Origin of the sequence: Enterobacter vonholyi (genome assembly GCF_008364555.1) — a bacterium.
Lineage (GTDB): Bacteria > Pseudomonadota > Gammaproteobacteria > Enterobacterales > Enterobacteriaceae > Enterobacter > Enterobacter vonholyi.
Genome location: NZ_VTUC01000001.1, coordinates 171,605 through 229,275, shown reverse-complemented (window position 1 = coordinate 229,275; position 57,671 = coordinate 171,605). Strand labels below are relative to the sequence as shown.

The 57,671-nt window shown below is 56.1% G+C and carries 50 protein-coding genes and 1 tRNA gene (2 of these 51 running past the window's edge); 27 read left to right on the top strand and 24 right to left on the bottom strand.

Going from position 1 to position 57,671, the window contains the following annotated elements:
- From ybbA to F0319_RS01100, 3 genes are all read left to right on the top strand, one after another.
- On the top strand, positions 1 to 32 hold the 3' end of the coding sequence (ybbA, locus tag F0319_RS01110; protein WP_149366094.1) for a putative ABC transporter ATP-binding protein YbbA. 655 nt of this gene lie to the left of the window's left edge; only the last 32 of its 687 coding nucleotides appear in the window; its start codon lies beyond the left edge, outside the window; it ends in the stop codon at positions 30 to 32.
- Complete coding sequence (ybbP, locus tag F0319_RS01105) at positions 29 to 2,443, top strand: putative ABC transporter permease subunit YbbP (protein WP_149366093.1); 2,415 nt, start codon at positions 29 to 31, stop codon at positions 2,441 to 2,443. The genes ybbA and ybbP overlap by 4 nt, the downstream gene beginning before the upstream one ends.
- Before the next feature lie 184 nt (positions 2,444 to 2,627).
- On the top strand, positions 2,628 to 3,773 hold the full coding sequence (locus F0319_RS01100) for a porin (protein WP_111963373.1): 1,146 nt from the start codon (positions 2,628 to 2,630) through the stop codon (positions 3,771 to 3,773).
- A gap of 123 nt (positions 3,774 to 3,896) precedes the next feature.
- Here the strand turns inward: F0319_RS01100 and mnmH are convergent, their stop codons facing one another.
- The 6 genes from mnmH to ppiB form a co-directional block, all read right to left on the bottom strand.
- Positions 3,897 to 4,967, bottom strand: a complete 1,071-nt coding sequence (mnmH, locus tag F0319_RS01095; protein ID WP_149366092.1) for a tRNA 2-selenouridine(34) synthase MnmH — start codon at positions 4,965 to 4,967, stop codon at positions 3,897 to 3,899.
- Between the two features lie 84 nt (positions 4,968 to 5,051).
- On the bottom strand, positions 5,052 to 6,119 hold the full coding sequence (gene purK, locus F0319_RS01090) for a 5-(carboxyamino)imidazole ribonucleotide synthase (protein WP_149366091.1): 1,068 nt from the start codon (positions 6,117 to 6,119) through the stop codon (positions 5,052 to 5,054).
- On the bottom strand, positions 6,116 to 6,625 hold the full coding sequence (gene purE, locus F0319_RS01085; RefSeq protein WP_014882834.1) for a 5-(carboxyamino)imidazole ribonucleotide mutase: 510 nt from the start codon (positions 6,623 to 6,625) through the stop codon (positions 6,116 to 6,118). Before purE ends, purK begins: the two co-directional genes overlap by 4 nt.
- A 171-nt stretch (positions 6,626 to 6,796) precedes the next feature.
- Positions 6,797 to 7,006 carry a YdgH/BhsA/McbA-like domain containing protein gene (locus F0319_RS01080; RefSeq protein ID WP_149366090.1) on the bottom strand — a complete coding sequence of 70 codons (210 nt, stop codon included), beginning with the start codon at positions 7,004 to 7,006 and terminating at the stop codon, positions 6,797 to 6,799.
- 136 nt (positions 7,007 to 7,142) lie between these two features.
- Positions 7,143 to 7,865: a UDP-2,3-diacylglucosamine diphosphatase gene (gene lpxH / locus F0319_RS01075; protein ID WP_149366089.1), complete on the bottom strand. Its 723-nt coding sequence runs from the start codon at positions 7,863 to 7,865 to the stop codon at positions 7,143 to 7,145.
- 3 nt (positions 7,866 to 7,868) lie between these two features.
- The gene (gene ppiB / locus F0319_RS01070; RefSeq protein WP_111963369.1) at positions 7,869 to 8,363 is read right to left on the bottom strand and encodes a peptidylprolyl isomerase B; all 495 of its coding nucleotides are present in this window, start codon (positions 8,361 to 8,363) and stop codon (positions 7,869 to 7,871) included.
- A gap of 174 nt (positions 8,364 to 8,537) precedes the next feature.
- Here ppiB and cysS point away from each other — a divergent pair, with 174 nt between their 5' ends.
- Entirely contained in the window at positions 8,538 to 9,923 is a 1,386-nt protein-coding gene (cysS, locus tag F0319_RS01065) for a cysteine--tRNA ligase (protein WP_149366088.1), read from the top strand.
- Between the two features lie 92 nt (positions 9,924 to 10,015).
- On the opposite strand, the gene F0319_RS01060 is transcribed toward cysS, so the two are convergent.
- The 5 genes from F0319_RS01060 to folD form a co-directional block, all read right to left on the bottom strand.
- Entirely contained in the window at positions 10,016 to 10,537 is a 522-nt protein-coding gene (locus F0319_RS01060) for a metal-dependent hydrolase (RefSeq protein ID WP_149366087.1), read from the bottom strand.
- A 73-nt stretch (positions 10,538 to 10,610) separates the two neighbouring features.
- On the bottom strand, positions 10,611 to 11,627 hold the full coding sequence (malI, locus tag F0319_RS01055) for a Mal regulon transcriptional regulator MalI (RefSeq protein WP_090417966.1): 1,017 nt from the start codon (positions 11,625 to 11,627) through the stop codon (positions 10,611 to 10,613).
- An 83-nt stretch (positions 11,628 to 11,710) separates the two neighbouring features.
- On the bottom strand, positions 11,711 to 13,210 hold the full coding sequence (locus F0319_RS01050) for a PTS transporter subunit EIIC (protein WP_024906880.1): 1,500 nt from the start codon (positions 13,208 to 13,210) through the stop codon (positions 11,711 to 11,713).
- A gap of 223 nt (positions 13,211 to 13,433) precedes the next feature.
- On the bottom strand, positions 13,434 to 13,646 hold the full coding sequence (gene ybcJ, locus F0319_RS01045; RefSeq protein WP_023334767.1) for a ribosome-associated protein YbcJ: 213 nt from the start codon (positions 13,644 to 13,646) through the stop codon (positions 13,434 to 13,436).
- Position 13,647: 1 nt separating this feature from the next.
- Complete coding sequence (gene folD, locus F0319_RS01040; protein ID WP_008499332.1) at positions 13,648 to 14,514, bottom strand: bifunctional methylenetetrahydrofolate dehydrogenase/methenyltetrahydrofolate cyclohydrolase FolD; 867 nt, start codon at positions 14,512 to 14,514, stop codon at positions 13,648 to 13,650.
- Between the two features lie 310 nt (positions 14,515 to 14,824).
- On the opposite strand from folD, the gene fimA reads away from it, so the two are divergent.
- The 6 genes from fimA to sfmF all read left to right on the top strand — a co-directional run bounded on the left by fimA (position 14,825) and on the right by sfmF (position 20,836).
- Positions 14,825 to 15,388, top strand: a complete 564-nt coding sequence (gene fimA, locus F0319_RS01035; protein WP_023310641.1) for a type 1 fimbrial major subunit FimA — start codon at positions 14,825 to 14,827, stop codon at positions 15,386 to 15,388.
- A 68-nt stretch (positions 15,389 to 15,456) separates the two neighbouring features.
- Positions 15,457 to 16,002, top strand: coding sequence for a type 1 fimbrial protein subunit FimI (gene fimI / locus F0319_RS01030; protein WP_111963365.1), 546 nt, complete (start codon positions 15,457 to 15,459; stop codon positions 16,000 to 16,002).
- 34 nt (positions 16,003 to 16,036) lie between these two features.
- Positions 16,037 to 16,729: a type 1 fimbria chaperone FimC gene (gene fimC, locus F0319_RS01025; RefSeq protein WP_115874399.1), complete on the top strand. Its 693-nt coding sequence runs from the start codon at positions 16,037 to 16,039 to the stop codon at positions 16,727 to 16,729.
- Positions 16,730 to 16,743: 14 nt separating this feature from the next.
- Entirely contained in the window at positions 16,744 to 19,305 is a 2,562-nt protein-coding gene (locus tag F0319_RS01020; protein ID WP_149366086.1) for a fimbrial biogenesis usher protein, read from the top strand.
- Positions 19,298 to 20,305 carry a type 1 fimbria D-mannose specific adhesin FimH gene (fimH, locus tag F0319_RS01015; RefSeq protein ID WP_115874401.1) on the top strand — a complete coding sequence of 336 codons (1,008 nt, stop codon included), beginning with the start codon at positions 19,298 to 19,300 and terminating at the stop codon, positions 20,303 to 20,305. The genes F0319_RS01020 and fimH overlap by 8 nt, the downstream gene beginning before the upstream one ends.
- A gap of 9 nt (positions 20,306 to 20,314) precedes the next feature.
- A complete protein-coding gene (sfmF, locus tag F0319_RS01010; RefSeq protein ID WP_149366085.1) occupies positions 20,315 to 20,836 on the top strand; it encodes a fimbria assembly protein in 522 nt (173 codons plus the stop codon).
- Positions 20,837 to 20,887: 51 nt separating this feature from the next.
- Here the strand turns inward: sfmF and fimZ are convergent, their stop codons facing one another.
- The 3 genes from fimZ to F0319_RS00990 form a co-directional block, all read right to left on the bottom strand.
- Positions 20,888 to 21,520: a fimbria biosynthesis transcriptional regulator FimZ gene (gene fimZ / locus F0319_RS01005; protein WP_008499339.1), complete on the bottom strand. Its 633-nt coding sequence runs from the start codon at positions 21,518 to 21,520 to the stop codon at positions 20,888 to 20,890.
- Between the two features lie 800 nt (positions 21,521 to 22,320).
- Positions 22,321 to 23,049, bottom strand: a complete 729-nt coding sequence (locus F0319_RS00995) for a helix-turn-helix transcriptional regulator (protein ID WP_111963361.1) — start codon at positions 23,047 to 23,049, stop codon at positions 22,321 to 22,323.
- A 24-nt stretch (positions 23,050 to 23,073) separates the two neighbouring features.
- Positions 23,074 to 23,772, bottom strand: a complete 699-nt coding sequence (locus tag F0319_RS00990; RefSeq protein ID WP_111963360.1) for an EAL domain-containing protein — start codon at positions 23,770 to 23,772, stop codon at positions 23,074 to 23,076.
- A 278-nt stretch (positions 23,773 to 24,050) separates the two neighbouring features.
- On the opposite strand from F0319_RS00990, the gene F0319_RS00985 reads away from it, so the two are divergent.
- The 8 genes from F0319_RS00985 to pheP all read left to right on the top strand — a co-directional run bounded on the left by F0319_RS00985 (position 24,051) and on the right by pheP (position 33,349).
- Positions 24,051 to 24,127 (top strand) — tRNA-Arg (locus tag F0319_RS00985).
- 102 nt (positions 24,128 to 24,229) lie between these two features.
- Positions 24,230 to 25,060, top strand: a complete 831-nt coding sequence (locus tag F0319_RS00980; protein WP_149366084.1) for a CPBP family intramembrane glutamic endopeptidase — start codon at positions 24,230 to 24,232, stop codon at positions 25,058 to 25,060.
- 355 nt (positions 25,061 to 25,415) lie between these two features.
- Positions 25,416 to 26,432 (top strand): iron ABC transporter substrate-binding protein, encoded by a 1,017-nt coding sequence (locus F0319_RS00975; RefSeq protein WP_047748646.1) that lies wholly within the window; start codon positions 25,416 to 25,418, stop codon positions 26,430 to 26,432.
- Between the two features lie 24 nt (positions 26,433 to 26,456).
- Positions 26,457 to 28,031, top strand: coding sequence for an ABC transporter permease (locus F0319_RS00970; RefSeq protein WP_188035075.1), 1,575 nt, complete (start codon positions 26,457 to 26,459; stop codon positions 28,029 to 28,031).
- 1 nt (position 28,032) lies between these two features.
- Entirely contained in the window at positions 28,033 to 29,064 is a 1,032-nt protein-coding gene (locus F0319_RS00965) for an ABC transporter ATP-binding protein (protein WP_149366082.1), read from the top strand.
- A gap of 149 nt (positions 29,065 to 29,213) precedes the next feature.
- Complete coding sequence (yahO, locus tag F0319_RS00960) at positions 29,214 to 29,489, top strand: DUF1471 family periplasmic protein YahO (protein WP_023310654.1); 276 nt, start codon at positions 29,214 to 29,216, stop codon at positions 29,487 to 29,489.
- 184 nt (positions 29,490 to 29,673) lie between these two features.
- On the top strand, positions 29,674 to 31,857 hold the full coding sequence (locus F0319_RS00955) for a TonB-dependent receptor (RefSeq protein WP_149366081.1): 2,184 nt from the start codon (positions 29,674 to 29,676) through the stop codon (positions 31,855 to 31,857).
- Positions 31,858 to 31,960: 103 nt separating this feature from the next.
- Complete coding sequence (pheP, locus tag F0319_RS00950) at positions 31,961 to 33,349, top strand: phenylalanine transporter (RefSeq protein ID WP_149366080.1); 1,389 nt, start codon at positions 31,961 to 31,963, stop codon at positions 33,347 to 33,349.
- 86 nt (positions 33,350 to 33,435) lie between these two features.
- On the opposite strand, the gene F0319_RS00945 is transcribed toward pheP, so the two are convergent.
- Positions 33,436 to 34,680 (bottom strand): mechanosensitive ion channel family protein, encoded by a 1,245-nt coding sequence (locus tag F0319_RS00945; RefSeq protein WP_127729861.1) that lies wholly within the window; start codon positions 34,678 to 34,680, stop codon positions 33,436 to 33,438.
- 65 nt (positions 34,681 to 34,745) lie between these two features.
- Positions 34,746 to 36,182: an MFS transporter gene (locus F0319_RS00940; RefSeq protein ID WP_149366079.1), complete on the bottom strand. Its 1,437-nt coding sequence runs from the start codon at positions 36,180 to 36,182 to the stop codon at positions 34,746 to 34,748.
- 107 nt (positions 36,183 to 36,289) lie between these two features.
- Here F0319_RS00940 and F0319_RS00935 point away from each other — a divergent pair, with 107 nt between their 5' ends.
- A complete protein-coding gene (locus F0319_RS00935) occupies positions 36,290 to 37,159 on the top strand; it encodes a helix-turn-helix transcriptional regulator (protein WP_111963351.1) in 870 nt (289 codons plus the stop codon).
- Positions 37,160 to 37,189: 30 nt separating this feature from the next.
- On the opposite strand, the gene F0319_RS00930 is transcribed toward F0319_RS00935, so the two are convergent.
- The 6 genes from F0319_RS00930 to F0319_RS00905 form a co-directional block, all read right to left on the bottom strand.
- Positions 37,190 to 37,798, bottom strand: coding sequence for a helix-turn-helix domain-containing protein (locus F0319_RS00930; protein ID WP_111963350.1), 609 nt, complete (start codon positions 37,796 to 37,798; stop codon positions 37,190 to 37,192).
- Positions 37,799 to 38,195: 397 nt separating this feature from the next.
- Complete coding sequence (locus F0319_RS00925; RefSeq protein WP_149366174.1) at positions 38,196 to 39,860, bottom strand: ShlB/FhaC/HecB family hemolysin secretion/activation protein; 1,665 nt, start codon at positions 39,858 to 39,860, stop codon at positions 38,196 to 38,198.
- Between the two features lie 94 nt (positions 39,861 to 39,954).
- On the bottom strand, positions 39,955 to 42,612 hold the full coding sequence (locus F0319_RS00920; RefSeq protein ID WP_149366078.1) for a filamentous hemagglutinin N-terminal domain-containing protein: 2,658 nt from the start codon (positions 42,610 to 42,612) through the stop codon (positions 39,955 to 39,957).
- Positions 42,613 to 43,022: 410 nt separating this feature from the next.
- Entirely contained in the window at positions 43,023 to 43,676 is a 654-nt protein-coding gene (gene nfsB, locus F0319_RS00915; protein ID WP_149366077.1) for an oxygen-insensitive NAD(P)H nitroreductase, read from the bottom strand.
- Between the two features lie 120 nt (positions 43,677 to 43,796).
- Complete coding sequence (locus tag F0319_RS00910; RefSeq protein ID WP_149366076.1) at positions 43,797 to 44,165, bottom strand: MmcQ/YjbR family DNA-binding protein; 369 nt, start codon at positions 44,163 to 44,165, stop codon at positions 43,797 to 43,799.
- Entirely contained in the window at positions 44,155 to 44,745 is a 591-nt protein-coding gene (locus F0319_RS00905) for a TetR/AcrR family transcriptional regulator (RefSeq protein WP_133293937.1), read from the bottom strand. Before F0319_RS00905 ends, F0319_RS00910 begins: the two co-directional genes overlap by 11 nt.
- A gap of 190 nt (positions 44,746 to 44,935) precedes the next feature.
- Here F0319_RS00905 and F0319_RS00900 point away from each other — a divergent pair, with 190 nt between their 5' ends.
- Complete coding sequence (locus F0319_RS00900) at positions 44,936 to 46,039, top strand: MBL fold metallo-hydrolase (protein ID WP_149366075.1); 1,104 nt, start codon at positions 44,936 to 44,938, stop codon at positions 46,037 to 46,039.
- 32 nt (positions 46,040 to 46,071) lie between these two features.
- Positions 46,072 to 46,413, top strand: a complete 342-nt coding sequence (locus tag F0319_RS00895; RefSeq protein ID WP_010428317.1) for a RamA family antibiotic efflux transcriptional regulator — start codon at positions 46,072 to 46,074, stop codon at positions 46,411 to 46,413.
- A 54-nt stretch (positions 46,414 to 46,467) separates the two neighbouring features.
- Here F0319_RS00895 and F0319_RS00890 read toward each other — a convergent pair whose 3' ends face one another.
- Positions 46,468 to 46,716, bottom strand: a complete 249-nt coding sequence (locus F0319_RS00890) for a DUF1158 domain-containing protein (RefSeq protein WP_149366074.1) — start codon at positions 46,714 to 46,716, stop codon at positions 46,468 to 46,470.
- A 479-nt stretch (positions 46,717 to 47,195) separates the two neighbouring features.
- Between F0319_RS00890 and F0319_RS00885 the strand changes: the two genes are divergently transcribed.
- From F0319_RS00885 to F0319_RS00875, 3 genes are all read left to right on the top strand, one after another.
- A complete protein-coding gene (locus tag F0319_RS00885) occupies positions 47,196 to 49,904 on the top strand; it encodes a cation-transporting P-type ATPase (protein ID WP_149366073.1) in 2,709 nt (902 codons plus the stop codon).
- A gap of 139 nt (positions 49,905 to 50,043) precedes the next feature.
- Positions 50,044 to 51,108, top strand: a complete 1,065-nt coding sequence (locus tag F0319_RS00880; protein WP_149366072.1) for an efflux RND transporter periplasmic adaptor subunit — start codon at positions 50,044 to 50,046, stop codon at positions 51,106 to 51,108.
- Positions 51,109 to 51,117: 9 nt separating this feature from the next.
- Positions 51,118 to 54,273, top strand: a complete 3,156-nt coding sequence (locus tag F0319_RS00875) for an efflux RND transporter permease subunit (RefSeq protein WP_149366071.1) — start codon at positions 51,118 to 51,120, stop codon at positions 54,271 to 54,273.
- Here F0319_RS00875 and F0319_RS00870 read toward each other — a convergent pair.
- Positions 54,203 to 55,324 (bottom strand): YbdK family carboxylate-amine ligase, encoded by a 1,122-nt coding sequence (locus F0319_RS00870; protein WP_111964467.1) that lies wholly within the window; start codon positions 55,322 to 55,324, stop codon positions 54,203 to 54,205. The two genes, F0319_RS00875 and F0319_RS00870, sit on opposite strands and share 71 nt — an antisense overlap.
- Before the next feature lie 104 nt (positions 55,325 to 55,428).
- Here F0319_RS00870 and F0319_RS00865 point away from each other — a divergent pair, with 104 nt between their 5' ends.
- The 3 genes from F0319_RS00865 to F0319_RS00855 all read left to right on the top strand — a co-directional run.
- Complete coding sequence (locus F0319_RS00865) at positions 55,429 to 56,319, top strand: oxidoreductase (protein ID WP_149366070.1); 891 nt, start codon at positions 55,429 to 55,431, stop codon at positions 56,317 to 56,319.
- Between the two features lie 117 nt (positions 56,320 to 56,436).
- Entirely contained in the window at positions 56,437 to 56,874 is a 438-nt protein-coding gene (locus tag F0319_RS00860) for a DcrB-related protein (protein ID WP_149366069.1), read from the top strand.
- 17 nt (positions 56,875 to 56,891) lie between these two features.
- On the top strand, positions 56,892 to 57,671 hold the 5' portion of the coding sequence (locus tag F0319_RS00855) for an RHS repeat-associated core domain-containing protein (protein ID WP_149366068.1). Its footprint extends 3,477 nt past the window's final position; 780 of the gene's 4,257 nt are visible here — the first part of the coding sequence; the start codon lies at positions 56,892 to 56,894; the stop codon falls past the right edge of the window.

Sequence of the window (57,671 nt, the reverse complement as noted above, 5' to 3'; positions counted from 1 at the left end):
TGGTCAACGGTGTTCTGCAGGAGGAAGCATGATTACCCGCTGGTTCTGGCGCGAGTGGCGCTCGCCCTCGCTGCTGATTGTCTGGCTGGCGCTCAGCCTGGCGGTGGCCTGCGTGCTGGCGCTCGGCAGCGTCAGTGACCGCATGGAAAAAGGGCTCAGCCAGCAGAGCCGAGAGTTTATGGCGGGAGACAGGGCGCTGGAAAGCTCCCGCCCCGTGCCGTCGGGCTGGATTGAAGCAGCGCGCAAAGAAGGGCTGAAGGTGGGGGAACAAATCACCTTCCAGACCATGACCTTCGCGGGCGACACGCCGCAGTTGGCGAGCGTCAAGGCCGTCGATGATATCTACCCGATGTACGGTGACTTACAGACCAGCCCGCCGGGATTAAAGCCGACGCCCGGTACGGTGCTGCTGGCATCGCGTCTGATGGCGCTGCTGAACCTGAAACCTGGAGACAGTATCGACGTGGGCGACGCCACGCTGAAAATCGCCGGAGAAGTGGTGCAGGAGCCTGACTCTGGGTTTAACCCGTTCCAGCTTGCGCCTCGCCTGCTGATGAACACCGCGGATGTCGCGGCCACCCATGCCGTACAGCCGGGCAGCCGCGTCACCTGGCGCTATAAGTTTGGCGGCACGCCCGCCCAGCTTGCCGCGTATGAAAAATGGCTACTGCCGCAGCTCAAACCGGAACACCGCTGGTTCGGGCTGGAGCAGGACGAGGGGGCGCTCGGTAAATCTCTGGAGCGCTCTCAGCAGTTCCTGCTGCTGTCGGCACTGTTAACCCTGCTGCTGGCGGTGGCGGCGGTGGCCGTGGCGATGGGGCACTACTGCCGCAGCCGCTACGACCTGGTGGCGATCCTCAAAACCCTGGGGGCGGGCCGGGCGCAGCTGCGCAAGCTGATTGTCGGCCAGTGGCTGATGCTTCTGGTTCTGTCGGCGCTGACCGGCGGCATAATGGGGCTGCTGTTTGAAAAACTGCTGATGGTGATGCTGAAACCGGTGCTCCCTGCCGCATTGCCGCCTGCCAGCCCCTGGCCGTGGCTGTGGGCGATGGGCGCGATGACGGTGATCTCGGTGCTGGTGGGGCTCCGACCCTACCGCCTGCTGCTCGCCACGCAGCCGCTGCGCGTGCTCCGTAACGATGTGGTGGCGAACGTCTGGCCGCTGAAGTTCTACCTTCCGGTGATTATTGCGGTGGCGGTGGGGCTGCTGGCGTGGCTGATGGGGGGCAGCACGCTGCTGTGGGCGGTGCTGGCCGGGGCGGTTGTGCTGGCGCTGCTGTGCGGTGTGCTGGGCTGGATCCTACTCAACCTCCTGAAAAGGGTGACGGTAAAATCGCTGCCCGTGCGCCTGGCGGTCAACCGACTGCTGCACCAGCCCTGGTCTACGCTCAGCCAGCTGTCGGCGTTCTCGCTTTCGTTTATGCTGCTGGCGCTGCTGCTGGTGCTGCGCGGCGATCTGCTCGATCGCTGGCAGCAGCAGCTTCCACCGGAAAGCCCGAACTATTTCCTGATCAATATCGCGCCTGAGCAGGTTACGCCGCTGAAGGGCTTCCTGGCGGAGCATCACATTATTCCCGAGTCGTTCTACCCCATCGTGCGTGCGCGTCTGACGCAGATCAACTGGCAGCCAACGGAGGGGAACAAGGACGAGTCGCTTAACCGCGAGCTGAACCTGACCTGGCAGGAGAAACGCCCTGACCACAACCCGATAACCGCCGGCACCTGGCCGCCAAAAGCGGGGGAGGTGTCGATGGAGGAGGGGCTGGCGACGCGCCTGAACGTGAAGCTGGGGGACAGCGTCACCTTCACAGGCGATACGCAGGATTTCACCGCGAAGGTCACCAGCCTGCGTAAGGTGGACTGGGAGAGCCTGCGGCCCAACTTCTTCTTTATCTTCCCCCCGGGGGCGCTGGACGGGCAGCCGCAGAGCTGGCTGACCAGCTTCCGCTGGGAGAACGGCAACGGCATGCTGACCCAGCTTAACCGGGAGTTTCCGACGGTCAGCCTGCTGGATATCGGCGCGATCCTCAAACAGGTGGGGCAGGTGCTGGAGCAGGTAAGCCGCGCGCTGGAGGTCATGGTGGTGCTGGTAACGATCTGCGGCGTGCTGTTGCTGCTGGCCCAGGTGCAGGTGGGCATGCGCCAGCGCCATCAGGAGCTGGTGGTTTACCGCACGCTGGGGGCCGGAAAGCGGCTGCTGCGAATGACGCTCTGGAGCGAGTTTGCGCTGCTGGGGCTGGTGGCCGGTCTGGTGGCGGCCATTGGCGCAGAGACGGCGCTGGCGGTGCTGCAGACAAAGGTCTTCGACTTCCCGTGGGAGCCTGACTGGCGTCTTTGGTTGATCCTGCCTCTGTGCGGCGCTGCGCTGCTTTCTCTCTGCGGAGGCTGGCTCGGCACGCGGCTGTTAAAGGGCAAAGCCCTGTTCCGTCAGTTTGCCAGTTGATTTAGCACTGTGATAATTACGCGTCGGTTTTTAATTCCGGCGCGTAGTATTAAAATGGCACAAAGTGATAATACCCACTCATTTAGTAGCACAAAACATTAAAAAACCGACCACACGGCCCGATTATTTCCAGTTAATATTCACCCGCTAAATATTTAGCAGCGTGTCTATTAAGGGAAAAATAATGACTATAAAAAAATCAGCGCTGGCGGTAACGATCGGCGCGGCAGTGGCATTGACTACCTTCGCTTCTCAGGCGGAAATCACGGTTCTTAAGCAGGATCCTCAGGCGGGTAACCCGCTGAGCCGCCTGAACTTCACCGTTGGCGGCAGCATTCGTCCTCAGTTCCAGAACATGACCGGCGACGACGGTAAAAACAGCTACAAGCGTAACGGTTTTGACGGCGGTACCCGTTTCCGTTTCGCAGCAGATTACTACCTGTTTGATGACATCAGCTGGGTAAGCTACTACGAGCTGGGCGTGAACTTCCCTGCAATGTTCAACTGGGATAACCACTACAGCGAGAGCGACCACGACACGACGCGTCGTATGCTCTACACCGGTCTGAAGAGCGACACCTGGGGTACGCTGACCTTCGGCCAACAGAACAGCGTTTACTATGATGTGGTGGGTGCGAAAACCGATATCTGGGACTACGACATGATCGGTCAGGCGCCGGGTAACGGGATCAAAGGCGATTACGACGGTTCTTACCGTTCACGTAAGATGCTGAAATATAAGAAAACCGTGGGCGATGCTGACATCTACGCATCTTACCTGTTTGAAGACAGCGAATACCTGCCGGGCAACGGCCTGCGCTACAAGCGTAAAGGCGGCGGCTCGCTGGGTCTGGATTACCACCTGACCACCGATCTGACCTGGGGCGCCGCGTGGAACTACACCCGCGCGGATATGCGTAATCCGGACAACGGCGACAGCAAAACCTATGACCAGAACATCCTCGGTACTGCGCTGAGCTGGACCCCGGACAACTGGACCTTCTCCGTTGGCGGCGGCTGGTACCAGAACTTCATGACCACCAAAAAAGTGTCTGTTAACGACTACTTTGCGGGCGACGCGTGGGGTATTGAGTACTTCGCAGGTTACAAATTCCCAGTCGGTCAGTACGCGGTGAAATCCATCCAGCCTTACTTCATGGGCGACCGTATTGACTACGTGAACGGCCGTAACTACCAGCGCATCGACAACGGCGTGGGTATCAGCTTCCAGCTGGATTACGGTTTCCGCGTGGATTACGAACACGTGTTCACTTCCAGCACCGACAACCTGGGCGACATGAACCTGGTGCGTCTGCGTTACGACTTCTAAGCCGTGTTGTAGGGTGCGGCCTGATGCCCTCACCCTGACCCTCTCCCACGGGGAGAGGGAAAAAACATTAAAAACGGCAACCCAGGTTGCCGTTTTGCTTTTACCTCGCCACCCGGCTTTTTTTCAGCGATTAAGCCAGTCAGCGACCTCGCCGTACGTCCCGCGATAGACAATTTTCTCCGCCTTTTTCTCCAGCTGATAGCCGTACATCGGGTCGTAATAGTCGTTCAGCAGCGGCGCAAGCCAGCTGAAGTGCGCGTCCGTGCGGCCAGATCGTTGCTGTTCCAGCAGCGCGGAATCTAACAGCACGGTGAATTCTGCATACCGCTGTAGCCCCAGGCGGCGACGAATGGCGAACAGGCCGTGATGCAGGTACTCGCTGTATTCTTTCCATCCCGCTTCTTCACCGTAGGCCGCAGAAAAATCCGCCCACATGTGGTCGAAATACTCTTCGCGCAGCCGTTCAAGACGGATCTCAAACGGATCCTCGACCACCACGATAGGGGCTTCAACCATGCGGTCGCGCAGGCACTCCGGCAGGTGGTTGGAGCCAATCATCCGGCCTTCGTCTTCCAGCACCCAGCGTGCGGCGTCTTTTTTCAGGAGCTCAGCCGCAAGGTGATTTTCAAAGCTGGCCTGGGAAAGCTGCGGCGTGAGCGTGCGGCCAAACGACGAACCGCGATGGTGCGCCAGCCCTTCCAGATCGATACCCTGCGCGTGCTGCTTCACCAGCAGGGTTTTACCGTTCCCGGTACAGCCGCCAATAAGCACCATCGGCTTTTGCGACTGCTCAATGGTCACCTGAATCGCCGTCTGGCGCAGGGCCTTATAGCCGCCGCGGATCAGCGGGTAGTCGATACCCGCCTCTTTCAGCCAGGCCTGCGAGATATGCGAGCGCTGGCCGCCGCGCGCGCAGCAGAGAAAGCCCTCAGGATGGGCAAGGCTGGCTTCCCGCCAGGCGTTGATGCGTGCTTCACGCGTGTCGCCGTTCACCAGGCGATGGCCGAGCGCCAGCGCGGCCTCGGGGCCCTGGCGTTTATAGCAGGTGCCGACGGCCGCGCGCTCGTCGTCGTTCATTAAAGGCAGGTTGATCGCCGCAGGCATCGCGCCCTGGGCAAATTCGATCGGCGCGCGAACGTCGATTAAAGGGGTATCAGACGCGAGGATCGCGCGATAGTCCGTTCCATCGTTCATGGTTATTCCAGAAGAAAACTCAGCAGCAATGGGCGGGGATTTTACGCCGGGGAAGGGGAAGGTCAACTCCCCGGCGCAGATGTCTTACTTGAGCTTTGACTGTGCCCAGACAATACCGCTCGCGTATTCCGGCGGCAGGAGAGGGATCATGGCTTCCAGGGTGGCGCTCAGGCGGCCCGTGTCGCTGTCGTTCAGGTTAAGGTGACCGACCTTACGACCCTCGCGAACCTCTTTGTCATACCAGTGCAGATGCACGAGCGGCAGCTTCAGCCAGTCGTAGTTCAGATCGGTGCCGATCAGGTTGATCATCACCGACGGGCTATTGACCACCGGCTGCGGCAGCGGCAGGTTGGTGATGGCGCGCAGGTGCAGTTCGAACTGGCTGATGGACGCGCCATTTTGCGTCCAGTGGCCGCTGTTGTGCACGCGCGGTGCCAGCTCGTTGATTAGCAGACCAGACGGCGTCACAAAACACTCCATCGCCATGACGCCCACGTAGCCCAGCTCGTGCATGATGGCAGAGAGCATCTCTTCCGCCTGCGCCTGCTGGTCAGCATTGGCGTGCGGGAAGGCGACGCTGGTGCGCAGAATGCCGTCCTGATGCAGGTTATGCGTCAGCGGATAAAACACCGTGCGGCCGTCATGCCCGCGCGCGCCAACCAGCGAGACTTCACCGCTGAAGTTAATGCCCTGCTCAACGATGCATTCGCCGTAGCAGTCGTCCGGCAGCTCGGCGGTGTCGTTTGCGCGCAGGCGCCACTGGCCGCGGCCGTCGTAGCCGCCCACGCGGCGCTTCACGATCGCCAGCTCGCCCAGCATGGCGAAGACGTCGTTCCACTCGCTTTTATCGGACAGGAGCTGCCACGGTGCGGTCGGCAGACCGAGCTTGTCGAACAGCTGCTTTTGCGTCAGACGGTCGGCAATGATTGGGAACACGTCGCGGTTAACAAAAGCGTTGTGACGCGCCAGCTCGCGGGTCAGAGCGGTCTCCGGCCAGCGTTCGATCTCGGCGGTGATCACGCTCTGGTGGAATGGGACGGCTTCCGGTTCGGCGTCCAGCCCGACGGGCCAGACGGCAATCCCCAGAGGTTCACCGGCCTGACGCAGCATGCGGCCTAACTGGCCATTACCGAGGACGCAAACCTGCTTCATGCCGCACCCCGCGGGTCTGGATTGTCCAGCACTTCGTCGGTCTGGGCTTTACGCCACTCCGCCAGACGCTGATGCAACGCTTTATCGTGTGTCGCCAGGATCTGCGCAGCCAGCAGGGCGGCATTGGCGGCACCCGCTTTGCCAATAGCCAGCGTGCCGACAGGAATACCGCGCGGCATCTGGACGATAGAGTAGAGGCTATCCACACCGCTTAACGCGGCGCTTTGTACCGGGACGCCCAGAACCGGTACCAGGGTTTTGGCGGCAATCATGCCCGGCAGATGTGCTGCGCCGCCCGCGCCGGCAATGATCACCTCATAACCGTTCTCTTCGGCGCTTTCTGCGAAGCTGAACAGTTTGTCAGGCGTACGGTGCGCGGAGACCACTTCAACGTGGTGCGGAACATTCAGGATTTCAAAGATTTCGGCGGCGAACTGCATGGTAGCCCAGTCGCTTTTGGACCCCATCACGATGGCGACACGCGCCGGATTATTGCGGGAAGACATGCGTCTTAAAACTCCTGTGGTGCGAAACACACTGCTTTCGAGGGCACAGAGAATAGCATGTTATACGGGCAAGGAAAACGGTTGCGCGGTTAAATCTTGAGCCGTTGTTGCCGACAATTCATAACAAAACAGACCGCATTCTGGCGGTCTGTTTTCGTCGAGGGGCAATCATTATTTCGTCAGTTCTGCGGTCATATACACGCGATTATCGACCTTCGCGCTGGTGATTTTATAAGACGCACCCTGTTCAGCAGCCTGTGCAGCGATTTTCGCTTCTGCGCGGTCAAGGGTAGAGGCGGTTGCGCTCACGCTCTGCGCGAAAGAACCGAAAGAAACCAGGGAGAGAGCCGTAACTGCAACGAAAGTTTTGATGGATTTCATGGTCGTATTCCTTAAGTGTTTTGTCTGGGATAGGGCGTGTGGCCCTGATGTGATAAATGATAGGCCGACCACGGGCGGATTAAAATCGAAACAATTTGCCGATATTGTTCAAAAAAATAGAATGATTTTGAGGGGGTTAAAACGGGAAAGCGATCAGCTCGACGCCCTCTGGCGTGACTTTGACCATGGAGCCTTCAGTGTGCCAGGCACCCAACACCACGCGATGGGCCGGTTCGCCGTTGGCGATAAGGGAATTGACGTCTGGACGATGGGTATGACCGTGGATCAACCACTGAACGCCATGCTTTTCCATCACGCTCACCACGGCCTGCGGATTCACGTCCATGATGGTCATGGATTTGCTGCTGTTGGCGGCTTTGCTGCCTGCGCGCATTCTGGCGGCGATACGGTTGCGGATAAACAGCGGCAGGGCAAGGAACACCTTCTGGATCCACGGGGTGTGGACCTTGGCGCGAAACGCCAGGTAGCCGGTATCGTCGGTGCAGAGCGTGTCGCCGTGCATGATCAGGACCTTGCGGCCATAGAGATTGAGTACCCGTTCTTCCGGCAGCAGCGTCATGCCGCTTTCGCGGGCATAGCGCTTGCCGATCAGGAAATCACGATTGCCGTGAATGAAGTAGCAGGGGACGCCGGAATCTACCAGCGCGTGAATGGCGGCGGCCATTTCACTGTGCAGCGGGTTAGGGTCGTCGTCGCCAATCCAGGCTTCAAACAGGTCGCCCAGGATGTACAGCGCATCGGCGCTTTTCGCTTCACCGCGTAAAAAACGCAGAAAACCGGCGGTAATCGCCGGTTCTTCTGTTTGCAGATGCAGATCTGCAATAAAGAGTGTCGCCACCAATTACTCGCTGACGGTCACGCTTGTAATCACAACGTCTTCTTTAGGAACGTCCTGGTGCATACCGCTGCGGCCAGTAGCGACGGCTTTGATCTTGTCAACCACGTCCATACCTTCAACCACTTCTGCGAATACGCAGTAGCCCCAACCCTGCAGGCTTTCGCCGGAGAAGTTCAGGAAGTCGTTGTCAGCCACGTTAATGAAGAACTGCGCGGTAGCAGAGTGAGGTGCCTGAGTACGCGCCATCGCCAGCGTGCCGCGGGTGTTTTTCAGGCCGTTGTTCGCTTCGTTTTTGATCGCTTCTTTGGTGGCTTTCTGGTTCATGCCAGGTTCGAAACCGCCGCCCTGGATCATAAAACCGTTGATCACGCGGTGGAAAATGGTGTTGTTGTAGAAACCTTCGCGGCAGTAGTCCAGGAAGTTTTTAACTGTTTCAGGCGCTTTGTCATCAAAGGTTTTGATTACGATATCGCCATGATTAGTGTGGAAAGTAACCATTTTTGCATCCTGTTCCGTTATTGTGGTACGTCGACCCGCCTTCGGGTCATCTATAGGGGCTTGTTATAGCATAACCACAGGATGCGATCACCTTGCATTGTGTGCTGCTTCGGGTTTGAATTACGGGTAGAATAGCCGGTTTTCAACCACACACGTGTTTACATGGAATCTTCGATGTTAAAAATCTTTAATACAATGACGCGCCAAAAAGAGGAATTTAAACCTATCCATGCCGGGGAAGTTGGCATGTACGTGTGTGGTATTACGGTTTACGATCTCTGTCACATTGGCCATGGCCGTACCTTTGTCGCCTTCGATGTGGTATCTCGCTACCTGCGTTTTCTGGGGTACAACCTGAAATACGTGCGCAACATCACCGACATCGACGATAAGATCATCAAGCGCGCCAATGAAAACGGCGAAAGCTTTGTCGCGCTGGTGGATCGCATGATCGCTGAGATGCACAAAGACTTCGACGCCCTGAATATTCTGCGTCCGGACAGCGAGCCGCGCGCGACCCACCATATTCACGAAATCATCGAGATTACCGAAAAGCTGATCGCCCGCGGTCATGCCTACGTTGCGGACAACGGCGACGTCATGTTCTCCGTGCCGACGGACCCCGCCTACGGTGCGCTTTCCCGTCAGGATCTGGATCAGCTCCAGGCCGGTGCCCGCGTTGACGTGGTTGACGTGAAGCGTAACCCGATGGACTTCGTGCTGTGGAAAATGTCCAAAGAGGGTGAACCAAGCTGGCCATCCCCGTGGGGCGAAGGCCGTCCGGGCTGGCACATTGAATGTTCCGCGATGAACTGCAAACAGCTGGGCAAACACTTCGACATTCACGGCGGCGGCTCGGACCTGATGTTCCCGCACCACGAAAACGAAATTGCGCAGTCTACCTGCGCCCACGGCGGCGAGTACGTGAACTACTGGATGCACTCCGGGATGGTTATGGTTGACCGCGAGAAGATGTCGAAATCGCTGGGTAACTTCTTCACCGTGCGCGACGTGCTGAAGTACTACGACGCGGAAACCGTTCGCTACTTCCTGATGTCCGGCCACTATCGCAGCCAGCTGAACTACAGCGAAGAGAACCTGAAACAGGCGCGCTCGGCGCTGGAGCGCCTGTATACCGCGCTGCGCGGTACCGACAGGTCTGTTCCTGCTGCAGGCGGCGAAGCGTTCGAAGCTCGCTTCGTTGAGGTGATGAACGACGACTTCAACACACCGGAAGCCTACTCCGTGCTGTTCGACATGGCGCGCGAAGTGAACCGCCTGAAGTCCGAGGATATGGCGGCCGCGAATGCGCTGGCGTCACATCTGCGTAAGCTCTCTGCCGTGCTCGGCCTGCTGGAGCAGGAGCCGGACGCGTTCCTGCAGAGCGGTGCGCAGGCGGACGACGGTGAAGTGGCGGAGATTGAAGCGTTGATCAAGGCGCGTCTGGAAGCGCGTCAGGCGAAGGACTGGGCGGCGGCAGATGCGGCGCGCAACCGTCTGACCGAGATGGGCATCATTCTGGAAGACGGCCCGCAGGGAACGACCTGGCGCCGTAAGTAAGTCTGGGGCGCGCTGATGCCCTCACCCCAGCCCTCTCCCACAGGGAGAGGGTGCAAACACTAAAAACGGCAACTTGAGTTGCCGTTTTGCTTTTACCTCCGCCTCCACCACAACATCCCCATCAGTACGATCCCCGGCAGCCACACCCACAGCAGTTCCGAGATAATGACCTCATGCCCGTACGGCGTGGTATAGCGCGACAGCGCAAACGGCGCCACCTTAATCACCTGCCACGGCGCAAAGAAGCGTTCATCAGACCACGGCCACAGCCAGCCGACGCCTTTCCCGCCCGTGGTAATCGAATCCAGCAGGCTGTGCGACAGCAGTGACACGGTTAAAAACAGCCAGCATCGCGTCAGGCTGGTTCTGAACCAACGTCGTCCAGTCAGCACGCAAAGTATCGGCACTACAAAGGCAAACAGCAGGGAGTGGGTAAAGCCGCGGTGGCCGAAAACATTGCCGTACGCGACGCCAAATTTAAATGCCAGCACGTCGGCATCCGGAAGCATGGCGAGGATAATCCCGGCAAACAGCAGGCGGGGAGGAATCACTTTGGTTCCCAGGCCTAAGCCTAGGCAAAGCGGAACAGCGGCGTGCGTAATAACGGTAGGCATTGTGATTATCCATGGCAAATCATGGAAATATAGCAGTCATCCCGCGCTAAAAAACCTGTGCGAAATTCTGAATTTACGCCGATTCTCGAGCGATAAGCTGCCCGGAAAGCGTAATGCGCTGGGTTTGCAGCGTCGGCTCCTTCAGCGTGCGGATAATCAGCCCGGCCGCCTGACGCCCCGTCTCTTCGCTGGCGGACGAGACGTAGGTAAACGATGGCGAGGTGAGGTTAACGTGGAGCATATCTTCGAAACCGACCAGCGCGACCTGCTGCGTCAGAAAGACATCTTTACCCACCGTACGCCCGACCTGATGAATACCGGAGATAGAGCCGATCATGGCATCCGGCGAGTGGCAGAGCAGGGCGGTGATGGTGTTGTTTTTTTCCAGCAACTGGCGGGTGGCGAAACCCGCGGCCAGCGTGTCATCGCTGCAGGCCGGAGAGTATTCATCGCGCCAGACCAGCCCGTTTTGCGCCATCGCGCTGCGAAAACCGAGCAGGCGCTGTTCGCGGATAAGGCAGCCTTCGCGTCCGCCAATGTAGGCGATATTGCGATGACCGCGCTCGATAAGATAACGCACCGCCAGATTGGCCGCCTGTCGGTTATCGCGCATCACCAGATTGCATTTTTCATCCAGCAGCGACTGCGAGACCACCACCAGCGGCAGCGGGCAGCGGCGAATCTGTTCCGGCAGGGTAGACGTGCGGGTATCCGAGGCCAGATAGATAACTCCGGCGACGCCCTGCTGCTTAAACGACAGCAGGCAGCGCTCAAGATGGTCATGGTCGTTCTGGGGCTGACCGAGAAAAACCATATACCCCTGTTTTTCGAGATCCTGAACGATGCTCGCCATCACCTTGATGGAGAAACTGTCGCTAAAGTCACGGAGGATCAGGCCAATCAGGTTGGACGTATTGGCGCGGAGGTTGGCAGCGGCAACGTTATGAACATAGCCCAGCGTATTGATGGCAGCGTTGACCTTCTCGATCGTTGCCTCTGAGATTTTCCCTTTCTGGCGCAGCACCAGCGAGACGGTTGAGACCGACACGCCCGCGTGCTTTGCGACATCAATAATGCTGACTTTCTTCAAAACCGCTCCCTGAAATTTACCGATTATCAGCCAGATAAAACACGTCTCCCAGCGTACAGGAGACGTGTCGTTCAGGCATCTTATTATTTGCCGATCATGGTGGACATGGTCTGGGCGATAAACTGTGCTCTGGCACCGAAAATCACCTGAATACCGTTGTCGCCGACAAACACCACGCCGCGCGCGCCGAGTCCGTTCAGACCGTCTTTATCCACCACCTCGCTTTTTGTCACTTCCAGGCGAAGACGGGTGATACAGGCGCCGACGGAGTCGATGTTATGCGCACCGCCCAGCAGGGTGATGATCTCTGTCGCGAGTTCGGAATCCGATTTCTCATCCGCGTTAGCGGTCACTTCAGTGCGGCCCGGCGTTTTCACGTCGAAACGACGGATCACAAAGCGGAACGTGAAGTAATAAATCAGGCCCATTGGAATGCCGATGATAATGGCGCTCAGGAAGTGGGTCTGGTAGCCGTTAAAGGACGGCAGGATCCCGAATGACAGATAGTCGATAAAGCCCGCGGAGAACGACTTGGCGATATGCGCATGCAGCAGGTACATGGTCATGTAGGCCAGGCCCGCCATGATGGCGTTAAAGACGTACAGGATCGGCGCCACGAAGATAAAGGTAAACTCAACCGGTTCGGTGATCCCCGTCAGGAAGCAGGTCAGCGCCGCGGAGAACAGAATACCGGCCGCGATTTTTTTATTCTTCGTATGGGCTTCGTGATACATCGCCAGGCATGCCGCAGGCAGCGCGAACAGCATCAGCGGGAATTCACCCTGCATGAACTTACCAGCGTTCTGGTAGGTGTCGCTGCTGAAGGATTTCACCCCTTCTTCCAGCATCTTGAACCAGATGGTCTGGTCGCCGTGGATCACCTGGCCTGCCTGGGTGGTGTAATCCCCAAACGAATACCAGAAGGACGGATACCAGATATGGTGCAGACCGAGCGGGATCAGCGCGCGCTCTACCAGACCGAAGATAAAGGTCGACGCCGCCTGATTATCACCGTTCACCACCACGGAGAGCGCGTCGATACCGGCCTGAATATGCTGCCAGACGTATGGCAGCAGCAGCCCCATCAGGAACGAGAGGAACGCCGTTGCAATCGCCACGAAGCGCTTGCCGGAGAAGAAGCCCAGGAATTCCGGAAGCTGCATGGTGTGGAAGCGGTTATAGCACCAGGCCGCGAGAATACCGCAGATCAGGCCGCCGAAGACGCCCATCTGCAGCGTCGGAATGCCCACCACCATGGCGTATTTCCCGCCCTGAGAGGCCATTTCCGGCGTGATGCTCAGCACGGTGCTGATGGTGATATTCGTGACAAACACCGATACCGCCGCAGACAGCGCCGCGATGCCGGATTCTGACGCCAGACCCACGGCGGAGCCAATGGCAAACAGCATTGGCAGGTTATCAAAAATAACCCCGCCCGCGTTCATCATCAGCGGCAGATGGAACTTATCGCCGAAGGCCAGCAGCAGGCCCGCAGCGGGAAGCAGTGAAATTGGCAGCATTAAGGCGCGACCAATCATCGATAACTTAGACAGCGATTTAACAAACCCTGATATCAGACTCATGCTGATTTCCCCCGAGTAGCGCTTTTTTTGGCGCTGTTATTGTAAGTAGAACGTTTTAGTAGAACGTTCTACTTATCGTGGGCAAAGAGTGAAAAACGCGCAACTGAATTTTCACTTTTCAACAGATGAAATAGTGATTATTTGAAGTGGATCGATAAATAACCGCGATGGGGGAGAGGGGATTTAAAATCCCCTCTCCCTGTGGGAGAGGGTATCAAACGGCTCAGGCCGTAACGGTTACGCTTTGCCCTTCAAAGCTCACGGTCTGGCCCGCGACAATCTTGCAGCGCTTGCGCGTTTCTACCACGCCGTCGACTTTTACCAGCCCGTCGGCGATAACGATTTTCGCCTGTGCGCCGCTTTCGCTCCAGCCTTCCAGCTTGAGCAGGTCGCACAGCTCAACGTGCGGGTGTTTACCTAATGAAAAAGTCGCCATCTTACGCGTCCTCTACGTCGTGATATTCTTCGCACGCCTGCAGCGTATTCTGAATCAGCGTTGCTACGGTCATCGGGCCTACGCCGCCCGGTACTGGGGTAATGTAAGACGCGCGCGCGGCGGCATCTTCATACACCACGTCGCCGACCACTTTGCCGTTTTCCAGACGGTTAATTCCGACGTCCACGACAATCGCACCCTCTTTAATCCACTCGCCAGGAATAAAGCCTGGCTTGCCGACCGCGACGATCAGCAGATCGGCGTTCTCAACGTGGTGGCGCAGGTTTTTGGTGAAGCGGTGGGTGACGGTGGTGGTGCAGCCGGCCAGCAGCAGCTCCATGCTCATCGGACGGCCCACGATGTTGGACGCGCCGATGACCACGGCATTCAGACCGTAGGTGTCGATATTATAACGCTCAAGCAGCGTCACGATACCGCGTGGCGTGCAAGGACGCAGACGCGGCGCACGCTGGCACAGGCGGCCAACGTTGTACGGGTGGAAACCGTCCACGTCTTTATCCGGTGCGATACGCTCCAGCACCTTCACGTTGTCGATACCAGCGGGTAGCGGCAGCTGAACCAGAATACCGTCGATTTCTTTATCGGCGTTCAGGGTGTCAATAAGTTCCAGCAGTTCTGCTTCGCTGGTGGTTTCCGGCAAATCGTAAGAGCGGGAGACGAAGCCCACCTCTTCACACGCTTTGCGCTTGCTGCCGACATAAATTTGCGATGCCGGGTTGCTGCCAACCAGCACAACGGCCAGCCCGGGGGCGCGTTTTCCGGCAGCTTTACGCGCCTTCACTTTTTCCGCGACCTCAGAGCGCACCTGCTGCGCAATCGTTTTACCGTCAATAATCTTTGCTGCCATCAGAGAGAAGATTCCGTCTGTAACGTTTGAAAGGGGGGATGGCGTGTATTTTGTCAGAAGCGAGCGTCGCTGTCAGTCACCCTTTACGCGTTTTTATCAGCGTGACGCAAAAACCCTTCTTAAGGGATGGTCAATTTCTTAGGCGGGATTAGGATGTGACCTGGCGAAATGGCAGCGTTTTGACATATTTAAAAACCGTGCACTGAGCTACTTTGTCTCCTCCGAAATAAGCTTTCAATTCATCAATTGAACGTATTTCTTATTCCCGATTATTCGCGGGAAGGGTTATTTACATTTTAAAGGAATAGACATGAAACTCAGCAACATTGCTTCTACTGTTATTGCAACTTTGGCCCTGGTTGCGGGTGCCGCAAATGCAGCGGATCCTGCTGCGCCGGTTTCCGTAAATGGCGGTACCGTACATTTTAAAGGTGAGCTGGTTAATGCTGCTTGTTCAGTAAATACTGATTCTTCCGAGCAGACCGTTAATCTGGGTCAGTATCGTACCGCGAAATTCACCAAAGTGGGCGACACCACCTCTAATATCCCATTCAACATTGAACTGAACGATTGCGATCCGCTGGTTGCCAAAACTGCAGCCGTTGCGTTCACCGGTCAGATCGACCCAACCGACAAAACCCTGCTGGCCGTCACCTCCGGTAACAACGACAACACCGCGAAAGGCGTGGGTATCGAGATCCTCGACAGCAAATCCAGCGTTCTGACCCCGGACGGCGCGACCTTCTCTGCTGCGCAGACGCTGATCGAAGGGACGAACACCCTGAAGTTCACCGCGCGTTACAAATCAACGGCTGCCACCACTGAGCCAGGCCAGGCGAACGCTGACGCCACCTTCGTAATGAAATACGAATAATTCCTCCGCACAGGGATGTTCAGGCCTCAGGGACGAGGCCCGTCATACGCTAATGCCAGGAACGAAGGATGACAAGGACTGGAACACTACTGCTGTTAACCCTTGCGATGGCTTGCCCGGCATCGGCGCATACCGTGGTGATCGAAGGCGGCAAGGTTCATCTCAGAGGTGAACTGGTGAACGGCGGCTGCGCCGTGGCGCCCGACAGCCAGAATATGCGCATCGACATGGGCCAGTACCGAACCAATTCATTTTCCGGTGTGGGCAGTTTTTCCACGGTGAATGTGCCTTTCACCGTACGGCTGCTGGACTGCAGCGTTGATGTTTCGCGCACCGTGGGGATCCAGTTTCAGGGCGTCACGCCCGCAGAGGATCCGCAGGTCTTTCTGGCGACATCGCGGCCGGGTGAAACATCTGTCAGCAGCGGCGTCGGGCTGGCGCTCTTTGACGAACAGCAACGTCAGATAATCCCAAACGCTACGGCCGTCAGCTGGCTGCCTGTCGATACCCGCGAGCTCGCGTTCCATTTTAGCGCCCGCTATCGGGCTATTTCCGAACATCTCGAGCCAGGCAAAATTCAGTCGGATGTCTGGTTTACGTTGATTTATCCATAACACCTGCGAACACATTATTAAAGGTACGGTTGTGATGAATACCCTAATTAAACCAGGACTTTTTTTATCGTTTATTTTGATGATGGTTTCTGCATGCGCAAATGCATCCGGCGGTATTGCACTGGGGGCCACGCGCGTTATTTATCCGGCAGAGGCGAAGCAAACGTCGCTGGCGATCACCAACAGCAACAAACAGGAACGTTATTTAATTAACGCGTGGATCGAAAATGCGAGCGGGCAAAAAGAAAAAACGTTTGCCGTCACTCCGCCCCTGTTTGTTAGCGAGCCGAACAGCGAAAACACGCTGCGTATTATTTACGCCGGGCCGGCGCTGCCTGCCGATCGCGAATCGCTCTTTTACATGAACGTGAAGGCGATCCCGTCGGTGAACAAAGCGAAAACGGAAAACAATAACGTGCTGCAGCTGGCGATCCTTTCACGCATCAAGCTGTTTGTGCGCCCGAACAACCTGGCGATGCAGCCGGAAGAGGCGCTTTCCCAGCTGCGGTTTGAGCGCGCCGGCAACCATCTCAAAGTCAGCAACGCGTCGCCGTATTACATCACGCTCGTTAATCTGAAGCTGGGCGGGCAGACGCTGGACAACCTGATGGTTGCGCCGAAAAGTTCGTCTCAGCAGGTGCTGCCAGCCGGTGCCAGCGGTACGCTTTCCTGGCAGAGCGTGAATGACTACGGTGCCATCACCCCGGCGCGCAGCGTCAACCTGTGAGCAGAGTCAGGGCGATGAAAAACCACCAGGGACGTTACTGCCCGGTTGCACTGGCGCTGATGGCTGCGCTCTGGCCGCAGGCTGGCTGGAGCGAAAGTTATTTCAACCCGGCCTTTTTGTCCGACGATACCGCCAGCGTGGCGGATTTGTCGCGTTTTGAACAAGGACACCAGCAGGCACCCGGCGTTTATCGCGTGGATATCTGGCGTAACGATGAGTTTATCGGTACCCAGGACGTGCGTTTTGAGCTGGCAGAGAACACACCGCCGGTGGCGGGCGGTTTGTCGGCGTGCATTACGCGCGCGATGCTCGATCGCTTTGGCGTCAACGTCGCGGCGTTTCCCGAGCTGGCTAAGGTGCAGGGCGAGACCTGCGTTCCGCTGACCACGGCTATACCCGGCAGCGAAACGGTATTCAACTTTGCCTCGCAGCGTCTGGACGTCAGCCTGCCGCAGGTGGCTTTGCAAAACAGCGCCCGGGGCTATATTCCGCCTGAACAGTGGGATGAAGGTATCCCCGCCGCACTGGTGAACTACAGCTTCTCCGGTAACCGGGGAAGCGAAGACGACAGCTATTACCTCAACCTGCAAAGCGGATTGAACTATGGCGCCTGGCGTTTACGTAACAACGGCGCATGGCGGTACACGCAGAATAACGGGCAGCGGCACAGCGAGTGGCAGAATATTGGCACCTGGGCGCAGCGCACCGTCATCCCGCTGAAAAGTGAACTGGTGCTGGGCGACAGCAATACCGGGAATGACGTCTTCGACAGCATGGGTTTTCGCGGCGGGCGGCTTTTCTCGTCTGACAGCATGTATCCGGACAGCCTGCAGGGCTACGCGCCGACCGTGCGCGGGATCGCCCGTACGCCCGCCAAAGTGGTCGTTCGACAGAATGGCTACGTTATCTATCAAAGCTATGTGCAGCCGGGCGCATTTGCCATCACCGACCTTAACCCCACCTCCTCAAGCGGTGACCTGGAAGTCACGGTCGAAGAGAAAGACGGCACCCAGCAGCGCTATACCGTGCCGTACTCCACCGTGCCGCTTCTGCAGCGTGAAGGGCGCTGGAAGTATGACCTCGTGGCGGGGGATTACCGCAGCGGTAACAGCGATCAGGATACGCCATTCTTCACCCAGGGAACCCTGATTACCGGTCTCGCCAACGGTTACACGCTCTACGGCGGAACTCAGCTGGCATCGCGCTATACCGCGGTGGCCGTCGGGGCCGGAAAAAACCTGGGCGACTGGGGCGCGGTCTCGCTCGATATCACCCACGCCCGCAGCCAGCTCGCGGACGACAGCAAGCATGAAGGGCAGTCTCTGCGCTTCCTCTACGCGAAATCCCTTAACGGCTTCGGCACCAACTTCCAGCTGCTGGGGTACCGCTACTCCACAAAAGGGTTTTACACCCTTGACGATGTGGCCTGGCGCTCAATGGAGGGCTATCAGTATGCCGATAGCAAGAACGATAACGATGTGCCGGACGTGCAGAGTTATCACAACCTGACGTGGAATAAAAAAGGCCGCTTCCAGCTCAACGTTTCTCAGTCGCTGGGGGACTATGGCTCGGTCTATATCTCCGGTAGCGAGCAGACCTACTGGGGAACAGACGAGACGAATCTCTGGTACCAGCTGGGCTACGCGGGAGGCATGAAGGGGATCAACTACTCCGTCTCGTGGTCGTGGAACAAATCCGTCGGGATCGACGGCACCGACCGCATCGCGTCGTTTAACGTCTCCGTGCCGTTCAGCATCTTTACCCGTCAGGGCTATCGTCGGGACAGCGCGATTGACCGCGCCTACGCTACGGCATCCGCCAGCCGGAACAGCGATGGCGATACAAGCTGGCAAACCGGCGTCAGCGGCACGCTGCTGGAAGACCGCAACCTGAACTACAGCGTGACCCAGGGACACACCAGCACCAACGGCTCAAGCGGAAGCGCCAGCGCCAACTGGCAGGCGACCTACGGCACATTGGGCGTCGGCTACAACTACAGCGACGATCAGCACGATCTCAACTGGCAGCTCTCCGGCGGGGTGGTCGGCCACGCCGATGGCGTGACCTTCAGCCAGCCGTTGGGGGACACCAACGTGCTGATCAAAGCTCCGGGGGCATCTGGCGTCAGCGTGGAAAACCAGACCGGCGTGAGAACCGACTGGCGAGGCTACGCGGTGATGCCGTATGCCACTGTCTACCGCTACAACCGTGTGGCGCTGGATACCAACACCATGAGCAATAACACCGATATCGAAAACAACGTGAGCAGCGTGGTGCCAACCAAAGGCGCGCTGGTGCGCGCCAGCTTTGATACCCGCATCGGCGTGCGCGCCCTGCTGACGGTGATGCGCGGCAACCAGCCGGTGCCGTTCGGCGCGGTGGTTCGCGAAAACCGAAGCGGCGTGACCAGCATGGTGGGGGATGACGGGCAAATTTACCTGAGCGGGCTGCCGCTGGAAGGCGAACTGCTGATCCAGTGGGGCGACGGGGCGCAATCCCAGTGTCGCGCGCCTTACAGCTTGTCTGAAAAGAGCCTGCAACAGGCAATCACACTTAAGGGGATCGGCTGTGATTAAAACTCAAATCTTTGCTTTGTCGCTTCTGGCGTTACTGCCCGCGACAAACGCATTAGCGACCGTGTGCGTCAATGAAAAAGGCGTGCCGACGGAAGTGCATTACGATCTGACGGATAAATTCAACAGCTCGAATAACCAGATCGGACAGGTCGTGACGCTCAGCGAGAAGTCGCAGTGGGTAGGGGTCAATGCCGTCTGCCCGAAGGGCACCGTCGGGAATACCACCAAGCGTAGCTATGTGACCGATTATCAGGTAACAGGAACGAGCGATGGCTACCAGTATCTGAAGCTTAACGACTATCTGGACGGGGCCATGAAAATCACGGACAGCTATGCTGGCGTGTTTTATCCGCCAAAAAGCTATATCCAGATGGGGAGCCATCCTAACGTCTCTAAAAACAAACCGTTTGGCGTTCAGGACTCCAGCCTTGTCTTCCGCCTTAAGGTGACCCGGCGTTTTATTAACATGGTCGTTATCCCGCGCGCCACCATGTTCCGCGTCTACGTCACCACCACCTCATCCGATCCGTTAACCACGCCGGTCTATACCATTAGCTACAGCGGAACCATTCAGGTGCCGCAAAGCTGCGCCATTAATGCAGGTAACGTGGTGGAGTTTGATTTCGGCGACATTGGCGCCTCCTTGTTCAGCAAGGCGGGCGTAGGTAACAAACCGGAGGGCGTCTCATCGCAGAGCAAAACCATCGCCATTAAATGCACCAACGTAGAGGCGAACGCCATGCTGACGATGCGCGTCGAGGCGGAAAAAGTCTCTGATAATGTGCTGGTGTCGGATAACCCGGATGTGGGATTCATCATTGCTAATCAGAGCGGGGCGCCGCTGACGCCTAACAACCTGACAAGTAAAATTCCGTTCCGCCTTGACGACAGCGCGCAGGCGCAGGTGGGGATCCGGGTCTGGCCGGTGAGCGTGACGGGCAATAAGCCTGCGGAAGGGCGCTTCACCTCGCGCGGGTATTTGCGCGTGGATTACGATTAAGGAGCCGATATGCGAAACGGGATCCGTTTAATCACCGTAGCGCTCTTTGCGCTTTGCACACAGGCCCAGGCGGACACCGCGTTGGGCGAAATTAATATTCGGCTCTACGGCAATATTGTCGATTTTACCTGCGTCGCGGAAGGCAGCGACAGCGACAAGACCGTCACGCTGGGCACATGGCCCACGAAACAGCTCAGCACCACCGGGAGCCGCACGCAGCCCATGCCGTTTACGCTGAAGCTGACCGGCTGTCCGCCGGGCTCGGCGTCCATCACGTTTTCGGGTAAAGCCGACGGGAGCAATAACGGTTTGCTGGCGCTGAATGACGCCAGTACTGCAAGTCGTGTCGCGGTAGAGATCAGGGATGCGAATAAAACGCGCCTGGCTCTCCAGCAGGCCAGCCAGCCGGTCTCGGTTGATGCGCAGGGGAATGCGATACTGTCGTTTTATGCCAATTATATTGCCACCGCAGATAACCCTCAGCCCGGACGAGCCGATGCGGATGCCACCTTTATGATTAACTATAATTAGCACTGACCGCACTCCCTGCAGCTCAGATAAGCTGCAGGGAGTGAATTCAGGTTAAAGCAGTTCGTGCGCTTTGGCGTAATCAATTAATTCCACGATGCTTTGCACACCCAGCTTGGAATAAATATTGGATTTATGCGCGCTAATGGTTTTGTTGCTTAATAGTAGCTGTTCAGCAATTTCCTTATTGGATAATCCATTCGCCAGATATCGTAATACCGTGACCTCGCGGTTCGATAATGGCATATCTACTGCCATCCCTTTCCCTGAACCCAAATGGTTTATAAAGTTCAGCGTTTCTGACGGGAAAAAGGAATAGCCCATCAGGATCATTTCTACGGCGTTGTAGATCTCGCCCAAATCTTTACGTTTACTGACGAAGCCATTTGCCCCGGCGCGAATGGCGCGACCCGCGTAAAATAACTCTGATTTAGACGAGAGAAACAGAACCTTAATGTCTTTGTTTAAGTTTCTGATTCTCTTAAGCAAAGCGAAAGCATCCGTGCCCGTGAGTTCAATGTCAAGGATCACCAGATCGATAGGGTGATTGCGGATACAGTCAAGGACTTCATGGCTATCGCCAGACTTGAGCTTGACTGTGATATTCTTATTTTTCTGTAGCAGGACTTCTATCGACATTCTGACGATAGGATGTTCGTCCATAATGATAACGGATGCCGGTTTCATTTTTAATGCCTCAGATTGTTAAAAGCGTTGTGCAGAGTTTGGTAAAACTCTCGAAATGCCGGAAGGATATAATGTGCAGATCCCTATACCGTAGTATTTCCCTGGAAAGAGCGAAAGCATCCTTGTTTACGTAATGAAAAGAACTATGCCTCAGCGCGGTCATCTCATTAGGCTGGTGTTGGCAAAAAGGTTTTTCTTATTCAGATTTGATACGCATCTTATTATACAGGGTAAGTTTTTTCCGAAAACCCTGTAAATTAATATCCGCTTATGGGTTTGTATTATCTTCTGGATCTGAATCGCTATTTTTTTAAATTTAGCGGAAATATCCTGTTATCTCATTTACCGCATATTTTCATCTTTATGTAATAACAAAAAATAACAGATATCTCTTAATGTTGATTAATTGTTAACGAAAATACCCATCATTTAGGGGGACTAACCCACGCTGGTGAGCTCAACAATTGCCCTCGCAGGCCGCCAGTCCTTCATCTGAAAGCGCGCTGGTTGATTAGAAGGTCCACATCTCCTGCACAGGAGAACATGCTATCCGCTTTGCTTTTTCCTCCCTGACGTTGCCGCTAAGCTGCTTGTTTTTACATCATTATCATCTTGTTAACGCTATCTGCATTCACTTAACGGATGGAGTAAAGTGCTGCCGTTTGTTCATTCTGTGGCATTTCACAATGTTCGCGTCCTTAAATTAGGAATAGTTATAAATTCGATTTAATTGTTAAAAATTAACATTTATGCAACGCAGGTGGTAAGTAAATTCCTAAACAGCTTTAGGAAATAAGGGGTTAGGACGTGAGTGAAAATGTGCAGTCTGAGAGGTTATTAAGAAGATGCAGCAATTCCTGACGATGGCTCAGCCCGAGCTTCACCAGGATGCAGCTGAGACGATAGATAATACGGCTATAGGGACGATTCTGCATAAGGGCAATCTGACGTAATGTCTTGCCCCGGGAAAGCTCCTGCAGGATGGGCCATTCGTTGCGTGAAAACCAGTCTTTCTCCGTACCCTGCGGAGGGAGGGTATCCAGCAGGCTCTGCTGGAGCGCAGCGGCATTCAGCTGGCGTTCGAGAACATGAAAGGGACCTGCCGCTTTGCAGAAGAGGCGGGTGTCGTAATTATCGGCCCTGACCAACAGCCAGGGCGTCAGGAACGGAGGAAACAGACTATGCCGTCTCAACTGATCCAGTTTCTCCAGAAGCCCCGTGGACCGGCTTTCAATATCCACGACCAGACGGGCTGAGGGCCACTGCGTCTGAGCGATGAGGGCATCGTCCAGCGTGGCGTAGTCGCAGCAGCTGCTCAGGGGAAATTGCCCGTTGAGAAAACCGGTGCGCAGGTAGTGATCCTCAGTCACCAGAAGGATAAAAGGGGCGTCTGTTTTGCGGGGCTGGCTGATGGACTGGCTCAAGAATTCGAGCCGGTCGAAAAAGGGGGGAGCAAAAGGTGAGCGCGTAAATCCCAGTGCATCACTTCCTGTACGCCGCCGCCGGTAACGGCGCACTGTCATTCGCATGGTCTCCCTCCTGGAAATGGCTTTCTAATCCTCCGGCCATGTCCAGGACGGCCAGTAATACCCCTGGCCGAGATCTGCGCCTGCCTGCAGTGCACAGGTACGATCGCGTTCAGTCTCAATACCTTCAATAAGCACTTTCCCGGCAAGCTGAAAGCAAAGGGAAACCAGTTGCCTCAACTCAGGGGTGTCGCGTAAACGCCAGAATGCTTCCTTATCTATTTTGATGCCGCTTAACGGGAGTCGAAAGGATAAAAACGACTGCACTAAGACGTCATCGATGTCGTCCAGCCAGATTGCGTGCCCTCGTCTGCTCAACTGATGGAGATTCTGAACCACGAACTGCTTCTGTGCGACGGAAAGCGCCAAAATGGACGCGGGGTCGACAAACTCAATATTGAGCGGCACGCAGGATAATCTTATAAGTCGCTGAAAAGACGTGGGCTCTGTCAGAACGGTTATCGGCAGATTAATAAAAAGGTTATGACCGTGCGGCGTATTTTTTAACGTGGCAAGCTGCGCTTCAAGCAGCGTTATCGACCAGTCTGCGGACCGATCGCAAAAAAAGTCCTCACTGTGCCGCGTGTCGGCCAGAACGCTAAGGACCTCGACGCCAACCTGACGTAAGGAGGTAAGGGCGACGATGGGCTCAAGCTTAATGCCGACGATGTCCTGAGATATGTACTGTAACCGGGGGGGCGTATCGATCAGGTTTTGCGCTGTCACTCCATTGTCCTGTTGTCTGTCAGCCTCCAGGCGGCCGGGATACCTGACTCTAGTGTGACGAGCTGACGTTCGGGAAAACAGCAGGCGTTACTTAAATGCAACTAAGCCTTTTCGCAGCGCTAAATTTTACGGTGAAACAGGACAAAATGTTGAGAAAATAGCCGTATTTACAATCGGCTAGCGGTAATTGACTCTGAAAACGGAAAAGGCATTGACTCACCTGCCATTGACCGTATAATTCTTCGCGTTTCACCACCGCGAAGTACACACTTCTCAGTGCGCCCTTAGCTCAGTTGGATAGAGCAACGGCCTTCTAAGCCGTAGGTCGTAGGTTCGAATCCTACAGGGCGTGCCATTTAATTTCATAGAGTTACCCCTCCTTCACATCCTCCTGATTTCCATTGTGGGACATATTTGGGACATCACCCCTAAAATTTACCGGTCATGAAGGACATTTATGTGGTATCTACTCGCAACTTCGCTTGCCGCACTCTCTCTTAATAAAAGCCTGGCTTACCTGCTGCTGGGATTAACGGCATTTCTCGGCTGGAAACAGAGTATTCTTGACGCCCCGGCGCTGCTGGTTATTGCATCAATCGTTGTTGGCTGGTCTGTTGTTGAATGGCTACGTAATAAAAATAATAAATACACATATCTGGTCGAAGGCCCGTGCGTGGTCATTGCCGTTGCCCTGGTTTTGCATGTGATCCCGGGTTTTCATAACCCAAAGGTGCTGGATGCTGTCGTCGTTGGTCCGCAAAGCATACCGTTCAGTATGTACTTTAATATGGACAAGGCGGTGGTTCCGTTCTTTTTAATTACGTGTATGCCAACGTTATTCGTAGCAAAACCCCTCTATAAAGCTGGCAAGGTCGGCTGGGCGATATTGGTTCTTGCGGTACCCGCGCTGTTACTTCTGGCTGTTGCGTTGGGCGGGCTTAGAATTGAGCCGCATGCGCCAGAATGGTTCGCTCAATTTGCCCTTGCGAATATTTTCTTCGTCTCTTTGGCCGAGGAAGCCTTGTTCAGAGGCTACCTGCAGCAGCGCTTGTCCCGGATCGTTCATCCTGTTGTAGCGCTGTTGATTGCCTCAGTCATCTTTGGGCTGATGCATTATAGCGGCGGTTTACTGCTGATTATTTTTGCCAGCCTCTCCGGCATTATTTATGGCCTGGCGTGGATGTGGAGCGGCAGGCTCTGGGTTGCAACGTTATTCCATTTTGGGCTGAACGGCGTGCATTTATTGTTCTTCACCTATCCTATGTATGCCCCTCATGCGGTTATGTGATGCTTTTTAAATTAGTAGCCTTATAAATTTAGCTACCTCCGGATAAGCATACAAAGCCCCGCAATATCGGGGCTTTTATATCTGCCGGGCGCATGAATAACAGATTTACCTTCGCGTCATAATAAATAGAAGGCTAATTAATTTCATTATAGGCAGGCTTAAGGTTTTCTTAATCTAATAATTACCTCTCATTAAAATTTGGATTTTTATCATTCTAAAATCTGCTAAAAAGAAATTTTACACTTTTACGACTAAACTCGATTGATACTAATTATCATTAGCGTTGTTGTATGCTTTAATCCTGTCCCACAAAGCTATGAGTGGTTACTCCCGTTGGTCTATTAAGGATATGTTCATGAATTCTCGCCTGCTGTCCTGCTTCTCGCTTGCCTTGTTGTCTTCCTCCCTTTTCCTTTCCACACAATCGGTTGCCGCCGATAACAACGAAGGTATCGTTGTTTATAACGCGCAGCACGAAAACCTGGTGAAGTCGTGGGTTGACGGTTTTACCAAAGAAACCGGCATTAAGGTCACGCTACGTAATGGTGATGACAGCGAGCTGGGTAACCAGCTGGTGCAGGAGGGCAGCGCGTCGCCGGCAGACGTATTCCTGACGGAGAACTCGCCGTCCATGGTGCTGGTGGATAACGCCAACCTGTTTGCGCCGCTGGATGCAGACACCCTGAAGCAGGTACCGGCAGAGTATCGTCCGGCGCACGGTCGCTGGATCGGCATTGCCGCCCGCAGCACGGTATTCGTCTATAACCCGGCAAAACTCAGCGAACAGCAGCTGCCTAAGTCGCTGATGGATCTGGCGAAACCCGAGTGGAAAGGCCGCTGGGCGGCATCACCGTCAGGTGCGGATTTCCAGGCCATCGTGAGCGCAATGCTGGCGCTGAAAGGCGAGAAGGCCACCCTGGAATGGCTTAAAGCGATGAAAGCCAATTTCGTTGCTTATAAAGGCAACAGCACCGTGATGAAGGCAGTCAATGCCGGCCAGATTGATGGTGGCGTGATTTATCACTACTACCGCTTTGTCGACCAGTCTAAAACCGGTGAAAACAGCAAAAACACTCAGCTCTACTACTTCAAACACCAGGATCCGGGTGCGTTTGTGAGCCTTTCCGGCGGTGGCGTGCTGGCGTCCAGCAAACACAAAGCGCAGGCGCAGGCCTTCATCAAGTACATTACCGGCAAAGAAGGTCAGGAAAGTCTGCGTACCAACAACGCCTTTGAATACGCCGTGGGCGTGAACGCGGCCTCCAACCCGAAACTGGTTCCGCTGAAAGATCTTGATGCACCGAAAGTTGAACCTTCAACGCTCAACAGTAAAAAAGTTATCGAGCTGATGACGCAAGCCGGTCTGCTGTGATCCTGAGAGTGAAGTGAACGTCTTATGTCTGGTCTGAGTCTCGACATCGGAAAAAACAGAGTGCAGGAGCCTGTCCGCAGGCGTCCTGCACTGCCGATGGTTGCGTTAGCTGTGTTGTTTTCATTAATGGCGCTCCTGCCTTTGGGTTTTATCATTGCCATTGGCTTTGAGACCGGCTGGGAAACCATTAAGGCGCTGGTGTTTCGCCCGCGTGTGGCTGAGCTGCTCAGCAACACGCTGTGGCTGACGGCCCTGGCGGTTCCGCTGTGTATCGTGACGGGCGTGGTGATAGCCTGGCTCACAGAGCGCACGCAGCTTGCCGGACGGGGCATCTGGTCCGCGCTGGCGGTCGCTCCGCTGGCCATTCCGGCGTTTGTGCAAAGCTATGCCTGGGTGAGCGCTGTTCCCTCCATGCACGGGCTCTCTGCGGGCGTGTTCCTTTCCGTACTTGCCTACTATCCGTTTATCTTTATGCCGGTTGCGGCGGTGCTGCGTCGCCTTGACCCGACGCTTGAAGATGTCGCCGCGTCGCTCGGCACGCCGCCGTGGAAGGTCTTTTTCCGCGTGGTGCTGCCCCAGCTCAAGCTGGCTATCTGCGGCGGCGCGCTGCTGGTGGCGCTGCACCTGCTGGCGGAATATGGCCTGTACGTGATGATCCGCTTTGATACCTTCACCACGGCAATCTACGACCAGTTTCAGTCTACCTTCAGCGGTCCGGCGGCAAACATGCTGGCGGGCGTGCTGGCCTTGTGCTGCCTGGCTATATTAATGCTGGAAGGCGTGACGCGTGGAAAAGCCCGCTACGCGCGAATTGGCGCCGGGGCCGCGCGCGAGCAGAAACGCTGGCCGCTGAAGCCTGCGGCGGCCGCGCTGGGTCAGCTGTTTTTCATCGTGCTGATCGTGCTGGCGCTGGGCGTGCCGTTAATTGTTCTGTGTCGCTGGGTTTGGCTCGGCGGCGTGCAAAACTGGATGAGTGCCGATCTCTGGCACTCCCTGCGCCAGACGCTGATGCTCGGCGTGGGCGGCGCACTTCTCACGACCGTGTGCGTGATCCCCATCGCGTGGCTCGGTATCCGCTATCCACACCGCATCTTCCGGATGCTGGAAGGGTGCATCTATATCACCAGTTCGCTGCCGGGCATTGTCACGGCGCTGGCGCTGGTCACCGTCACTATTCATTACGCCCGTCCCATTTACCAGACGGAAATTACCCTGTTCCTGGCCTACCTGCTGATGTTTATGCCCCGTGCGCTCATCAACCTGCGGGCGGGGATTGCTCAGGCGCCGGTCGAGCTGGAAAACGTGGCGCGCAGCCTGGGCAGCACGCCCGCGAAGGCGCTCTGGAGCGTCACGATGCGGCTTGCCGCGCCGGGTGCGGCGGCGGGTGCCGCGCTGGTTTTCCTCGGCGTCAGCAACGAGTTGACCGCCACGCTGTTGCTCTCTCCTCTGGGCACGCGCACGCTCTCAACCGGATTCTGGGCGCTAACCAGTGAAATTGATTATGTGGCTGCAGCGCCTTACGCGATGCTGATGATCCTGATTTCACTCCCGCTGACCGCCATTCTCTATATGCAGTCGAAGAAAATTGCAGGGCTATGACATGCTTGAATTAACCGCCATTTCTAAATCGTTTTCTGATGTGCATGTGCTCGACAGCTTAAACCTGAGCGTTGCGCCGGGGAGCAGGACGGCGATTGTCGGGCCGTCCGGGTCGGGTAAAACCACGCTGCTGCGTATTCTTGCCGGCTTTGAAACGCCCGACACGGGGCGCATTGTCATGCAGGGGAGAACGCTGTTTGATGAAAACAACTTTGTTCCCGCCCACCTGCGCCGGATCGGTTTTGTTCCTCAGGAGGGCGCGCTGTTCCCCCACCTTAATGTGGCAGACAACATTGCCTGGGGGCTGGACGGTACCCGCCACGAGAAGCGCCAGCGCGTTGAGGCGCTGATGGAGATGGTCTCTCTGGACAGGCAGCTCGCAACGCACTGGCCCCATGAGATTTCCGGCGGACAGCAGCAGCGCGTGGCGCTTGCCCGTGCGCTTGCCCAGCGTCCTTCACTGATGCTGCTGGATGAACCTTTCTCGGCGCTGGACACCGGCCTGCGCGCTATGACCCGTAAAGCCACGGCCGATCTGCTGGCTGAAGCGGGCGTGGCCTCGATTCTGGTCACCCACGATCAGAACGAAGCGTTGTCCTTTGCCACGCAGGTCGCGGTCATGCGCTCCGGGCGCTTCACGCAGGTCGGGACGCCTTATGAGGTGTACACCCGTCCGGTTGACGAAGAGACGGCGCTGTTTCTTGGCGATGCGCTGATCCTGCCTGCGCAGCTCACCGCGGGCTACGCCCTGTGCGCCCTGGGTGAGGTGCCCACGGACAACGCGCAGGCTACAGGGCAGGGCAGAGTGATGCTGCGCCCGGAACAGCTGAGCGTGACGGCATGTGCCTCCCATGAAAGCCCAATTTCGATTCTTGATGTGGACTTCACCGGCCAGCTGTCGACGCTCACCCTTGGGCTCGACGGGCAGCACGAGCCCGTGACCCTGAAGACCGTCAGCCAGCCAGGATGGAACCCTGGCACGGCGGTACGCATTGATATTGCTGGCACCGCGCGTGTATTCGAATATTCTTAATATTCGTTAGTAATTTCATGCAACGGGTTGTTATAAAAGATTTTTCCCGAACGTATGGCATTCTCTGAGATTCTCTACCATGCTCATAAAACCTCACCACAATGCGTGAGGTTTTTCGTAGTTGCTGATTAATCTCAAGGAAAAAGGTTATGAAAAAGACGACTGCTATTTTGTTGGGAACGGCGTTACTGTTTACAACCAATGCTTTTGCTGCACAGCTACTCACTAAAAGCGAGTTCAAAAAAGTTGCATCTCAATATAAAAAAATCGGTACGGTAAACACCTCGAATGAAGTATCGGTGGATGATGCAAAAAAAGAACTGATTGAGAAAGCCGATAAGAAAGGCGCGGATGTCCTGGTGCTCACTTCAGGGAACACCAACAATAAAATTCACGGTACGGCCAATATCTACAAGAAAAAATAACGTCATTGCAGCCACCCCGAAACGGGGTGGTTGTTCACCCTCTCTTCTCGCCATACTTCCTCATGAACGCGGTTACACTTGCTAATGCATTTATAATGCGTATAGTTCTCATTTGCATTTCAGCAAAAACATTCTAAGGCCCGACAACGGGTCATTTTTGCGCGCACTTTCAAATGAGTTAACGATGAACAACACCAACATACACAAAACGCTGCTGGCGCTCGCCGTTGGCGCGGTAACACATTCCTCCTTTGCGGCTGACGATCAAAAAGAAGATACCCTCATCGTGCAGGCTAAGCCTGCCAGCGAGTTCAAACCCGGTGGCGACCAGCTGGTACCGGCCTTCCTTGACGGACAGGTGGCGAACGGCGGACGCATGGGAATGCTGGGCCAGCAGAACGCCATGGACGTGCCGTTCAACATCATCAGCTACACCTCAAAGCTGGTGGAAGATCAGCAGGCGAAAACCATTGCTGACGTGGTCGCTAACGACGCGGGCGTGCAGTTCGTTCAGGGGTACGGCAACAGCGCGGAAACCTACCGCATCCGCGGCCTGAAGTTTGACGGTGACGACATGACCTTTGGCGGTCTGTCCGGCGTGCTGCCGCGGCAGGTAGTAGATACCCAGATGGTCGATCGCATCGAGATCTTCAAAGGGGCCAACTCGCTGATGAACGGCGCGGCGAGCTCTGGCGTGGGCGGGATGATCAACCTTGAGCCTAAACACGCGGGCGAACTCCCGCAGGCGAAAGTGGGCATCGACTATACCTCTGATTCCCAGATTGGCACCACGCTGGATGCGGGCCGTCGCTACGGTGACAGCGACCAGTTTGGCGCGCGGGTGAACCTGGTCCATCGAGAAGGGGAAACCGGCATACCGAATGACCGCCGCCGCACCACGCTGCTCTCTACCGGCCTGGATTACAGCGGTGACCGCTTCCGCACCTCGCTGGATCTCGGCTATCAGAAGAAAACCTTCCACGGCAGCCCGACCAGCGTCAATATCTCCGCGGTGGATTTCGTACCCGAGCCGCCGAAAAACGATCGCAACTTCTCTCAGAAGTGGGCCTACAGCGACATCGAAAACGAGTTTGGGATGTGGCGCAGCGAGTACGACATCACCGACGGCTGGACCGCCTACACCGGCCTGGGCGCGCAGCACGCGCATGAGGAAGGGATCTACAGCGCGCCGAAGCTGGTCGATAAAAGCGGTAAGGCAACGGTCAGCCGCCTTGATACCAACCGTATCAGCGATTCCGTCAGCGGCATGGCGGGCATTCGCGGTAACTTTGATACCGGTTTTATCTCGCACAAGGTCAACGTCGGCTATTCGGCGATGACCAAAAACGAAAAAATCGCGTGGAAAATGTCGGCTGCGAAGGATAACCCGACCACCAACATCTACCACAATACCGGCGTCGATATGCCGGACAGCACTAACTTCAACGGCTCCGGTGGAAAGTACAGCGATCCGCTGACCAGCGGGCGCACGCGCACACAGGGCTGGCTGCTGAGCGATACGCTGGGCGTGCTGGACGACAAACTGCTGTTCACCGCAGGCGCCCGCCATCAGAAGGTGGTCATTCGCGGGTATAACAAAATTACCGGTGCGGAAAACGCGGCGGATGGCTTCGACGGCAGCCGCTGGATGCCAACCTATGGCGTGGTCTACAAGCCGTGGGAGACGATCTCCCTCTATGCCAACCATACCGAAGCGCTGCAGCCGGGCAAAACCGCGCCTAATACCGCCACCAACTACGGGCAGAGCACCGGTATCGTTCACTCTAAGCAGAATGAAGTGGGCGTGAAGGCGGACTTTGGCCGCGTGGGCGGATCGCTTGCGCTGTTCGAAATCAAAATGCCGTCGGCGATCCTCGACGACAGCGGTCACTACGGCCTTGACGCTGAACAGCGTAACCGTGGCGTGGAGCTGAACGTCTTCGGCGAGCCAATGCTGGGGATGCGTCTGAACGCCAGCGCTACCTGGCTGCAGGCTGAGCTAACCAAAACCAAAAATGGCGTGAATCAAGGTAACGATGCGATCGGTATTCCGAACTTTTACGCCGTGCTGGGCGCAGAGTACGACATCAAGCCGATTAACGGCCTGACTGCCACCGCCCGCGTGAACCACTCCGGCGCGCAATATGCTGACCTTGCAAACACCAAAAAGCTGGACAGCTACACCACGCTGGATCTGGGGATGCGTTATCGCTTCGCGGTGAACCACAATGCAAACCAGATGACCGTTCGCGCGGGAATCGACAACGTGTCCAATGAAAACTACTGGTCCAGCGTGGACGATTCCGGTACCTATATTACGCAGGGCGAACCGCGCACCTTTAAGGTTTCGGTTGGCTACGAATTCTAAGCGTTCCATCTCGTTATCCGGGGCAGGGATGCCCCAATCCCTTGCTACCTCCAGCATGAAGTGTTAAAACGTGCCCCTTCTAAAAAAGAGACAGGGGTAGGACGTGAAAGACGCGTCATCCGCTTCAGGCCATGGTAGCGCCGAAGCCTCGTCGGATCAGAATCCGACGCTGCAACGTGGGTTGCAAAATCGACATATTCAGTTAATTGCCCTTGGCGGCGCAATCGGTACCGGGCTGTTTCTCGGCATCGGCCCCGCTATTCAGATGGCGGGCCCGGCGGTGCTGCTGGGTTACGGTATCGCCGGGATTATTGCCTTCCTGATCATGCGCCAGCTTGGCGAGATGGTTGTCGAAGAGCCAGTTTCAGGCTCCTTCGCGCACTTTGCTTATAAATACTGGGGCCCGTTTGCCGGCTTCCTGTCCGGCTGGAACTACTGGGTAATGTTCGTGCTGGTGGGGATGGCGGAGTTAACCGCCGCAGGCATCTATATGCAGTACTGGCTGCCGGATGTCCCGACGTGGGTCTGGGCGGCGGCCTTCTTCATCATTATTAACGCCGTTAACCTCGTCAACGTCCGCCTGTATGGCGAAACCGAATTTTGGTTTGCGCTGATCAAGGTGCTGGCGATTATCGGCATGATCTGCTTTGGCCTGTGGCTGCTGTTCTCTGGCCACGGCGGCGAGCGCGCCACGATCGACAACCTGTGGCAGCACGGCGGCTTCCTCGCCACCGGCTGGAAAGGGCTGATTCTCTCCCTGGCGGTGATCATGTTCTCCTTCGGTGGGCTGGAGCTAATTGGCATTACCGCCGCCGAAGCGCGCGACCCGCATAAAAGCATTCCAAAAGCGGTTAACCAGGTGGTGTATCGGATCCTGCTGTTCTACATCGGCTCGCTGGTGGTCTTGCTGGCCCTCTATCCGTGGGTGGAAGTGAAGTCCGACAGCAGCCCGTTCGTGATGATTTTCCACGATCTGAACAGCAACGTGGTGGCTTCTGCACTGAATTTCGTCATTCTGGTGGCGTCGCTGTCGGTCTATAACAGCGGCGTTTACTCCAACAGCCGTATGCTGTTTGGCCTCTCCGTACAGGGCAATGCTCCGCGCTTTTTAACGCGCGTCAGCCGTCGCGGCGTGCCGGTGAATTCTTTGTTGCTGTCAGGGGCCATCACGTCGCTGGTGGTGCTGATCAACTACCTCCTGCCGAAAGAGGCCTTCGGCCTGCTGATGGCGCTGGTTGTCGCCACGCTGCTGCTGAACTGGATCATGATCTGCCTGGCGCACCTGCGCTTTCGCGCCGCGATGCGCCGCAAGGGACGCGAAACTCAGTTCAAAGCGCTGCTTTACCCGGCGGGGAACTACATCTGTATCGCTTTCCTGGGGCTGATTCTGGTGCTGATGTGCACCATGGATGAGATGCGCCTGTCCGCGATGCTGCTGCCGGTGTGGGTTATATTCCTGTTTGTGGCGTTTAAGCTATCCCGAAAAAAGTGATCTGCTTTTCACCCTCTCCCCGTGGGAGAGGGCCGGGGTGAGGGCACCAGACCGCACCTGCCTTCACGCCCGGTGTCCGAAACTGATTATCTGACGATGACCCCCGACAGGGAGCGAATATCATTCCCCGTCGGCGACTGGTGAATACGCAAACCAAATTCATCCACCACCGCGAAAATATGGTCGAAGATGTCGGCCTGTATCTCCTCATATTCTGCCCAGACCACCGTATTGGTGAAGGCATATATTTCAATCGGCAAGCCATTCGCGTCAGGCGCCAACTGACGCACCATCAGCGTCATATCTTTGCGAATGCGCGGGTGGTTGCGAAGATATTCGTTCAGGTAGGCGCGGAAGGTGCCAATATTGGTCATCTTGCGAAGGTTTAATACCGATTCCCCTTCACCGTTCTTCTGATTCCACAGGTTTATTTCCTCATGTCGCGCGGCCAGATAGGGCTTAAGCAGTTTCGCCTGAATAAGTTTCTGCTGTTCCTGCTCGTCGAGAAAATGAATGCTGGTGGTATCAATGTTCAGGCTGCGCTTAATGCGTCGACCGCCGGAGGCCGACATGCCGCTCCAGTTGATAAAGGCGTCGGAGACCAGCGCCCACGTAGGGATGGTCGTAATCGTATTATCGAAATTGCGTACCTTAACGGTAGTCAGGCCGATGTCCGTCACCGTGCCGTTGGCACCGTATTTCGGCATCTCCAGCCAGTCGCCGAGCTTGAGCATGTCGTTAGCGGAAAGCTGAATCCCCGCCACAAGTCCGAGTATCGGGTCTTTAAACACCAGCATCAGGACGGCAGCCATGGCACCCAGACCGCTGATCAGAATCGCCGGGGACTGACCAATCAGCAGGGAGATAATCAGTATTCCCACCAGGATGGCGCTCACCAGCTTGATGCCCTGGAAGATCCCCTTCAGCGGCAGCTGTGACGCGGTAGCCATTTTCTGCGACAGATTGAAAATCACGTCCAGCAGCGAGAAGAAGGAGAGCAGGGCATACACCATCACCCACAGCTTCGCGCAGGTAGTGAGTATTTCCGCCGCTTCGCTGCCTTTTTGCAGCCACAGTACCGCCTGGACGTTGACGATTATCCCCTGCAGGGTAAAGGCCAGACGGTGAAATAATTTATTCTGGGTGATGATCTGCAGCCATAAATGGCTGCTGGCCTGCGCGCGTTTTTCGAAAGCGCGAAGCACGCCTTTGTGCAGAATAAAATGAACGATGATGGCGGTAAGAAAAATAATACCAAAGATAATCACTAAAGAGGTGGTGTGATTAATTTCAATGCCTAACTCTTCAACCTGAGCAATCAATTCCTGCATAACGTCTCCTGTATTTTTGCAGCCCCATAATGGCGGCTGCGGATCTATTATGCAAATTCACAGGCTTATTTGGTGGCCTGGCAGATCTTCGCCACCGGCAGACACAGGCGATGGCGGATGCGCAGCGTCGCCAGGGCAAGCACCACCATCATCGCCGTTTCCACCATCAGGAAGACGTTAACTGCCTGGGTGTAATCCCCGTGATGGTTCTGCAGTGCGTGCAGCAAAATCGCGCCAAAAATGGCCGGGCCAAGCCCCAGCGCGGCCTGCTGCAGGGTGCTGAGAATGGCGCTCGCGGCCCCGGCGTCGTCAGGCTGAATATCGCGCATCCCGATGCGGTAGAAACTGTTCACGATCAGCGCCTGCCCGTAGCCCACCAGTCCGGTGGCGGGTGCCAGCGTCAGGGCGGTATTGTTCATGCCCCACAGCCGGAACGTCGCCATCAGCGCCAGCAGACCGGCAATCTGGATCGCCAGACCCGTCAGCAGAATAGTGCTGGTGCTGTAGCGGGCAATCAGCCGCGGCGCGAACCACGCGGAGATAAAATAAGTCACTCCAAGAGCGATAAAACTGTTCCCGGACTGCCATGGGGCCATCCCCAGACCGGTTTGCATGGTGAGCGCCATACAGAACATAAAACCGGACCAGACGCTGAAAAAGAGCATCGCAATCAGAATGCCAAAGCGCACGCTGCGAAGCGAAAGCAGGCGCGGCGGGATCAGCGGGTGGGCATTCTCACGCTCCTTTATGCGCGCATTCATCGCCATCAGCCAGGCTAGCGGGATAAGGGCGAGCAGCATCGTCTTCAGCGGCCAGGACCAGTGCCACTGCGGGCCGAGCGCCATCGGGAACAGCAGGCAGCAAAGCATAATGGCCAGCAACACTGTACCCGGCCAGTCGATGCGTGACGGCGTCTCACGACGGGTTTCCGGTACGAAGCGGCGGCTTAGCGCCAGCACCACCAGACAAATCGGCACGTTGATAAAGAAGGCGTTTCGCCAGCCCAGCCCGGCGATATCCGCCGATACCAGCCAGCCCCCGCCCATCTGCCCGACGATAAACGCAATCCCGCCGATGCCGCCGAACAGGCTGATGGCTTTTGCGTGGGCGGTACCTTTCAGCGTCACGTGCAGCGTGGCAAGAATTTGCGGCATGATGAGTGCGGCACCCGCGCCCTGAACGATGCGCGCGGCCAGCAGCTGTTCAATGTTCCCCGCCATCCCGCACAGCAGCGAGGCCAGGCCAAAGCTCGCCACACCCCACATAAACAGACGCCGACGGCCAAAGTTATCCCCGAGCTTGCTGCCGAGCGCCAGGCAGACGGCGAAGGCCACGCCGTAAAGGGCCACAATCAGCTCCAGCTCGGTGGCGGTAGCGTGCAGCGAATGGGTGATGGCGTCCAGCGCCACGTTGGTGATTGAGGTATCAATCATCGGCAGCATCTGGCCGGTTAGCAGCAATATCAGGCCAGCGCGGCCCGGTGAAACAACTGACGTATTCATGGTAACTCCATTGCGTCATTCATCAGATGGTCGTAGCATCTACCATCAGATAAACGGGTACCAGTTCTTGCTTATACTGGTACTGGCACTACCATGCAGGGGGATTTATGGCGCTGATGTCTGAACCCGTCGTCTCACTTCAGGATGACACCCGAAAACAGCTCGGGGCATTTTTACGCGCCCGACGTGAAAGCCTCGATCCGCAGCGTCTCGGCCTGCCGCGCAGCGGCCGCCGCCGCACACCGGGTCTTCGTCGGGAAGAGGTGGCGATGCTCGCGGACGTGGGCGTGACCTGGTACACCTGGCTTGAGCAGGGCAGGGACGTCAATCCGTCCAGCGCGGTGATGGCGGCCGTGGCAAAAGCGCTGCAATGTACCCCAACTGAAGCCCGGCACCTGTTTGTATTAGCCGGTTTACCGCCGGGTGAAGCGCCGCAGGCGGTCTGCTGCGAAGGCATCAGCGAAGGCACGCGCCGCCTGCTGGATACGCTGATGCCGAAACCCGCCAGCATTCAGAAACCGAACTTCGATATCGTGGCCTGGAACGACAGCTTCGGGCATCTGATGGGCGTCGATTTCAATGACATCCCTCCCGAAGATCGCAACTGTATTTATCTGTTCCTCACCCATCCGGCGTGGCGCGCCCGCCTCGGCAGACGCGACGACGTGCTGCCCATCTTTGTCTCCTATTTCCGGGCGGCGATGGCCGAACACCGGGGCGATCCGCTGTGGGAGGCCAAACTGGCGCGCTTCTTCGCGGTCTCCGAAGAGTTCAAAACCCTGTGGCACCAGCGCAACGACGTGCGCGGCGTGGAGAACCAGCTCAAGCTGTTTACCCATCCCGAGCTGGGGGATTTTACGCTGCAGCAGATGTACTGGTATTCCGCGCCGCGAAACGGCTCGCGGCTGCTGGTGTATCTGCCGGTGGATGAAGCAGGGGAGCGGGCGATGGCATGGCTGGAGAAAAAAAAGATTTAGCACCGCGAGTGGCTTCGCGCCAGGTGTTAACTAGTACTTTTCTGGCAGTTTATGCACTGCTATAAGTATGCCGCGTTTAATGTCTATATGACCATCGATGCGCAGATCGCTCAGAATTTTCATGACGCGGCTGCGCGAAAGACGTGTTTTTTCCTGGATATAATCGCAGACATTAACTGTCAGGCGTAAATCGTCTTTCTCATTTATTAATGCAATGATGTTTTCTCGTATTATCTCATAAGTTGACAGGCCTACAGAGACGTTATTGATTTCAATGAGTCGCTTGATTCCAAACATATAGAGTAGAGCAGCCTCTTTCCAGAGGCGTTCCCGGTCGATGATATTCAATACTTCATTTCGTGGAATGATTTCATATTTAACCTCACTGCAGGCTTTAAAATAGAAATTCGCATTCATGTCCATCAGGGCGTTCATACCCACTAACATCGGGCTCTGAAAGTATTTCATGAGCAAGTTTCCTCTGGTGCGATAGGCTGCCAGCATCCCCTCATGGATAACCAGCGTCATCGGTTCGGGATATTTCTCCATAGTGATTATTTGCCGTGAAACTGCTTGTCGGACACGGTGTGGATTTGTAATTGCTGCAATTATTCTTTTTTCTTCATTTTCAGGTTTCATGATTTTGTATTATTCCTGGGAGTACTTACATTTAATCAAAATAACTGAATGTGTAGAACACAAATTACATATTCCTGCGAGTTGCTAAGATCATTACTGATGAAAATAAACCTTCCTTAAAACGCTGAGGATAACAAAGGACAAAAACATAGAGAAGATAACGTGTCGGGATCGGCTATTAGCAAGTCAGAATTATGGGCGAAGTGATGTTTATATTTTGACTGTAAACACTTTCCGCATAAGGTGTTGCGGTAATAGGTTAAGCTGCCAGTGGTGTTTAGATTACAGCAGAGGTGAACATCGCTGCGCAAACGAGTAGCCTGAAGAGGGTAAAAACACGTTTTAACCCTCTCAGGGAGTGACAGATCCTGATATGTCTCGAGTGAGCGGTCAGGCATCAGTATTGCCACTGGAGCGAAACACCCAGCGTGACGGGACTGGTATGTAGTTCATCCGGCTTTGAAAGCGGGGTACCGATGAAAAAGTCATAGCCAAATTGACCTTTGACGCCTCGAATGCCAGCCACTGCCCCGGCAAGGTGTGCGCCACTCCAGTAATCATTTTCAGAGCCGCTAACCTCACCGTAATCCACGCCAATATAGGGCTGCATCCCCCACTTTGGCAGGTTAAGATCAATGTCATTGCGTAGATACCAGCCCTTATCCGCATAGATCGACATTTCTCCATCAAACCCTCGCACAGTCCAGCGGTTGCCAATAGTGAACTTATCCGGTTGGGTGAGCCGATCTGGTGACGTTTGCTGCATAAAATGCGGCTCGTAGCTAAAAGCATTTCCGGCCAGTTTGAAAGGGAAGACCCCATCAACTTTAAGCGTAAGGATCCTTGCCAGTGGATCAGCGCTGCCCACCAGCTCTTCTGCATCAGGTTGTTCGCCAAACCACGGAGCCGCATGCTGGTATCCGAAACTGGTCGTAAGTTGACCCGCTGAAAAATAGGCAATGTTATTCAGGCTTAACTGCCAGCTGCTGGTATCCCGATGCTGTACTTCCACTTCCACGTCATTAAGGTCATAGCGTGAGTCACGCTTGATCATTTTAAAAGCCAGCGTGGTTTTCTGACTGGCGCTGCGGAAGATCACGCGGTTAAGGACAGCCGTCATTAATTTTTCGTCGCTGCTGTACTGGTAGCGAAATTCACCGTTGCGGAGAGTTTGCGTGGAACGATAATGGCTGGCATAAAGGTCAAGCGACCAGTATCCCAATGGAACAGAATAAAAGGCCGAGCTGTTATCGTTGCGACGTCCATCTTCATTTTTGAACCCACCACCATAAGCAATGTAAAACATGTCATTTAATGAAGTTGGGTTATCAAGATAAAAAGCGAGCCCTCCCTGATAACGTCCGGTGTGTTTACTGCCTGAATCATCAAACCAGGAGCCCAGGCGCCATGATTGTGGCTGTGTGCGGGTCACTTCAATATGTGTATCCCCGGGACGATTGCCCGGTAGCAAACGTATACTCGCCTGAGTGCCGGGTATGCGCTGCATATTCTCTAAGCCTTGCTCCAGCCCTCGTAAATCGAGAAGATCGTTTTGGCCTTCCGGAATGTTGTTCCACGCATTTAAAGAATGACCGTTTAACTCTTTTATGTCTATTTCGCTGATGCGGCCAGGCAGAATTGTAAAATGCAAAATACCATTACGTAAATTCTGCGTGGGCACTAATATGCGAGTAGTAATAAATCCATGAGAAATCAGGCGATTCTGCATCGCAGTATGAAGGTTTTTAATACCCCTGATACCAACACACTGTTTTTCTGTTTGCTTTATGAGATCGCGAAAAGTCAGCCAATGTGGAAGTGACTCTGCGCCATCAATAACGACGTGCTGGATATCATAGCAAACAGCTTCTTTGGTCAGAATCAATGTATCACTTGCGCGCGTTCCTTCTGCAGAAAGTAGCGACTTACTTTGAGGCGCAAGCTGGTCATGCCTGGCCTGATCCTGTTGCTGAGTGGTCGCAGACTCAGCCTTTACGTAACAGGGCGACGTTACGAGGAGCGACGCTAAAACGACGGCGAGACGAGGGTAAGAGATAATCATGTTATTGGCTTCAGAGATTCTGAGGATGTTTAACCCTGGTTTAAAGAAATAAAAAGCCCCATAACTAAAATGGGGCTTTGAGAGCCATGGATTATTACATAGCGGTGTTAATGCCATATCCGCCAGGGAAATAGACTATTTCAGTAATGGTTCTGCCGAAGTAGGTATCACCAGGATAAAAGACCATGCCATTTTCCCAAACACCATTACCCTCGGGAGTGCCGTTTGGTTTAATTGAATTATAGCTGGTGCTATTATCCATATTATTTCCATTCCAGCTGTTATTGTCATTAATAAAGCCGGAGTTGTCGATGGAAGTATTGTTACTATCAGGGGTGATTACATTATTGTCCGGATTGTCAGTGCCAGTCTGATTAATTACTCCTGTGTTATTTACGAAACCAGTGGTTCGGACATACTTGCCAGTGATGATTCCACCCTTTTCGTTATTTATACCATTGTAAGTGTTTAACTGAACATCCTCGGCACTGGTTATGTTACCGCTATTCGTCAAAGTGTTGCTGGTGATATTGATACCATTTTCTGCCGACAGCGTTCCTCCGTTGATAAGATTGATCCGTTCCATCTGAGCATTCAGCTTATTGCCAGCGCTGATAACACCTGTGTTATAGACTGAAGATGGATAGTAGCCGTAGCCGCCGGAAATGAACATGTTGATATCATTCGCAGAGCGGATTTCACCATCGTTTTGAAGGTTATTCATTAGGTTAAGTGTGGTGTCACCTCCTGCCTGGAGCTGGCTGCCCGCTTCTGTAGCCACAGCTGAGGCATTGATTGTAATGTTACGATCCGACTTAATGTCTCCGCTGCGCAGATTATTCAGATTATTAAGGTTTAAATTGATGTCGTTTTTACTTAAAATGGAACCACTGTTATTGAGATCGGACAGCTGAAGATCCATCTGATCGGCAGTCAATGTACCGCTATTTTCCAGTGCGCTGCTGTTCATCTGCATTGCAAGATGACCTTTTGCAGTAATATTACCGCTATTGGTCACTGGACCAGCGTAATTATTCCAGCCATTCGAACCAATGTTCAAAGCCAGGTCTTGGCCAGCAGCGATAGTCCCTGCATTCTGGAACGTACCGGTAACGGTCATATCAATATTACGACCTGCCTGAAGTGTGCTGTTGAGGTCAGAGTTATAGGCCCTTGCATACATGAAAATATCATTGTCAGCGGTGATGGCACCCGAGCTATTATCCAGTGCGCCATTTACGGAAAGTGAACCTTCACTATGGATAGTCCCATTATGGTTAGAAAGCAGATCGTCGCCACTCAACTGCAGTTGGCTGTCGTGACCAAAGGACTGAATAATGCCGTTATTGTTATTGAGTACATTGGCGCTGATCGTATTCCAGCCATTACCGGCTGAGATCAGTCCATTTTCGTTGTTTAGCGCGCGGGTAGTTACGTTCATTGACGCGTTACTGGCGAGCTGGCCAGATGTATTATCGATATTGGTGGTATCTAGGCTAAGAGCACCCTTCGCCACAATCTTGCCCTGAGTATTGTTTATGCCACGGGCGTCCGAATTACTATAGGCATAAGACGCGCGTTGAACCAACAGTTCGCCATTACTGAGTATTTCCCCCTGCGCATTATCCAGTGAATCAGCCATCACAAAGGTGCTGGCATTTCCCTGTACTGAGCCAGCTGTGTTGAGAGTAGTTTTACCCGCTAGGTTAACCATGTCCGCTTTGATAAGGCCATGGCTGTTATCAACCATTTCATCTGCTGTGATGGAGACCACGCCGTCGGAGGTAATTTGACCGTTACGGTTTACTACGCTGGTACCCTTGATCATTGCTGCGTTTCCAGCATTCACATGGCCGCCATTGTTTTCGACGTTACCATTAACGTCAATCGAAAGCGTGTCGTTTGCAGTAAGATCGGTATGGTCAAGACGAACGCCGACACCGGTATCCGTACCTTCCATAAAGATTTTATTGGCATACATTGAGCCCAGCGCAGATACATCTAGTGCTAATTCGGGAGCTTTGCTGTCATCATATCTTTTCTGAACACGACCCTTTTTATCAATACGGTTGTTACCCGTGATAATATTCAGCTCATTGGCCTGCAGCTTCGCGTTAACTTTGACTGACCGGGAGATAATATCTGTATATTGAACCGCGCGGGTATCCATACCTTTTCCGGTAATGTTAACCTCGCCTTTGCTAATATCCAGTCCTGTTACATTACCGTTTGCATCAAAATTGGCGGTACCGGTGGTTAAGGTCGCGTGATTCGTATTAATAAAACCGCATCCATCACAGGTAATCCCGGATGGGTTAGCAATAATAACCTGAGCAGATTTTCCAGCGACTTCAATCATGCCATTTAACTGGCTTGGGTCGGAAGAGCGTACTTCATTTAGAATGACTTTTGCACTACCGCTTGCCATATTTGTATTGCCATCAATCATACCTGCTAGCTGAGTGTTAGACGCCGCGCCACTGTTATTAAGAATAACACCGTGAGTTTCAACGTTAAATTCAGAGTAAACGTTATGAGAGACGCCTTCTGCGCTGGCTTTATTAATATCAACAATCGTTGTACCGTTTGAATTAGTGTGGATGCCGGGTTGTTCCGTATTTCCTGCAACAACGGCAGCGTGAACAGGCATGATCATGCCCAGAGCTAACATAGTAGCGAAACAGGTCGGCGCGAGTTTGGCGTGCAAAACCTGACGTGTGAGGTGGGTGCTTACTGCACATTTATTTTTCATATCTCTATCCTTGTATTCCTTGAAATAATAACGCCCATCGTGTGTTAAAATGGGTTTTAAATGGAATCATGCGAAATCAAAAATCCTTTAAAAGACTTGTAATTGTTTATTTCAATATGTCTTTTTATTACGGTGTGCCTTTAGTGATAAAACTAAATTGATTTGTTTGAATTTTGCGCAATGGATTCGTGGTGTTTATGAAACTAAAGGGGAGTATTGATATACATTAATAAAAAAAGGCTTACGGAAAGAATATAATATAAAAAATATATGATGGATTTTATGAATAAGTATTTCTATGCTGTTACAAATTGCTGGGGGTATTTGTGAACTTTATCGAAGGAAGAATCATAACCCAAAGAAAGCGTCACTGAAAACAGGCACGCCGGAACCCGACGTGCCAGAAGGGATCAGCACTCGGTCACAATCGTGCTCAGAGGCAGGCGAGATTTCGGCAGCGTGGCGTTGAAATCTTCCACGCTGTGATGCCCAACCGGCACCACCACCAGGCTGGTAAAGCCCTTCTCTTTCAGGCCAAACTCTTCGTCGAGGATCGCAGCGTCGAAGCCTTCGATCGGTACCGCGTCCAGGCCCATTGCGCCCACGCCCAGCAGGAAGTTGCCGACGTTCAGGTAAACCTGCTTCGCCATCCACTGGTCGTCATCTTTCTGATCCACGCGATGCATGTCGGCAAAGTAGGTACGGCCCTTATGGTTCGCGGCTTTGGCTTCCGGGGTGTTGAAGCGACCGTCGGCTTCTTCCTGATCGACAACGCGCTCCAGCCATGCATCGTCCATCGCGGTTTTCGCGCAGAACACCACCACGTGAGAAGCATCCAGCATTTTGCGTTCGTTAAACACATAGGTGCCCGCAGCGGATTTCGCCACGCGCGCTTTTCCTTCCTCGGTGCTGGCCACGATGAAGTGCCACGGCTGGGAGTTGGTGCTTGACGGGCTGTACTGCAGCAGGGTTTTGATTTTTTCCGCTTCTTCAGCGGTCAGTTTTTTGCTTGCGTCGAACGCCTTGGTGGAGTGGCGTTTCAGCGCAACAGAAATGATATCCATAACAACTCCTGATGATGAAATTCGCCCGCGTGCGGGCGCGAAAGGTGAGCAGATTACAGCGGGACGCGGAAAAAGATAAGGGCAATTCGAGCGCTTAATCTGTTCGTCTCAGACGAACAATCAGACCGGCCGGATCCACTTCTGGTCTTTTTTCGGCAGTTTATCCACCACCAGATGCCAGGAATCATTAATGAGATCGGTAACCAGTTCCGGCGTCACGTCGTCAGTGCCGTAAAGGGAAATCCAGTGCTTTTTGTTGAGGTGATAGCCCGGTTCAACGCCGCGATAAATCTGCTGATTTAACAGCGATTTTTCAGGGTCTGACTTCAGGCTGACGTGCGGCCGCCCCTGTGCGACGGCCACAATCATGAAAATTTTTCCACCCACTTTAAACACGTCAAACTCCGGCCCAAACGGCCAGCAGTGTTCGGTGAACGGCAGCTCCAGCGCCACGCGTTTTGCGTGCTCCTGCAACGTTTTACTGTCCATCGCTCTCTTCCTGGGCAAGCCCGCGCCACATCACCTCAAAGCCGAGCGCTTTAAACTCAACGGCGCGGGACGGATCGCGGGTGGCAAATTCCATCGTGGATTCGGCCAGCGATAAGAAAAGCGCATCGCCAAACGTTTTAAATTCATCAGACATAAACACCTGACGCACCGAGCGGCGGCAGAGTTCATGCAGCTCCGGGAACATCTCTTTCACCGCCTGTTCCGTTTCGGTGCTCAGCTTTTCACTGACGCCAATCTGGCGGATCGCCGCATGCGCAACGGGGTTACGAATACCCCAGTCCACATAGCTGTTCCAGATATTGCGGGTATGTTCTTTAGGCAGCGTGATGGTGCGATCGAGGTTCGCGAGCATGGTCTGGCAGAGATCTTGCTTCAGGTGCAGATAGAGGGCATTCAGCAGATCGTCTTTCGTAGCAAAGTAGCGGAACAGGGTGCCTTCGGCGACGCCCGCCTTACGGGCAATAAGCGCCGTTGAGGCGGCAATACCTGACTGTGCAAACGCCACCGTTGCGGCTTCCAGTAAGGCCTGTTTTTTATCTTCACTCTTCGGACGTGCCACTAAATTTTTCCTCCTGTCAATTATAAAAACCCTGATTGAAACACGTGCTTTGACACGCTGCAACGCGGAATGTCAAAGATCGAAAACGTCTTGACGACTTTATCATCACATCTATAATGAGTGCTTACTCACTCATAATCAAGTTTACCCTGCGCACGCTATCGGATGGGGCGCGTTTTCGGGTCAGGATATGAAAAAACCTCTCTTCATCTGCGTGGTGTTAATCATGATTATTGCTTCAGCCGCGAGTTTACCGTTTGTTCTGAATGCCGGATTCGGCCAGCCGCCGCAGGGTGAAAGGCTCACTGAAGTGGAGGCCTCCCCACAGTATCGCGAGGGGAAATTCCACAACACGCTGCCGACGCCGGGTTATAACGGTGACAAAAATATGCTGGTCGCGATGTGGGAGTTTCTGACCAAAAAAACCGAAAACGCCCGCCCGACCCGGCCGCTGCCGCTGGTGAAAACCGATCTTGCGAGCCTGCCGCTGGAGCAGGACACCCTGGTGTGGCTCGGTCACTCATCGTGGTATCTGCAGCTCGCGGGTAAACGCATCCTGATTGACCCGGTTCTTGGCAACTATGCCGCGCCGTTCTCGTTCCTCAATAAGGCCTTTGCCGGCGAGTATCCGTGGCGCGCTGAACGCATGCCGGAGATCGACCTGCTGATTATTTCGCACGATCACTACGATCATCTGGATTACGCAACCATCCGGGCGCTAATGCCGAAGGTAAAGCGCGTGGTGACGCCGCTGGGCGTAGGATCCCACCTGCGCTACTGGGGGATGAAGTCCGAGATTATTGACGAGCGCGACTGGAACCAGTCGGTAAGCATCAGCGATGAATTGACGGTGCACGTTCTGCCAGCGCGTCACTTCTCCGGTCGCGGCATCAAACGCGATCGCACATTGTGGGGCAGCTTCATGTTCGTTACGCCAGAGCAGAATGTTTACTACAGCGGGGATTCCGGTTACGGCCCGCACTTCAAGGCCATCGGTGAACAGTTTGGCGAAGTGGACGTCGCCATCATGGAGAACGGCCAGTACGACCAGGACTGGAAGTACATCCACATGCTGCCGGAGGAAACGGCGCAGGCCTCGGCGGATTTGAACGCGAAAGCCGTGGTGCCGGGGCATAACGGACGCTTCGTGCTGGCGAAACACGCCTGGAACGATCCGCTGATCCAGCTGGCAAAAGCCAGCAAGGATAAAAATTATCGGTTGCTGACGCCGGAACTGGGCGAGCCCGTCCGGGTAAGCGACAGCGCACAAACCTTTCGTGCGTGGTGGGAATAATGTTTAAGCGAGTAGCAGAGGGGGACAGCAGTATGACCATTTCCGCTCAAGTCATCGACACTATCGTCGAATGGATCGACGACAATCTGCACCAGCCATTACGAATTGAAGAGATAGCCCGCCACGCGGGTTACTCGAAATGGCACCTACAACGGCTATTTATGCAGTACAAAGGGGAGAGTCTGGGGCGTTATATCCGTGAACGTAAGCTGCTGCTGGCGGCGCGCGATCTGCGTGAATCCGACGCCCGGGTGTACGACATCTGCCTGCGTTACGGATTTGACTCGCAGCAGACGTTTACCCGTATCTTCACCCGTACGTTCAACCAGCCACCTGGAGCGTACCGTAAAGAGAACCATAGCCAGACACATTAACCTTTCGCGTGTAGGCCGGGTAAGGCGAAGCCGCCACCCGGCTTTTTTATTGGCTCAGGATGCCAGGGAAAACCAGCGTCGCCAGACGAAACGCAGCACGAAGAATTCAATCGTCCCGAGCAGTAAAAACCACACGCAGAACAGAATGGTGTAAAGCTGGTTCAGATCGACCATGTGAAAGGTCTGAACCAGCTTCTGCGCCAGCACCAGCCCAAGCGAAGGCGCCGGGAGCAGCAGGCACGAAAGCAGGGCCAGTAATAAAATGCCGCCTGCGGTGAGCAGCGATTCTAGCGGGTGTTTCATCGTAATGTTAATCGTCAGTTAAAAATGTCATTGTCCGGCATTCTGTAACGTAAAGCAATATCAGCCCCGCTGACCTTTTTGAATAAAACAAAGACATTATTACTGCGCACAAATAACAACATACGACCCGGCGTTTATATTAATATCGCGTTATGTAAATAAACGTCCGCATCAGGAAAATAATTTTACAAATGTATAGGTGCTATAACCAATTAACGTGGCAATAACAATGGCCGCGATAACGTATAACACCAGTCTGCGCCCGCGATAAATACCCCACATGGTTCCCCCTCGTTTAGTTTTGGTTTAGAAATATTTTGTAAAAATCAGATCATCGAAATAGTTTTAATCAGTTTTGAATAACCGAGAAGTCATTATATTGCGGTGGATCAATTTTACCCGCAAGACTTTAAAATGAATTTATTTAAGCCCGAAAGGAATTCAGGCTTCTGTTCACCGGAAATTGAAGGAAAAATACGATGACTGAAAAAAAATTGACTCCTAACGTGCCGCCTTCCGGCGGGCTGGCATACCAGCAGACCGTAGAGCAGGCGCTTGCACATGCGCAGAGCCAGGCAAGCGGTCTGGACCGTGCAGAGGCGCAGGCGCGTCTGCAAAAAACAGGGCCGAACGCGCTGCCGGAGAAAAAAGGCAAACCCGCCTGGCTGCGTTTCTTAGCCCATTTTAATGATGTGCTGATTTATGTCCTGCTGGCCGCCGCCGTATTAACGGCAGTAATGGGCCACTGGGTTGATACGCTGGTTATTTTGGGCGTCGCGGTAATCAATGCCCTAATTGGTCATATTCAGGAAAGCAACGCGGAAAAATCCCTGAAGAGTATTCGTAATATGCTCGCCAGCGAGGCGCGCGTTATTCGTAACGGCATTCACGACACAATCCCCACAACTGAAATAGTCCCGGGCGATATTATTGTATTACGCGCGGGGGATCGTATTCCGGCGGATATGCGTCTAATTGAAGCGCATAATTTACGCGTGGAAGAGGCGATTCTGACCGGTGAATCCACCGTGGTGGATAAACACGTTAATCCACTGAGCGGGGAATTACCGCTGGGCGATCGCACCAACATGGTCTTCTCCGGGACGACCGTCAGCGCGGGCGGCGGTATCGGTGTGGTCACCGCGACCGGTAAGGATACGGAACTCGGCCACATCAACCAGATGATGGCGGGTATCGAAAAGCACCGTACGCCGCTGCTGGTGCAGATGGACAAGCTGGGTAAAGCGATCTTCGTGATTATTCTGGCGATGATGGCCGCGCTGTTTGTCTTCAGCCTGGCGTTCCGCGAGATCCCGATGGGCGAGCTCCTGCTCTCTCTGATTAGCCTGGCGGTTGCCTCCGTACCGGAAGGTTTGCCGGCAATCATCTCCATCATCCTTTCGCTGGGCGTGCAGGCGATGGCGCGCAAGCGGGCGATTATCCGCAAGCTGCCGACGGTTGAAACGCTCGGCGCGATGACCGTGGTCTGCTCGGATAAAACCGGCACCCTTACCATGAACGAGATGACGGTTAAAGCCATCATCACCGCCGACGCCTGCTACCGCGTGGACGGCAACAGCTACGAGCCGGTAGGCAACATCTATCTGGAAGGTAGTGACGAGCCGGTCCACATCCAGCCGGGCACCGTGCTGGAGCAGTATCTGCGTACCATCGACCTGTGTAACGACAGCCAGCTGATTCAGGACGAGCGAGGCCTGTGGGGCATCACCGGTGGGCCGACCGAGGGCGCGCTGAAGGTGCTGGCGGCGAAGGCCAGCCTTGAGCCGGTAATGACCACGCTGGTTAACAAGATCCCGTTCGACTCGCAGTACAAGTACATGAGCACCCACTACCAGATTGGCAGCGAGGAGCAGATCCTGATCACCGGCGCGCCGGACGTGATTTTTGCCCTGTGTTCGCAGCAGCAGACCCGTCACGGTACGGAAGCCTTCAACCGCACGTACTGGGAAAGTGAGATGGAGCGCTATGCGCGTCAGGGGCTGCGCATGGTCGCCGCGGCGTTCAAGCCAGCGAACGGCGAGCAGGAACTGACGCACGACGACCTTAGCCACGGCCTGATCTTCCTCGGCATCGCCGGGATGATGGATCCGCCGCGTCCGGAAGCGATTGATGCGATTAACGCCTGCCAGCAGGCGGGGATCCGCGTGAAGATGATCACCGGGGATCACCCGCAGACGGCGATGAGCATCGGCCAGATGCTGGGGATCGCCAACAGCGAGCAGGCGGTCACCGGCTACGAGCTGGAGAAGATGGACGACGCCGCGCTGGCGGAAGCCGCGGTGAAGTATGACATCTTCGCCCGCACCAGCCCGGAGCATAAGCTGCGCCTGGTGAAAGCGCTGCAGGACAAAGGCGAAATCGTTGGCATGACCGGCGACGGCGTAAACGACGCCCCGGCGCTGCGTCAGGCGGACGTGGGCATCGCGATGGGCATCAAGGGCACGGAAGTGACCAAAGAGGCGGCGGATATGGTCCTTACGGACGATAACTTCGCCACCATCGCCAGCGCGGTGAAAGAGGGGCGTCGCGTATACGACAACCTGAAGAAGACCATCCTGTTCATCATGCCGACCAACCTGGCGCAGGGGCTGCTGATTGTGATTGCGCTGCTGGCGGGGAACATTATTCCGCTGACGCCGGTGCTGATTCTGTGGATGAACATGGCCACCTCCGCCACGCTCTCCTTCGGCCTGGCCTTCGAAGCTGCCGAGCGCAACATTATGCGCCGCCCGCCGCGCCAGACCGGGCAGCACGTAATGGACGCCTACGCCGTGTGGCGCGTGGCTTTCGTCGGCACCATGATTGCCATCGCCGCCTTTGCGCTGGAAGCCTGGCTCGCCCCGCGCGGCCACAGCGCGGAGTTCATCCGCACCGTGCTGCTGCAGATGCTGGTCTGCGCCCAGTGGGTGTACATGATTAACTGCCGCAACACCGAAGGGTTCTCCCTCAACCGTGGCCTGCTGGCGAACAAAGGGATCTGGCTGGTGACGGGCGTGCTGTTCCTGCTCCAGGCGGCGATTATCTACCTGCCGTTTATGCAGATGCTGTTCGGTACCGAAGCCCTGCCGCTGCGCTACTGGTTTGTGACACTGGTCGTTGCAGGCGTGATGTTCTTCGTCGTCGAAATCGAGAAGCGACTGACCCGCAGGTTCCGTAAGGCTGCATAACTAAAACTTTACCTCTCACCCTAACCCTCTCCCCACAAGGGAGAGGGGACAGTCTGGTACTCTCCCTTGGGCTCGGTTTTCTCCCTCGCCCCTCTGGGGAGAGGGCCGGGGTGAGGGGAGACAACGCTGAGGTACTCCCATGAAACTTCCACTCCTGTTCGCACTTCTTGTCAGTACCCTGCAACCCGTCTTCGCCGCCGCGATCCCCGTTCGCGTCGCCACCGTGGAGCAGACCGCCCACGCCGCCGAGCGCCAGATCCCGGGCCGCATCGAAGCCATCCACACCGTTGAGCTGCGCGCGCGTACGGAAGGCATGATTACCAAAATTAACTTCCGCGACGGGCAGTACGTGAAAAAAGGCGACGTGCTGTTTGAGCTGGACGACGCCGAGCCGCGCGCAGCCCTGCGCCTGGCGCAGGCCGAAGTGAAAAGCGCCGAAGCCACGCTGCGCCAGGCGCAGCAGCAGCTTTCCCGCTTTGAAAGCCTGGGCAGCAGCAACGCCATCAGCCGTCACGACGTGGACAACGCCCGCATGCAGCGCGACGTCGCCAGTGCCGCTCTCGAGCAGGCGAAGGCCCGGCTCGAAGCCCGCAACGTCACCCTGAGCTACACCCGAATCACCTCGCCAATTGACGGCCGCGTGGGCCACAGCAGCTTCCACGTGGGTAGCCTGGTCAACCCAGCGAGCGGCGTTTTGGTGGAGGTGGTGCAGCTTGACCCGATCCGCATCGCCTTTGCGCTGGAAGAGGGGGCATTTTCCACCAAAGCCGGACAGCATGCGGATATCAACGCCATGAAGCGTGCCTGGCAGGCGCTGATCGACAGCAACGGCCAGCGCGTCAGCGGCGAGCTGACGTCAGTGGATAACCGCATTGACCCGCGTACCGCCAGCGTTATGCTGCGCGCCGAGTTTGCCAACCCGCGCCATCAGCTCCTGCCCGGCGGCAATGTGAACGTGTTTTTGCGTCCGGCAAGCGAGCAGCCGGTGCTGGCCCTGCCTGCCGCCGCGGTCCAGCAGAACGGCGACGGGTTCTTTGCCTGGGTGGTTAACGCTGACGGTAAAGCCGAAATGCGCCCGCTGAAGGTCGCCGGACAGATCGGCCAGCAGTTCCGGATTTTATCCGGCGTGAAGTCCGGTGAGCGAGCGATTACTGACGGTGCGCAGCGCGTGCAGCCCGGCGCTGCCGTCCAGATACTGAATTAAGGAGCCATCATGCTGACGTTTTTCATCAAACGCCCGCGCTTCGCGATGGTGATTGCGCTGGTCATCACCCTGCTGGGGGCCATTGCGCTGAGGATTATTCCGGTGGAGCAGTACCCGCAGATCGCGCCGCCGGTGGTGAACGTCTCTGCCAGCTGGCCGGGCGCCAGCTCGGCTGACGTGGCGGAGGCCATCGCCACGCCGCTGGAGACGCAGCTGAACGGCGTGGACCATATGCTCTACATGGAGTCCACCAGTTCGGACGAAGGCACTTACAGCCTGAACATTACCTTTGCGGCGGGCACGGATCCGGATCTCGCCGCCATCGACGTGCAAAACCGCGTGGCGCAGGCCGTGGCGCAGCTGCCGACCGAGGCGCAGCAAAATGGCGTGCAGGTGCGCAAGCGCGCCACCAACCTGATGATGGGGGTAAGTCTTTACTCACCGAACAACACCCACACGCCGCTGTTCGTCAGCAACTACGCCAGCACCCAGGTGCGCGAGGCGCTGTCGCGTCTGCCCGGCGTGGGGCAGGTGCAGATGTTTGGCGCGCGTGACTACAGCATGCGCATCTGGCTGCGTCCGGACCGCATGAACGCCCTGAACGTCACCACCGACGACGTGGCGCAGGCGCTGCGCGAGCAGAACGTGCAGGGTGCGGCGGGCCAGGTGGGCACGCCGCCGGTGTTTAACGGCCAGCAGCAGACCCTGACCATCAACGGGCTGGGGCGCTTAAGCCTGGCCGAAGACTTTGCCGACATCATTATTCGCGCGGGGGAGATGGGCCAGCTGGTGCGCCTGAAGGACGTCGCCACCATCGAGCTCGGCTCGCGCAGCTACAGTTCCGGCGCGCAGCTGAATGGGCACGATTCCGCCTACCTCGGCATCTACCCGACGCCGTCCGCCAACGCCCTGCGCGTGGCCGACGCGGTGCGCGCGGAGCTGGAGCGCCTCTCGACGCGCTTCCCGGACGACCTGGTCTACGAGGTGAAGTTCGACACCACCTCCTTTGTTGCCGCGACCATTAAGGAGATCGGCGTCTCGCTGGCGCTGACGATGCTGGCGGTGGTGGTGGTCGTTTCCCTGTTCCTGCAGAGCTGGCGCGCGACGCTGATTGTCGCCCTCGCCATTCCGGTGTCGCTGGTGGGCACCTTTGCGGTGCTCTATACGCTCGGCTACTCCGCCAACACGCTCAGCCTGTTTGCCATCATTCTGGCGCTGACCATGGTGGTGGATGACGCCATCGTGGTGGTGGAGAGCGTCGAAACGCTGATGGCGGAAGGGCAGAGCCGCACGGCGGCGACCGCGCTGGCGCTGCGCCAGATTGCCGGGCCGGTCATCGCGACGACGCTGGTGCTGCTGGCGGTATTTGTGCCGGTGGCGCTGCTGCCGGGGATTGTCGGCGAGCTGTACCGCCAGTTCGCGGTTACGCTCTCCACCGCCGTGACGCTCTCAAGCCTTGTAGCGCTGACCCTGACGCCCGCCCTGTGCGCGATGCTGCTGCGTCCGCGCCCGGAGAAACCGGCGGCCGTTTATCGCGCCTTTAACCGCGGGCTGGACGCCACGCGAGGTTTCTACACCCGCATCGTGAATGTCTTAAACCTGCGTCCGTGGCTGGCGCTGCTGGCCACCGCAGGCGCGGCGGCAGTCGTGCTGTTCAGCTTTATGTCGATGCCAAAAGGCTTCCTGCCGCAGGAGGACCAGGGCTACTTCTTCGCCAGCGTCCAGCTGCCGGAAGCGGCCTCGCTGGAGCGGACCGAAGCGGTGATGACCACCGCGCGGGAGCTTATCGCCAAACATCCGGCGGTGGAGGACGTGATTCAGGTCTCCGGGTTTAACATCCTCAACGGCACCAGCGCCTCCAACGGCGGGTTTATCTCCATCATGCTGAAGGACTGGAGCGCGCGTCCGCCGCTGGAAGAGGTGATGGGCACCCTGCAGCGCCAGCTGCTGGCCCTGCCGGAAGCCACCATCATGACCTTCGCGCCGCCGACGCTGCCGGGGCTGGGCAACGCCTCCGGCTTTGACCTGCGCATCCAGGCTCAGGCGGGGCAGAGCCCGGCGGAACTGGAGCGCGTGACGCGTGAGGTGCTGGCGAAAGCCAACCAGCACCCGCAGCTGACCCGCGTGTTCACCACCTGGAGCAGCAACGTGCCGCAGCTGACGCTGACCGTTGACCGCGAGCGTGCCGCCCGCCTCGACGTGCCGGTGTCACGTATCTTCAGCAGCCTGCAAACCGCCTTTGGCGGCACGCGCGCCGGGGATTTCAGCATCAACAACCGCGTCTACCACGTGGTGTTGCAGAACGAGATGCAGTGGCGCGAGCGCGCCGAACAAATCAGCGAGCTGTTCGTGCGCAGCAACAGCGGCGAGCGGGTGCGCCTGAGCAACCTCGTCACCATCACGCCGACCGTCGGCGCTCCGTTCCTGCAGCAGTACAACCAGTTCCCGTCCGTTTCGGTGAGCGGCTCTGCAGCAACTGGGGTGAGCAGCAGCACCGCGATGGCGGTGATGGGCGATATTCTGGCAGAGAGCCTGCCGGCCGGATACGACTACGCCTGGAGCGGCATGTCGTATCAGGAGCAGCAGACAGGCAATCAGGCGATCTGGATTGTGCTGGCGGCGGTGGTGATGGCGTGGCTGTTCCTCGTGGCACAGTACGAGAGCTGGACGCTCCCGGCGAGCGTGATGCTCTCGGTGCTGTTCGCCCTCGGCGGGGCGCTGGTCTGGCTGTGGATGGCCGGATACGCCAACGACGTGTACGTGCAGATTGGTCTGGTATTGCTGATCGCGTTAGCGGCCAAAAACGCGATTCTTATCGTCGAGTTCGCCCGCGCGCGGCGTTTGGACGGAATGGAGATTGTCGATGCCGCGCGGGAAGGGGCCTCGCGCCGCTTCCGCGCGGTGATGATGACCGCCGTATCGTTCATCATCGGCGTTCTGCCCATGATGCTGGCGACCGGGGCGGGTGCCCAGAGCCGCCGCATCATCGGCACCACGGTGTTCAGCGGCATGCTGGTGGCGACCGTGGTGGGGATCCTGTTTATCCCGGCGCTGTTCGTGCTGTTCCAGCGCCTGCGCGAGTGGGGCCACGGCCTTACGGACTCGTCGCCCACAGCTCGCAGTGCTTCTGCACCAGAGAAATTAGCGAGCCGCCGTCGGCGATAAAGTCCCGCATGCGCTGCGCCTCGCTCTTGCCCTGCTTTAACAGCAGGGCAATTTCATTGATTGCGCTCGTCGCGCCGAGCTTATCGGCCGACGGCGCCACCTGCTCCAGCAGCCAGGCGATGTCTTCCGCCACGGTTTTTTGCTCACCGGTATGCACGTCCGTCAGGATCCCCTCCAGCCCGTAGCGACATGCCTGAAAACGGTTAAAACGGTACAGCAGAAAATCCCGTTCCTGATGCTTATACGGCCGCGTGGTCAACAGCCAGTGCGACGTGGCCTGAATCAACCCGGCGATGTTAATCGCGTGGCCGAGCGTCAGCGGCGTATCCATCACCCGCACCTCCACGGTGCCAAAATGCGGGCTGGGGCGAATATCCCAGTGCAGATCCTTGATGCTGTCGATCATGCTGGTGGAGCTCAGGCGGCGGAACAGCCCTTCAAACTCCTGCCAGCTGTTTACCCACGGCATCTGTCCGTTATCCGGGAACCCGGAGAAGATATTGAGCCGCGACGAGGAGAACTTCGTGTCGGTGCCTTGCATGTACGGCGAGGCGGCCGCCAGGGCAATAAAGTGCGGCACAAAGCGCGACAGGCCGTGCAGGAGGTAAATGGCGTCATCCCCGGTCCGGCAGCCGACGTGAACGTGCTGACCGAATACCGTCGCCTGCAAAATCAGATAGCCAAAGCGCTCCAGCGTGACGTTATAGCGCTCGTCGTCGCACACCTCCTGGCGCTGCCATTTCTGGAACGGGTGCGTCCCGCCGCCGCAGATCTGGATATGCTGCTCCGCCGCCGCGCGCAGGATGCTCTGCTGCATCACCGAGAACTGCGCCGCTGCCTGGTCGATGGTCTGACACACGCCGGTGGCGATTTCGAGCATGCTTTCGGTGATATCGTGTTTGACTTCACCGCCTTTGATGTCGTCTTTGACGGCGGCGATGAGCGCGGAGGAGTCCTGGCTGAGATCGTACCCCGGCGGGTTAACCACCTGCAGTTCGAGCTCGATGCCAAGGGTGAACGGTTCAGAGGATTTGAAATCGGGTAAAGGCATGGCGCACTCCGTTGTCTGTGAATGTTGAGTATAGACAACGGGTGTGGCGCGCTCGTCTCAGGGTGGTATAACTGATAGCAGGCTTAGCAAAAGGGGAGTGTATCATGTCTGACTATACAACCATTGCGCTGATAGGACCCGGTGCGATTGGCACCACCATTGCCGCGGTACTGCATGACGCTGGCCGCACGCCATTGCTCTGCGGACGGACCGCGCATCCGGAATTACGCCTGCGCCACGACGAAGGTGAAACGGTGGTGCCCGGTCCGGTACTAACCGACCCGACGGCCATTACGCGTCCCGTTGATCTCGTGTTTATCGCAGTGAAAACGACGCAAAATGCCGACAGCGCCGGATGGCTGCGCGCGCTGTGCGATGAAAATACGGTGGTCTGCGCCCTGCAAAACGGCGTAGAGCAGAAGGCTCAGCTTGAGCATTTGGTCAGTGGCGCAACGGTGCTGCCGTCGGTAGTCTGGTTCCCGGCGCAGCGCGAGCCGGATGCCTCCGTCTGGCTGCGCGCCAAACCGCGCCTGACGCTGCCGGACGTGCCGCAGGCACAGCGGGTGGTGGAGGCGCTTCGCGGTACGCGCTGTGAAGTTGAACTCTCGGCAGATTTCCCCACCGTCGCCTGGCGCAAACTGCTGCAAAACGCGGTCGCCGGGCTGATGGTGCTCGCCAACCGCCGCGCCGGGATGTTCAGGCGCGAGGATATCAGCGAACTTTCGCTGGCCTACCTGCGCGAGGGGCTGGCCGTCGCCCGCGCCGAAGGGGCGAAGCTGAACGATGACGTGGCGCAGGAGATTCTGGTGAACTTTCAGCGCGCGCCCGTGGACCTGGGTACGTCGATTCTGGCTGACCGTCAGGCGGATCGCCCGATGGAGTGGGATATCCGCAACGGCGTCATCCAGCGCTACGGCCGCAAACACGGCATTGCGGTGCCCATCAGCGACGTGGTGGTACCGCTGCTGGCGGCAGGGAGCGAGGGGCCGGGTTAACGGTTACTGTTTTTCCGTTCGGCGAGGGCTGGCGTTGGGCAATAATCTGGGGATAGTCAGCCTTAAACACATATGCGAAACTTGCCGCTTCTGAAAATATGTGGTGGGACCCGCTCAATGTCAGAACTACATTCGCAGTGCCTTTTCAGTGAAGGACAGATCACCTTTCCTGAGGGTTATCAGGATCGTACCGTCAACGTATTCGCGCCGCCCGCTGCGGATGCGCCGGCGTTCAATATCTCCCGCGATACCCTCAACCCCGGCGAAGCGCTTGCCGCGTATATCGATCGCCAGCTTGCCCTGATGGAAAAACACATCAAGGGCTGGAAGCAGGGTGAGCGCAGCGCCGCTACGCTTGGCGACAATCTTTCCCAGGGTGAAATTGTCCATGCCAGCTACCTGCGCGACGGGAAACGCATCTGGCAGCAGCAGGCCGTATTTAATGTCGACAGCGATAAAATTCTGGTCTTCACCATGACCTGCACCCGTGCGCTGGGCGATGCCGACAGCGCGCTGTTTGGCGATCTTCTCAGGAGCTTCCGCTTCCACCATTAACACCAGGGACAGTTGTTATGTTTGAAGCAGCACGCGTTGGCGATGATATCGGACATTCCGGTGCGCTGGCCGGGATGATTGCCGGAACGATTGTCGGTGGCCTGATTGCCGCCGCCGGGGGCATCCTGGCGGGGGCCATGTTTATTGCGGGTCTCGGCGCATCCTGTCTTGGGGTGGGCGTCCTGCTCGTCGGCGCCAGCCTGGCCGTGGGATATTATACCGGGGAGCTGGCGACCGCCGCCCGGGACAGCATCGCGGACGCCGGGGCATCCAGCATGACGAAGAAAGGCGTCATCACCTCCGGCTCGCCCAATGTGTATATCAATGGTAAACCCGCAGCCATGGCAACAGACAGCGCGGTGAAGTGCTCTGACGACGGCTCGCAGCAGATGGCCGAAGGCTCTTCGCGGGTCTCTATCAACGGCCTGCCTGCGGCACGCATCGGGGATCGAACCACCTGCGACGCGAAGGTGATGACCGGTTCGAACAACGTCATTATCGGCGGCGATCCGCAGCAAACCCTGCCCATTCAGTCTGAAGTCCCCGAGTGGCTCTACAAAGTCTCCGATCTTACCCTGTTGTTCGCCGGGCTTATCGGCGGGTGGGGCGGTGCCGCTGGTAAAGTCGGGGCGCTCTCTAAGCTGCTGGGCAAAATCCCCGGTATCAACAAGCTGGCCCGTATCGCCTGTCGCGCCGGCACGCTGATGACCGGCGTGGCGGCCGCGGGGATTATCGCCCGCCCGGTAGATATCGTCAGCGGACAGAAGTTTCTCAGCGGGGATGATGAGCTGGACTTC

Coding starts and splice junctions, on each gene's coding strand:
- fimC (WP_115874399.1), top strand. CDS start 16,037: ATGAATACCCTAATTAAACCAGGACTTTTTTTATCGTTTATTTTGATG.
- folD (WP_008499332.1), bottom strand. CDS start 14,514: ATGGCAGCAAAGATTATTGACGGTAAAACGATTGCGCAGCAGGTGCGC.
- F0319_RS00920 (WP_149366078.1), bottom strand. CDS start 42,612: ATGAAAAATAAATGTGCAGTAAGCACCCACCTCACACGTCAGGTTTTG.
- F0319_RS00975 (WP_047748646.1), top strand. CDS start 25,416: ATGAATTCTCGCCTGCTGTCCTGCTTCTCGCTTGCCTTGTTGTCTTCC.
- F0319_RS01080 (WP_149366090.1), bottom strand. CDS start 7,006: ATGAAATCCATCAAAACTTTCGTTGCAGTTACGGCTCTCTCCCTGGTT.
- mnmH (WP_149366092.1), bottom strand. CDS start 4,967: ATGAACGATGGAACGGACTATCGCGCGATCCTCGCGTCTGATACCCCT.
- F0319_RS00885 (WP_149366073.1), top strand. CDS start 47,196: ATGACTGAAAAAAAATTGACTCCTAACGTGCCGCCTTCCGGCGGGCTG.
- F0319_RS00995 (WP_111963361.1), bottom strand. CDS start 23,049: ATGCGAATGACAGTGCGCCGTTACCGGCGGCGGCGTACAGGAAGTGAT.
- F0319_RS00930 (WP_111963350.1), bottom strand. CDS start 37,798: ATGAAACCTGAAAATGAAGAAAAAAGAATAATTGCAGCAATTACAAAT.
- F0319_RS01100 (WP_111963373.1), top strand. CDS start 2,628: ATGACTATAAAAAAATCAGCGCTGGCGGTAACGATCGGCGCGGCAGTG.
- ybbP (WP_149366093.1), top strand. CDS start 29: ATGATTACCCGCTGGTTCTGGCGCGAGTGGCGCTCGCCCTCGCTGCTG.
- F0319_RS00935 (WP_111963351.1), top strand. CDS start 36,290: ATGGCGCTGATGTCTGAACCCGTCGTCTCACTTCAGGATGACACCCGA.
- fimI (WP_111963365.1), top strand. CDS start 15,457: ATGACAAGGACTGGAACACTACTGCTGTTAACCCTTGCGATGGCTTGC.
- fimA (WP_023310641.1), top strand. CDS start 14,825: ATGAAACTCAGCAACATTGCTTCTACTGTTATTGCAACTTTGGCCCTG.
- F0319_RS01020 (WP_149366086.1), top strand. CDS start 16,744: ATGAAAAACCACCAGGGACGTTACTGCCCGGTTGCACTGGCGCTGATG.
- F0319_RS00965 (WP_149366082.1), top strand. CDS start 28,033: ATGCTTGAATTAACCGCCATTTCTAAATCGTTTTCTGATGTGCATGTG.
- F0319_RS00940 (WP_149366079.1), bottom strand. CDS start 36,182: ATGAATACGTCAGTTGTTTCACCGGGCCGCGCTGGCCTGATATTGCTG.
- F0319_RS00900 (WP_149366075.1), top strand. CDS start 44,936: ATGAAAAAACCTCTCTTCATCTGCGTGGTGTTAATCATGATTATTGCT.
- F0319_RS00860 (WP_149366069.1), top strand. CDS start 56,437: ATGTCAGAACTACATTCGCAGTGCCTTTTCAGTGAAGGACAGATCACC.
- F0319_RS00945 (WP_127729861.1), bottom strand. CDS start 34,680: ATGCAGGAATTGATTGCTCAGGTTGAAGAGTTAGGCATTGAAATTAAT.
- F0319_RS01050 (WP_024906880.1), bottom strand. CDS start 13,210: ATGAGTCTGATATCAGGGTTTGTTAAATCGCTGTCTAAGTTATCGATG.
- F0319_RS00970 (WP_188035075.1), top strand. CDS start 26,457: ATGTCTGGTCTGAGTCTCGACATCGGAAAAAACAGAGTGCAGGAGCCT.
- F0319_RS00980 (WP_149366084.1), top strand. CDS start 24,230: ATGTGGTATCTACTCGCAACTTCGCTTGCCGCACTCTCTCTTAATAAA.
- F0319_RS00865 (WP_149366070.1), top strand. CDS start 55,429: ATGTCTGACTATACAACCATTGCGCTGATAGGACCCGGTGCGATTGGC.
- yahO (WP_023310654.1), top strand. CDS start 29,214: ATGAAAAAGACGACTGCTATTTTGTTGGGAACGGCGTTACTGTTTACA.
- F0319_RS00895 (WP_010428317.1), top strand. CDS start 46,072: ATGACCATTTCCGCTCAAGTCATCGACACTATCGTCGAATGGATCGAC.
- F0319_RS00875 (WP_149366071.1), top strand. CDS start 51,118: ATGCTGACGTTTTTCATCAAACGCCCGCGCTTCGCGATGGTGATTGCG.
- F0319_RS00925 (WP_149366174.1), bottom strand. CDS start 39,860: ATGATTATCTCTTACCCTCGTCTCGCCGTCGTTTTAGCGTCGCTCCTC.
- F0319_RS00955 (WP_149366081.1), top strand. CDS start 29,674: ATGAACAACACCAACATACACAAAACGCTGCTGGCGCTCGCCGTTGGC.
- purK (WP_149366091.1), bottom strand. CDS start 6,119: ATGAAGCAGGTTTGCGTCCTCGGTAATGGCCAGTTAGGCCGCATGCTG.
- F0319_RS00890 (WP_149366074.1), bottom strand. CDS start 46,716: ATGAAACACCCGCTAGAATCGCTGCTCACCGCAGGCGGCATTTTATTA.
- F0319_RS00870 (WP_111964467.1), bottom strand. CDS start 55,324: ATGCCTTTACCCGATTTCAAATCCTCTGAACCGTTCACCCTTGGCATC.
- F0319_RS01060 (WP_149366087.1), bottom strand. CDS start 10,537: ATGCCTACCGTTATTACGCACGCCGCTGTTCCGCTTTGCCTAGGCTTA.
- ppiB (WP_111963369.1), bottom strand. CDS start 8,363: ATGGTTACTTTCCACACTAATCATGGCGATATCGTAATCAAAACCTTT.
- fimZ (WP_008499339.1), bottom strand. CDS start 21,520: ATGAAACCGGCATCCGTTATCATTATGGACGAACATCCTATCGTCAGA.
- cysS (WP_149366088.1), top strand. CDS start 8,538: ATGTTAAAAATCTTTAATACAATGACGCGCCAAAAAGAGGAATTTAAA.
- purE (WP_014882834.1), bottom strand. CDS start 6,625: ATGTCTTCCCGCAATAATCCGGCGCGTGTCGCCATCGTGATGGGGTCC.
- sfmF (WP_149366085.1), top strand. CDS start 20,315: ATGCGAAACGGGATCCGTTTAATCACCGTAGCGCTCTTTGCGCTTTGC.
- nfsB (WP_149366077.1), bottom strand. CDS start 43,676: ATGGATATCATTTCTGTTGCGCTGAAACGCCACTCCACCAAGGCGTTC.
- ybcJ (WP_023334767.1), bottom strand. CDS start 13,646: ATGGCGACTTTTTCATTAGGTAAACACCCGCACGTTGAGCTGTGCGAC.
- F0319_RS00880 (WP_149366072.1), top strand. CDS start 50,044: ATGAAACTTCCACTCCTGTTCGCACTTCTTGTCAGTACCCTGCAACCC.
- F0319_RS00910 (WP_149366076.1), bottom strand. CDS start 44,165: ATGGACAGTAAAACGTTGCAGGAGCACGCAAAACGCGTGGCGCTGGAG.